The following is a 56,594-nucleotide window of genomic DNA, read 5'->3' on the forward strand; positions in this document are numbered from 1 at the left end:
CATCTATGGCTATACTTGAATGGCCGAAGAACCCGAATAATACAGGACCTTTAGTAATGATAATGTCGCCCGGTTTAAGTTTAAAATCTTTAGTGTCTATGCTTTCATAAGATTCTTTATCTTTATTGAAGACGTTTATTGAAAATAAAATTAAAAGTACTATAACCAAAGTTATAAATAGAATGGTAAGTTTATATTTAGTTTTCATTTATAGTGAAAACTCCTTCATTAAATATACTAAATTAATTATTATATTAAATGACTCTATATGTAAAATAAACTTCATTTTCAAAAATAAAAAAGCTAAGTCAAAAATAATGACTTAGCTAAAATCAATATTAGCGTGAGCTAACTGAACTCAAAGGTGAATTGTAATTAATATCGCTCTACTAAAAAAGGTTACAACCCGAAAATGAGTGTGTATATAAGCATAGCAAATCCAAAAATCAAGAATATTACAGTAAATCCTAAATAAGATTCTTTTCTTTCTTCTTTCTTAGTCTTAAGCATAATTGTTAAAATAATAGCTCCAGCGACAATAAATATAATTGCTAGCCATAACAATATTTGAAAATGCAAACTCACAATGATTCCCTCCTTATCTCAGTGTTACTTAATTACAAGAAGTCGTAAAAAATAGGATAAATATAGTAAAGTGCTAATACAATATTTATGAAAAATATAATTTCGCTTAGCAAATCAGTGTAAATAATAGCTATTATTAGACTAGTGAATAAAGCGACGCCACAAATACATAATCCTGGTATCAACCATAATTGATTATCAACATTTGCGTTATAAGTTATAAGCACATTAAAGGCTATAAATAATATGGTCAATAAAATATTAATCACATTTATACTAAATATTTTCATAGGTGGCCACCTCATTAGACACGTATAGCATAAAGTCTTTTACATACTATAATATCATTAATTACTCACAGGTAAATCAATTACTTTTAATTATATACAATTTACATTTTAATTTACTCATACTCATAAGATATTGTAAAACAAATGAATTAGAAAGTTTACTAAATTTGTAAATGATGAAGTATTTTGTGAGAGTTTTGGACTCATTTAGGTCATGAAAAGTTAATTGTATTTAAGAGTAAATGATTACTAAATAAGAAACCAATAAAGATTATGAAATATTTTAAATGTAATTATATGTGATGAATTTTAAAAGAGCATAATAAAAAAAGTGCAAAAGTAAAATTTTGCACATAGACAATCTCGAGTAATTTGGTATGATAAAGAGTAATACTATATAACTTAGCTATTAATAAGTGGAAAAGGGGTTGAGGTGGAATGACTTTTTATGATTTTATTTTAGGTTTTATAAATGATGATACACCTTTAGGTAGTTTAGCAAATTATATTTTAGATGATATTCATTTTCCCCGTGAAGAAAAAAACAATAAAGCCATTCGTGCATACGTGCTTGATCACTATAGAGACCATCAGTTAATTGAAAGTACGAATAGAGCAATTAGTTTATATAAATTAATTTGAGTAATACCAATTATGAGTATTAAGCGCTTCCCATACATCTTTAGTCTTGAAATTAACTTCGTTATTTCTTATAGAAAAAGGTTCAATAAGATCTTTGTCTAACCATGCATTAATCAATTCTTTTGGAACGCCATCTAATAACATATCAGTTTTACTAATAATAAAACATTCCCAGTCTAACGAAACTGAATTAGGATTTACATAATTGCATTGATTATGACTATCCATAATAGACACTCCTTTAGTAAATGTAAATCTGATGTTAAGTTATACCCATACTCACAAATTTAAAACAATTTAATATGCAGATAAGCAAATTTGTATATTATTAGAAGTCGTTTACATCTCATTTTCATAGTGATTAAATGAATATTGAAATAGAAATTGCATAGAATGCTAAATAGTAAAAGTAAGTCATTGTAGTGAAGAGGTGTTTATTATGACTAAAACATTATATTTAATGAGACATGGTCAAACAGTTTTTAATTTAAAAGGAAGAATTCAAGGTGCGAGTGATTCGCCATTAACAACATTAGGGGTTAGGCAGGCTCAGTCTGCTAAAGGTTATTTTGAAAAGCATCATATTACATTTGATACAATAGTATCGTCATCACAAGAACGTGCCTGTGAAACTCTTGAAAATGCAGTGCCTAACCAAAATTATAAAAGATTAAAAGGTATTAAAGAATGGGGTTTTGGTTTATTTGAAGGAGAGAGTATTGAGTTATTAAAGGCAATTAAAAAGCCTGAGAATTTATATGGTGATTATGTAGTACCCTTTGGTGGTGAATCAAAATCTGAGGTTGAATCCAGAGTTTATGAAACACTTGAGGATGTCGTCGCTAATCAAACTAATCAAACAGCTTTGGCAGTAAGCCATGGTAGTACGATCGGTTTATTTATTAGAAAGGTGTTAGGTAATCAAGAGGGTAGTACTTATGATATCGGTAATTGTCATATCTTAAAATTTGAATATGATGATAATCAATTTAAATTCATTGAAATCATTGATCCTACAAACTAAAAATAATAAGCTCAAGCCCTTAAATAGCTATATTATGGGCTTGAGCTTATTTGTACTAAAAAAGAAGTTGACACAATTTTTTAATGATTAAAATTGCAACAGCTATAATGATAATGCAAGATAACTTGTTTATCACAACTAATAATTTACCTGATTTATCGATTCTTCCCACTGATTTACCTAATAAAGCTAAGAAGATAAACCAAATCCATGAAACAAATATACATGTTAAAGTAAAAGCGAATTTGTTATTTCTTTCGTAAGCGGACGCACTTGTACCTATAACGCCAATAGTATCCATAATTGCATGTGGATTTAACAAAGAGACAGATAAAGCAAAACTTATTTGTTTTGTTGTAGATAGTCCACCTTCTTGTTTAATAGGATCAGGCGTTTCATTCCAAAGTGTCCATGCCATATAAAGCAGAAAAATAAGTCCAATAATGTAGATCACTATTTGTAAAAGAGGTAGTGACATTAATACTAAAGAAACACCGATAACTGCTAAGCTAATTAGTATAGAATCACATATTCCTGCTGTAATAACTGCTGGGAAGGCTTTAATTAGCTTAGATTGATTTGCTCCTTGATTAAAAACGAAAACATTTTGTGCGCCTAAGGGTAAGATTAACCCTATAGCTAAGAGAAAACCGTGTATTACTGCTTCGCTCATAAAAGGGATCACCAGCCTTTAAAGATTGAAAATTCTGATAATTTAAGCTGATTATAACTTTTAAAAATAATAATGTCTAACACTTATGTATATTTATAAAAACTAAATCATAGCGGAAACATACGCCCGCAGATAGGGTATCTTCCATACCCCATTTACGCATGTTTTAAATAAACTTTCTTAAGAATTCGATGGAATGTCAGAAGTATAGTAAATGAGCCAATTCTCATCTAAATATTCATCCCCAATTTTACTAGCATTTTTTTCAAAGGCTAAATTTTCAAACCCGAGAGAACTGAAAAATATTTTAGCGCTTATGTTATTTGAAGCGATTGTGGTCATCAACATTTCAATACCTTGCGTTTTAGCGAATTCAATTATGTGATTAATGAGCTCTCTATTAATAATTTCATCATTATCTTTAACAAAATTATTCTCTAAAACGGCTTTATGACGCTTTCCAACAAATTTTATTTGCTTTAACGTACATGTTGCAACAAGATGATTGTTATCAAATGCGCCGAAAACGTTTAAATACTTTGTTTCTTCCGAGAGAATAGAGTTTAGACATTCTTCAGTAACATGTTCTAAATAATATTGATCCCAAGCATAATTATGATAGCCGTTTGACATTAATTCTTTATAAGATTCTAAATCATCAGTATTTAATACACGGATATTTTTCATGTTGACCTCCAGGTTCAAAGAAAATAAAAACATATTTAATATCTTTAGACTAAGATACTTATCAAATACATAATAAAAGAATTATTAAAAATACGCAATAATCGTTTTATATTAACAAAAAGCATTTGTGATAATTTAATTATGTGGAAATTCAAATTATAAAAATATTATTTTGAAATTTCATCTATATCCATATCTTAAAAGGGTTTAACTACATACTATTTTATCAGATATTGTAATCATACAATTATGTTTACTAAATCTTAATAAAAAATTTTAATAAACTTAAGTTTGAAAATTTCTGTTAGAAATGTACTGTTTAGAAAGAAAAAAGCTACCAACACTTCTTGTACAAAGGTTGGTAGCTATAAGCAACACTTAGATATTTAATTGAAATGACTAAAATGTTTAGTCAATAACTTCTACATTTAGATTTACATCAATGTTACCGCGAGTTGCTTTTGAATATGGACAAAACTCATGTGCATCTTGTAAATATTTTTCAGCATCTTCTTGAGATAAAACATTTTTAACTTTTGCATCAATATCTACACTCAATTTAGGACTCTCAGCATTTGGATCGTCCTCTAAACGTACTGTTAGAGTAACTTCTGGTTCAGCATCACGTACTTTGTTTTGTTTTAAAATAAGATCAAAAGCACCATTAAAGCATGAAGCGTAACCTGCTGCAAATAATTGTTCAGGATTTGTAGCATTTCCATCAGCTTGTTGTGGTGGTAATACATCAACATTTATTGCGTTATCGTCAGTGTGCACATGTCCTTTACGTCCACCAACGTTTGTAGCTTTAGTTTCATATTGAACTGCCATTATTATTACCTCCTAAATCTTTATATATTTTTACCATACCCAGTGCTAGATTTTTTAAATCATGATTAAATTCTTTAAATAAAAATCAATCTCCCAATCATCATTTGTAAGTTGTGAATAAATTAATATAAAATAATCTTAATATTATTCTTATGAATAGAGGGATATCATGACGCAAGTAGATGTTGCAGTAACCATTTCGCCAGAAGAAACAATAACGCAATTGTGCTTAGATGAATTAATAAAATATAAAGACTATATAGATATCGTAGAACTACGAATAGATCAGTGGGAGAACTTCGTTATTAAAAATGTTGATACTGTGATTCAACAATTAAGAGGATTGAATTTAGATTTTAAGATTTTAGTGACTTATCGTACCTCTAATCAAGGTGGTAAAGGAAATGTTGAAGAAACAACTTATATAGATATTCTTAAGCTATTGATTGAATATGCCCAATTTGAATTACTTGATATTGAATGGAGTGGAGCTATTAATACAGACCAATATGCTCAATTAATCACTGATGCTCAAGAAAAGAATTTAAACGTAGTGTTATCGCATCATAATTTTGAAGAAACACCATCATTAGAAGAGATTAAATTTATATATTACAAAATGCAAAAATTAGCACCACAATATTTAAAACTTGCAGTAATGCCAAACAATAAAGAAGATGTACTACATTTATTAGAGGCAATGAGTGTGACTTCTGATAATACACCTTATAAAGTTATCGGAATATCTATGTCTCATCTAGGATTAGTAAGTCGTGTTGCACAAGGGGTGTTTGGGGGATCAATTTCATACGGTTGCTTAGGTGAGCCACAAGCTCCTGGTCAAATTCATGTTAAAGCTCTGAAACAACAGCTTGAATTTTATCAATGATAAACGAATAAGTTGAATTTAACGGTTTTGTGACTTATAATTGATAATTGTTATCAACGAACGTAGAAGGAGCGAATTAAAGTGGAATTACAAGAAGCTATATCTAATAGAAGAAGTATTAAGAAATTTAAACATGATATGGTGATTGACGATAAGGCATTATATGATGCTATCGAAAAAGCTACCGACGCTCCAAATCATGGAATGCGTGAACCTTGGAGAGTCGTTCATGTTTCAAAAGACAAATTAGGTGATTTTAGTCATGACATTACTCGATTTGCATTTCCAGATCATCCCGAAAAAAGAGAAGATCATTATAATGCTGTAACAAATTTAGGTGGTTTATTATTACTCATTTTGAAAAATGATCCTAGACAAAGACAAAACAGAGAAAATTACTTTGCATTTGGAGCATTTGCTCAAAATTTAATGTTGTTACTTTACGAAGCGGGAATTGGCACATGTTGGAAAACACCTCACTATATTTTTGAACCTAAAGTACGTAGAGCTTTAGATATTCAAGATGATGAAATTTTAGCTGGTTTCATGTATCTAACGGATTTAGAAGTTGAGCCAACTAAAGCTAAACGTAAAAATAAAAATTTAATCACTAAGTTTGAGTAATTATTTTAATTTTCAAAGTACCTAAAAAAGAGCTTTCTCTACTTTAAATTTGTAGAGAAAGCTCTAATTTTATTTTTATTGATTTAAGTTTTCATCTAGGAAAGATTCGACTTGTTCTGGTGATTTCGCATTAGCCGAATGTAAATGCGCTAATTTTTCGCCATTTTGGAAAATTAAGATGCTTGGTATACCCATAACATCATTTTCAGTAGTAACATCTTCTAACTCATCACGATCTACTACATACCAATGATAGTTATTATATTTTTCTGTAATAGGGTCAATCCACATATCCATTGCTTTACAATCTGGACACCAATCTGCTTCGAATTTGATAATAACTGGTTCTTTACTATTGATTGTAGAATTAAAGTCTTCTGTTTTATGAATACCTTGCATAGTTATATGCTCCTTTTCACTATTAGTAAATTTATTATAACCAATGATATCTTTTTTATAAAAATATTAGCTTAAAAAGTAGAGCGTTTTCCTAAAGAAAATGATATATTTGTCTTAATAAAGAGAAGGAGGTAACAAACGAATGATTAAATTTTATCAATATTCAAATTGTACGACTTGTAAGAAAGCCGCTAAATTTTTAAATGAATATGGTGTGAGCTATGAACCTATTGATATCGTACAACACACACCTACTAAGAAAGAATTTGAAGATATCATTGAAAAAACAGGTGTTGAAGTAAATAAATTATTTAACACTCATGGCGCTAAATATCGTGAACTTAATTTGAAAGATAAACTTAAAGACATGTCAGATGATGAAAAATTAGATTTATTAGCATCTGATGGAATGTTGGTAAAACGTCCATTAGCTATCTCTGGAGAAAAAATCACTTTAGGATTTAAAGAAGATCAGTATAAAGATACTTGGTTATAGTATTTAAATATTTATTTTAAAAGTGAACATTAAAAACTGAAATGATGCGAATATGATATTTTACATAAATAAACACGAATTTTATCATATTAAATCTTTTAGATATTAGTTGATTGAACAATATCAGTGTGGCATCATTAAAATGTAATTAATAATTAGGAGGGGATTCTCGTGGCAGTACCGAGCGAATTTAAATATTCTAAAGAACATGAATGGGTTAAAGTAGAAGATAATGTAGCTACTATTGGTATCACAGAATATGCTCAAAATGAATTAGGTGATATCGTATTTGTTGAATTACCTGAAACAGATGAAGATTTAAATGAAGGCGATACTTTTGGTAGTGTTGAATCAGTTAAAACTGTATCAGAATTATATGCGCCTATCTCAGGTAAAATCGTCGAAGTTAACGACGAATTAGAAGATAGTCCTGAATTTGTTAACGAATCACCATATGAAAAAGCATGGATGGTAAAAGTAGAGATTAGTGATCAAAGTCAATTAGATCAATTATTATCAGCAGAGCAATATTCTGAGATGATTGGTGAATAGTATGTTTAAACTCCTCGATTAATATAATCAAGGAGTTTTTTTAGATTACCTTAGAAACACTTAGCATTAAAAATGCTAAGTGGAAAAGAGGAACGTCTGAACTGACGCTCATGCATAAGAAACACTAACCACTAAAGTGATAAGTGAAGAAAAGGAACGCCTGAGCTAAAGCTCATGCATAAGAAACACTAAGCATTAAAAATGCTAAGTGTTTCTAAAAATGTTTAGTTTTTGAGGATTCTGTGAATGATGTAAGTGACAGTTAACTATCGACTCTTAGAAGGTGGATTGACATGACTATTGTGAATAAAGTTATCATTGTTGAAGGTAAGTCGGATAAGAAACGAGTGCAACAAGTTATTGCAGAACCAGTAAGTATTATTTGTACCCATGGGACCATGAGTATAGATAAAATCGATGATATGATAGAATCACTTTATGGCAAACAAGTTTATGTTCTTGCAGATTCTGATGATGAAGGAGAAAAAATTAGAAAATGGTTTAAGCGATATTTAAGCGAAAGTGAACATATATATGTTGATAAAACATATTGTGAAGTAGCTAAATGTCCTAAAAACTATTTAGCTAATGTTTTAAATAGATACGGATTCGCAGTGCGAAAAGAGAAGAATCTAATGCCTAATTTAAACACTGAAAGGTTAGTTTTAGTTAATGAGTAGTACAATCGATCTCGAAGATATAACAGAAAACTATAATGAAGATAAACATCTTATTTTTGGATATACACCTATGTGTGGGACATGTAAAGTCTCAGAAAGAATGTTAGATATTGCTAATGATATATTACAGCTGCCTATTAAGAAGGTAGATTTAAATTTTCATCCGGATTTTAGTAAAGAAAAAGAAATAATGTCAGTTCCTGTTCTATTGGTAATGAATAAGGACAAAGAAGAAAATAGAATCTATGCATTTCAATCAGTTCCTTATTTGTTAGAAAATTTAAAATAATTATTGACGAAACTCTAGTACGATGGTAGGATTAATACAAATTAAATGATGCGACAACTCTTATCGAGAGAGGTGGAGGGATGTGCCCTATGAAGCCCGGCAACCGTCTGATATAGAAATGGTGCCAATTCACATAAAGTTCAACTTTAGAAGATGAGAGAAAGAAGATTTTTAGAATGCTTTCTCAACTCTCTATAAGTTGAGAAAGCATTTTTTAATTTATATATGCAATTTAAGGAGGCTATTAACGTGATTGAGTTAAATCAAATAGTTAAACGATATCATACTAAGAACAAAGATGTTCTTGCAGTTGATCACGTTGATTTAAATATTGAATCAGGCTCAATTTTTGGCGTTATTGGTTTCTCTGGTGCTGGTAAAAGTACACTAATTAGAATGTTCAACAACTTGGAATCTCCAACTTCAGGAGATGTAATAATTGACGGGGACAATATTAGTAAATTATCTAAATCAGAGCTACGAAAAAAACGACAAAAAGTAAGTATGATTTTCCAACATTTCAACTTATTATGGTCAAGAACCGTTTTAAAAAATATCACATTTCCACTTGAAATCGCAGGAGTCCCAAGTGGTAAAGCGAAGCAAAAAGCACTCGAATTAGTAGAATTGGTAGGTTTGAAAGGACGAGAAAGTGCTTATCCATCAGAGTTATCTGGGGGACAAAAACAAAGAGTAGGTATTGCTAGAGCATTAGCAAATGATCCTGATGTTTTACTTTGTGATGAAGCTACAAGTGCTTTAGACCCTCAAACAACTGACGAAATTTTGGACCTATTACTTAAAGTAAGAGAACAGCAAAATCTTACTATCGTTTTAATTACTCATGAAATGCACGTAATTAGACGTATATGTGATGAAGTTGCTGTAATGGAAAGCGGTAAAGTAATAGAGCAAGGTAAAGTAAGTGAAGTGTTTGAGAGTCCTCAACACGCGGTTACAAAACGCTTTGTTAAAGACGATTTAAATGATGATTTTGAAGATTCTTTAGATGAATTAGAACCATTAGCGAGTGATTCTTACATAGTGAGATTGAACTTTACTGGTGATAATGCAACTGAACCTATTGTTTCGTATATCACGAAAACACATAATATTGACGTTAATATTCTGGAAGCTGACATCAAGAATACTAGAAATGGTTCTATAGGATTCTTAGTGATTCATATTCCACACATTAATAATGATAGCTTTGAACATTTTAAAAATGATCTTCATGAGCAACATGTGAATGTGGAGGTGTTGAGACATGGGTAAGTCTTATGGCGAAATTTTTCATGAAATGTTTACAATGCCTAATGTTCAATGGCCAGATGTATGGCAAGCTATTTTAGAAACGCTGTATATGACAATTGTTTCTACTATTTTCGCCTTTATATTTGGTTTGATTTTAGGTGTGTTACTTTTCCTATCTGCGAAGAGTCATTCACCAGCAGCTCGAATTTTCTATACAATTGTCTCATTTATAGTGAACTTATTTAGAGCCATTCCGTTCATTATTTTAATTTTATTACTCATACCATTTACGAGTGTCATCTTAGGTACTATTAGTGGACCGACAGGAGCATTACCTGCACTTATAATTGGTGCAGCTCCATTCTATGCTCGTTTAGTAGAAATTGCATTTAAAGAAATTGATAAAGGTGTAATTGAAGCGGCTTGGTCAATGGGAGCTAACACATGGACTGTTGTACGCAAAGTACTACTTCCTGAAGCGATGCCAGCTTTAGTCTCAGGTATTACTGTAACCGCTATTGCTTTAGTTGGTTCAACTGCCATAGCAGGTGTAATCGGGGCAGGTGGTTTAGGTAACTTAGCATACTTAACAGGATTTACTAGGAATCAAAATGATGTCATATTAGTTTCTACTGTATTCATTTTAATTATTGTATTTATAATTCAATTCCTTGGGGATTGGCTTACAAATAAAATTGATAAACGCTAAAGAAAAGGGGAAAACGTTCAATGAAAAAAATTTTAGGTATTATTTTAGTTTTGGCATTAACAGTTGCTTTAGCTGCTTGTGGTGGCGGTGGTGACAAAGAGAAAACAATCACAGTAGGTGCTTCACCAGCCCCTCACGCTGAAATTTTAGAAAAAGCTAAACCATTACTTGAGAAAAAAGGTTATGACTTAAAGATTAAAACAATTAACGATTACACTACACCTAATAAATTATTAGATAAAGGTGAAATCGACGCAAACTTCTTCCAACATACACCATACTTGAAAACTGAAAGTAAAGAAAAAGGATACAAAATTGAATCTGCTGGAGATGTAGAATTAGAACCTATGGCAGTTTACTCTAAAAAATATAAAAGTTTGAAAGATTTACCTAAAGGTGCAACGGTCTACGTTTCAAATAATCCTGCTGAACAAGGACGTTTCTTAAAATTCTTTGTGGATGAAGGCTTAATTAAACTTAAAAAAGGCGTTAAGATTGAAGACGCTAAATTTAGTGATATCGAAGAGAATAAAAAAGATATCAAATTTAATAACAAACAATCAGCCGAATACTTACCAAAAATTTACCAAAATCAAAAAGCTGATGCAGTCATCATCAATTCTAACTACGCAATTGACCAAAAATTAAGTCCTAAAAAAGACTCAATTGCCTTAGAGAAAGCCAAAGATAATCCTTATGCTAACTTAATTGCAGTTAAAAAAGGACATAAAGATGATAAGAAAATTAAAGCTTTAATGGAAGTTCTTCAATCTAAAGAAATCAGAGATTATATCGATAAAAAATATGATGGTGCAGTCGTACCAGCTAAGTAAAACAAAAGATCACTTTCTTAACGCATATGTTAAGAGAGTGATCTTTTTATTTAAATTTTATACTACTCTATAAAGAATACCTACACCGAGACCACCGTATCCCATTTGATAATCAAATTTTAAGACTTCTATATTTGGATTTTGTTCTAAAAAACGATTAACTTTCTTATTAAGTCCACCTTCAGTCATAGATGTAATATTGACGAATTTCATAACTACACTCCTTAAAAAGTTTTTGGTAATTTTAGTATATGAAAATCACTGTATAAAGCAATCTTTTAAAATAAAAAATTAAGCGATTATCATTATATTGATGTTTATTCTAGATTTTAGAGGGTATAAATTATAAAGATAAAGTCATAAGGAGGAAATTACAATGGCTGAAGATAATAAATTTGAACAAGCTAAAGGTAATATTAAAGAAACAGTAGGTAACGCTACAGATAATAAAAATTTAGAACAAGAAGGCAAAGAAGACAAAACTTCAGGTAAAGCTAAAGAAGTTGTTGATAACGCTAAAGAAAAAGCTAACGATGTAATTGATAAATTTAAAGGCGACAAATAAATTTGTCTCTTTACTTTTAGAAAGCCCTCAGGTACAGAATCGTACGTGAGGGTTTTATTGTGTTAAAAATATTAAAATTTATTGATTATCTGATTTTGCTGTAATTAGTCCTAAGGTAAAACTAACAATAAAGCCTATAATTATTGTTAAAAATGAGATTATCCAAACTAGGCCATTTTCAGGGAAGCCTGGGAAAACGGCATAAATTGAACCAATTACAAATCCTATAATCAATGCGAACGTCATCGTTGTGTGATGGTGCAGGAAGTACTGAATCATACGGCTAGACAGCATAAATCCTGTCAAAATACCTAATCCAACGATGATTAAAATAGGTAATGCTGTGAAATTTAAGTTCACTAGCTCAGAGATTGAAAACATTACCGTCCCATAGGCACCAAATACTAATAACATAAAAGATCCAGAGATTCCGGGTAATAACATTGCACTTGAGGCGAACATACCAGCTATAAAATATTTAATAATAAGACCAAAAGATAGAGTTAATGTTTCGCCAGAATGTTTATCACCATTATTAAGAAGTGTAATGATGACCAAAATAATAATTCCAATTAAAATCATTAGATAGTGCTTGGTTTTAAAGGTTTGTTTAAAGTTAGAAGTTTTTAGTAAGTATGGAATGATTCCAATAATCAATCCTGTGAAAAAGAACATAGTTGGAATTTCGTGATAGCTTAATAAATAGTTGAATAAGTTGCTTAATAAAGCGATGGCTAAACCCATTCCTAATAAAATAGGAAGTAAAAATTTAAAACTCGGCCAAAAACGTTTCGAGAACAGTCCGCTTACAGAACTAATAAAATCATCATAGATACCTAGCAGTAAAGCTATTGTTCCACCACTTACACCAGGAATTAAATCACTTGTACCCATGCCAAAACCTTTAAGAATATTCGTCCATTTGAAGTTGTTCATGAATGGCTCCTTTCATTTAAGATTTAAAGGTTAAACTGCATAATATCACAAAATTCAAATTTTAGGGAAACAAACCCTTTATTTTGTCTAAAAATTGGCTATTGAGAAATTGAGCTTATCTTTATCATTTAATGAAATTTTACGAGTTAAATAAAAATAATTTTATTTAAAGAATTAATCTAAATAAAAGGTTTAAAAAGTTTATATTAGTGCTTAAGTGCGTTATAATAAAGAGAATTGAAATTCACTAAGTCTTTTTGACTACAGATTAAAATTATTATAAACTAGTTAAGAAAACTTTATATTTTACGGAGGGAATATAAATGTCATCAACATTAGAAATCAAAGACCTACATGTGTCTATTGAGGATAAAGAAATTTTAAAAGGTGTAAACTTAACTGTTAATACAGGAGAAATACACGCAATTATGGGCCCTAACGGCACTGGTAAATCAACATTATCATCTGCAATCATGGGACACCCTAGTTATGAAGTGACACAAGGGGAAGTATTATTAGACGGCGTTAATATTTTAGAATTAGAAGTTGATGAAAGAGCTAAAGCAGGTTTATTCCTAGCAATGCAATATCCTTCAGAAATCACTGGTGTTACAAATGCTGATTTCATGCGTTCTGCTATTAATGCTAAACGTGAAGAAGGACAAGAAATTAATTTAATGCAATTTATCAAGAAATTGGATAAAGAGATGGATTTCTTAGATATTGATCAAGATATGGCTCAACGTTACTTAAACGAAGGTTTCTCTGGTGGGGAGAAAAAACGTAACGAAATTCTACAATTAATGATGTTAGAACCGAAATTCGCTATTCTAGATGAAATTGATTCTGGTTTAGATATCGATGCTTTAAAAGTTGTATCTAAAGGAATTAATCAAATGCGTGGTGAAGACTTTGGTGCATTAATGATTACGCACTATCAACGTTTATTAAACTACATCACACCTGATAAAGTGCATGTTATGTATGGTGGTAAAGTAGTGAAATCTGGTGGCCCAGAGCTAGCTAAACGCCTTGAAGAAGAAGGTTATGAATGGGTTAAAGAAGAATTTGGTGCAGCTGAATAGTCGTCAATAGGACTTTTTACAATGAGATGTTCACTTTTAAAGATGAAAATGAACATACTAAGCAAATTATATTTCATCAAGTAGGAGGCAAAGAAAGTTATGACAACTGAAACTTTGAACATTTCTGAAGAACAACTTGTTGATTATTCAAAAGCGCACAATGAACCTTCTTGGATGACAGAATTACGTAAAAAAGCGTTGAAATTAACAGAAACTTTAGAAATGCCAAAACCTGATAAAACAAAATTACGAAAATGGAATTTTGATACATTTAAACAACATGAAACAAAAGGCAGTGCATATGAAAACCTTAGCGAATTACCAGAATCAGTAAAACAAATTATTGATGTTGAAAACTCTGAAAATTTAGTGATTCAACACAATAACGATTTAGCTTATAGTCAAGTGTCAGACCAAGCTAAAAAAGATGGTGTCATTATTGAAGGTTTATCAGAAGCATTGGTGAATCACAGTGAATTAGTTCAAAAATACTTCATGACTAAAGCTGTAGATATTGATGAACATCGTTTAACAGCGCTACACACTGCATTAATGAATGGTGGTATATTTGTATATGTACCTAAGAATGTTGTAGTTGAACATCCAATTCAATACGTTGTACTTCATGACGACGATAATGCAAGTTTCTATAACCACGTTATTCTTGTTACTGAAGAAAGTGCAGAAGTAACTTATGTAGAGAATTATTTATCTAATGCAAATGGTGAAGATAATCAAATTAATATTGTTTCAGAAGTGATTGCAGGAGCTAATTCTAATGTCACTTATGGCTCTGTAGATTACTTAGATAAAGGTTTTACCGGTCACATTATTCGTCGTGGTACAACTGAAGCAGATGCCTCTATTAATTGGGCATTAGGCTTAATGAATGAAGGTAGTCAAATTATTGATAATACTACTAACTTAATTGGTGATCGTTCAACAAGTGAATTGAAATCAGTTGTAGTTGGAACAGGTGACCAAAAAATTAATTTAACATCTAAAATTGTTCAGTATGGTAAAGAAACTGACGGTTATATCTTAAAACATGGCGTAATGACAGAAAATGCATCTTCAGTGTTTAATGGTATTGGTTATATTAAACACGGCGGTACTAAATCTATCGCTAATCAAGAATCTCGTGTACTAATGCTATCTGAAAATGCACGTGGTGACGCTAACCCTATCTTATTAATTGATGAAGACGATGTTGAAGCAGGTCACGCTGCGTCAGTAGGTCGAGTTGACCCTGAGCAACTTTATTACTTAATGAGTCGCGGTATTTCAAGAACTGAAGCTGAACGTTTAGTTATACATGGTTTCTTAGACCCAGTAGTTCGTGAATTACCAATTGAAGACGTTAAACGTCAATTAAGAGAAGTTATTGAACGTAAAGTTTCTAAATAAATCTTTAATTTAAATTTTCAAAAATTATTAACCCAATAAAACGAGATTTTTAATTATAGAAAGGTCGTGAATATAGTGGCCGAAAAAACTTTTAATGTGAACAATGTCATTAAAGATTTCCCGATTCTTGAACAACAAGTTAACGGAAAGCGCTTAGCGTATCTTGATTCAACTGCTACAAGTCAAACGCCTGTTCAAGTGTTAAATGTATTAGATGATTATTATAGACGTTATAACTCTAACGTCCACCGTGGTGTTCACACTTTAGGATCACTAGCAACAGATGGCTATGAAAGTGCTCGTGAAACTGTTCGTCGATTTATTAATGCTAAATATTTTGAAGAAATTATTTTCACTAGAGGGACAACTGCATCAATCAATATTGTTGCACGTAGTTATGGTGACGCTAACGTCGAAGAAGGCGATGAAATAGTTGTGACTGAGATGGAACATCACGCGAATATTGTTCCATGGCAGCAATTAGCTAAGCGTAAAAATGCATCACTAAAATTTATCCCAATGACTGATGAAGGCGAACTTAGAGTAGATGACATTAAAGAAACAATAAATGAAAAAACTAAGATTGTAGCTATTGCACATGTATCAAACGTCTTAGGTACAATTAATGATGTTAAAACGATTGCAGACATCGCACACGAACATGGTGCTATTATTAGTGTTGATGGCGCTCAAGCTGCACCACATATGGCCTTGGATATGCAAGATATTGATGCTGATTTTTATAGTTTTAGTGGACATAAGATGTTAGGACCTACAGGTATTGGTGTTTTATATGGTAAACGTCAATTACTTAAAGATATGGAACCTGTAGAATTCGGTGGAGATATGATTGATTTTGTTAGTAAATACGATGCTACTTGGGCCGATTTACCAACGAAATTTGAAGCTGGAACACCTCTTATTGCACAAGCAATTGGTTTAGGTGAAGCGATTCGTTACATTGAAGACCTTGGCTTTGATGCTATACACAAGCATGAGAAAGAGCTGACTGAGTATGCATACGATCAAATGTCTGCAATTGAAGGTTTAGAAATATATGGACCACCTAAAGATCGTCGAGCAGGTGTGATTACTTTCAATCTTTCAGATATTCACCCTCATGATGTTGCGACAGCAGTTGATACTGAAGGTGTGGCTGTTCGAGCTGGACATCACTGTGCACAACCACTAATGAAATGGCTTAATGTATCCTCAACTGCACGAGCAAGTTTCTATGTTTACAACACTAAAGAGGATATTGATCAGTTAGTTCAAGCATTGAAACAAACGAAGGAGTTTTTCTCTTATGAATTTTAATAATTTAGATCAACTATATCGATCTGTAATTATGGATCATTATAAGAACCCTAGAAATAAAGGTGTTTTAGATAACGGCTCAATGACAGTGGATATGAATAACCCTACTTGTGGTGACCGTATTCGTCTAACATTCGATATTCATGACGGTATAATTAATGATGCAAAGTTCGAAGGAGAAGGTTGCTCAATTTCTATGTCAAGTGCATCAATGATGACAGAAGCGGTAAAAGGTCATTCTCTTGCTGAAGCTATGCAAATGAGCCAAGAATTCACTAAGATGATGCTCGGTGAAGACTATGAAATTACGGAAGAGATGGGTGACATTGAAGCATTACAAGGTGTATCTCAATTCCCAGCACGTATCAAATGTGCAACTCTTGCTTGGAAAGCTTTAGAGAAAGGTACAGTTGAAAAAGAAGGTAAAGCAGAAGGTACAACTGAAGAAGAATAATTAATTATTAATATCTTCTTCAGTGTGTTTTAAAATGAATCGGGTAAACTTAAATTATAGCAACTATGTAGTCTTTAGATGACTACAGTATGTTGTTATAATATATATTACAACTTTAAAGAATAGTCATTTTTAAGTATTACACTTTTAACTATATAAATTAAAAATCTCATGCGCACGTTGTTTATTAATTATCAATTCAAGGAGTGATTAAAATGGCTAAAAAAGCACCTGATGTTGGAGATTATAAATATGGTTTCCACGATGAGGATGTGTCCATTTTCAGATCAGAGCGAGGTTTAACAGAAAATATCGTTACTGAAATTTCTAAGATGAAAGAAGAACCGCAATGGATGTTAGATTTCCGTCTTAAAGCATTGAAATTATTCTATAAAATGCCTATGCCACAATGGGGCGGAGACTTATCAGAATTAGACTTTGATGATATTACTTATTATGTTAAACCATCAGAGCATACAGAACGTTCTTGGGATGAAGTCCCTGAAGAAATTAAACGTACGTTTGATAAATTAGGTATTCCTGAAGCTGAACAAAAATATTTAGCTGGTGTATCTGCACAATATGAATCAGAAGTTGTTTATCATAACATGGAGAAAGAATTAGAAGAAAAAGGAATTATCTTCAAAGATACTGATAGTGCATTACGCGAAAATGAAGATTTATTCAGAGAATACTTTGCATCTGTTGTACCTGCTGCAGATAATAAATTCGCGGCATTAAATTCAGCAGTATGGTCAGGTGGATCATTTATCTATGTACCGAAAAACGTTAAATTAGACACACCTTTACAAGCATACTTCCGTATTAACTCTGAAAATATGGGTCAATTTGAGCGTACTTTAATAATTGCGGATGAAGGTGCATCAGTAAACTATGTTGAAGGTTGTACTGCACCAGTTTATTCAACAAGCTCATTACATTCGGCTGTTGTTGAGATTATAGTGCATAAAGATGCGCATGTTCGTTACACAACTATTCAAAACTGGGCAAACAATGTCTATAACTTAGTTACTAAACGTACTTTTGTTCATGAAAATGGTAACATGGAATGGGTAGACGGTAACTTAGGTTCTAAGTTAACAATGAAATACCCTAACTGTGTATTACTAGGTGAAGGTGCTAAAGGTAGTACATTATCAATTGCTTTCGCTGGTAAAGGTCAAGTTCAAGATGCCGGTGCTAAAATGATTCATAAAGCTCCTAATACATCTTCAACTATCGTTTCTAAATCCATCTCTAAAAATGGTGGTAAAGTTATTTATCGTGGTATCGTTCACTTCGGACGCAAAGCTAAAGGTGCACGTTCAAATATTGAATGTGATACGTTAATCTTAGATAATGAATCTACGTCTGATACAATTCCATATAATGAAGTATTTAATGACAATATTTCATTAGAACACGAAGCTAAAGTGTCTAAAGTGTCAGAAGAACAATTATTCTATCTTATGAGTCGTGGTATTTCTGAAGAAGAAGCCACTGAAATGATTGTTATGGGCTTCATTGAACCATTCACTAAAGAATTACCAATGGAATATGCAGTAGAAATGAACCGATTAATCAAATTCGAAATGGAAGGTTCAATCGGCTAATTATACACTAAAGTTACGAATTTAATAATTTAGAATATTAAACCTGTCATCAACCTTATATCAGAGTTGTTGGCAGGTTATTTATTTGATTCATTTATTGTCATAGTGGTTTATCGTTTCGAATGTTTATTTCTTGGGAAATAGTGTATAAAAGTTCACAATGATTACTTTATAAGGAGAATACATCATGATTGTCTCGATTATCATTTTATTTTTAGTTTCGTTTTTCTTCTCTGGAAGTGAAACGGCATTAACTGCTGCTAATCGTACTAAGTTTCAAACTGCTGCGAAGAATGGTGACAGAAAAGCTAAAGGACTTTCAAAATTATTAGATAAACCCAATGAATTTATTACGACTATTCTTATAGTTAATAACGTAGCAAATATTATTTTACCTATTCTAGTAGCTATTTTAGCTATTCGAAAGGGAGTCAATATTGTCGTTGCTTCTGTAATTATAATCATATTAATTATTTTAATTTCAGAGGTTATTCCGAAATCAATTGCTGCGACATTTCCAGATCAAATTTCACGTTTGGTTTATCCAATTATCAATATTTTAGTAATTATTTTAAAGCCTATCACATTCGTATTGAATAAAATGACAGACGGTATTAATCATTTGTTTTCTCGAGGAAAACCTGTGGAAAAGCGTTTTTCAAAAGAAGAAATACGTACATTATTAAATATTGCAGGACGAGAAGGTGCATTTAATGAAGTTGAAAATGCACGTTTACAAAATGTGATGGACTTTGAAAAATTAAAGATAACTGATGTAGATACAACACCACGCGTGAAGGTAGTGGCATTTTCAAAAGAAGTCACTTATGATGAAGCATATGAAACAGTTATGAATGAACCTTATACAAGGTATCCGGTGTATGATGAAGATATTGATGATATTATCGGTGTATTTCATTCAAAATATTTATTAGCATGGAGTAAGCATAAAGACGATAAAATTACGAATTATGCATCGAGTCCACTATTTGTAAACGAGCACAATCGAGCGGAATGGGTGCTTCGTAAAATGACTGTGACGCGTAAGCATTTAGCGATTGTGTTGGATGAATATGGTGGTACCGATGCGATCGTGTCACATGAAGACTTAATTGAAGAATTACTGGGCATGGAAATTGAGGATGAAATGGATCAAGAAGAAGAAGAAAAATTAAAAAATCAAAGACTTCCTCAAAGTATGAAAGGCCGATAACTTTATTAAGAAGGGTGAAACATGATGTGGAATGAAAATGGAATGACGAAAGTATTGGGCATACAATATCCTATCATTCAAGCAGGAATGGCTGGTAGTACGACGCCTCACCTAGTCTCTACTATAAGTGAACGTGGTGGTTTAGGCACAATTGGTGCAGGTTATTTTAATGCTGAAAAGTTGGAAAATGAAATTTTAGAGGTGCAACGATTGACTGATAAACCTTTTGGCGTGAATCTCTTTGTTCCTAGTAAAAATCGTTATCTACCAGACCAAATTAATCATATGAATGCTTGGTTGAAACCATATAGACGTGCATTTAATTTAGAGGAACCTGTTGTCAACGTCACAGAGGATATACAGTTTAAACAAGCGATTGATTTAATTATTAAGTATCGTGTGCCTGTATGTTGTTTCACATTCGGTATTCCTGATGAAGAAACAATTCAAAAACTTAAAGAAGCAAATGTCACTTTAGTCGGTACAGCTACAAGTGTTGATGAAGCAATTGAAAATGAGCGTTCAGGAATGGATATCATTGTCGCACAAGGCAGTGAAGCAGGTGGACACAGGGGTTCATTTCTCAATCATGGCGATGATGAACCTATGATAGGAACAATGTCGCTTGTACCTCAAGTGGTAGATAATGTGACGGTACCGGTTGTTGCTGCAGGCGGAATTATGGACGGTAGAGGTTTGCTTGCGAGCATGATGCTTGGCGCACAAGGTGTGCAAATGGGTACAGCATTCCTAATTTCTGATGAAAGTGCTGCGAGTGATTTATTAAAAAATGCTATTCTAGGAAGCAATGAAACAGACACTGTAGTTACTAAAGTATTTAGTGGTAAGTATGCACGAGGGATTCATAATGAGTTTATTGATGAAATGAATCAGTTTGATGGCGAAATTCCTGATTATCCAATTCAAAATCAACTGACTAATAGTATCAGAAAAGCTGCAGCTCAAGATGGTAATAGAGAACTTACACATATGTGGAGTGGACAATCTCCACGTCTTGCTGAGAAAATGCATGCTGCAATGATAATGGATAGAGTCATATCGCAAGTGAATAAGAAATTACAACTTATATAGATATAGTTCAATTAAGAGAGGGAGGGCATCCGTTGATAATAACGGAGTATCCTTCTCTTTTTTATATGAAAATCATCGATTTTTATAATAATAAAGAATATGTAAATTTTAGCTTGTTCGAGTGAACCACTCTATTATAGTGTGGTATCATGTTGATGGTGATAAAAATGATAGAAATAGGTCTTACTGGTTGGGGAGACCATGATACATTATATGAGGATTTAGACCGCAAAAGTGACAAGTTAAAGACTTACGCTAGTCATTTTCCTATAGTGGAATTAGATGCCTCATATTATGCAATTCAACCAGAACGAAACATAATGAAATGGATAAATGAAACGCCTAAACGTTTTCAATTTATTGTAAAAATACATCAAGCATTAACCCTTCATGCAGATTATAAAGAATATGCGGAAACACGTAGTGAATTATTTGAACAATTTAAAGAGATGCTTGAGCCTCTTAAAGAGCATAATAAACTTGCGATGGTCCTAGTTCAATTTCCACCATGGTTTGATTGCAACGCTCAAAATATTAACTACATTTTATATGTAAGAAAGCAATTAGAGGAAGTTCCTATGTGCGTGGAGTTCCGACACCAATCTTGGTTCGATGATCGTTTTAAAGAGCAAACTTTATCATTTTTAACAGATCATCAAATTATACATTCTGTTGTTGATGAACCTCAAGTAAAAGAAGGTAGTATTCCTCTCGTTAACAGAATTACAAACCAAGTAGCTTTTGTACGTTATCATGGCCGTAATCGTCATGGATGGACGAAAAAAGATATGACAGATCAAGAATGGCGAGATGTTAGATATTTGTATGATTATAATGAAGAAGAACTTGAAGATTTAGCACAAAAGGTTAAAATCTTAAATCAAAAAGCTAAAAAAGTTTATGTAATTTTTAATAATAATTCTGGTGGACATGCAGCTCAAAATGCTAAAACATATCAAGGTATACTAGGCATTGATTATGAAGGTTTAGCTCCACAACAATTAAAATTATTTTAAGAGGCGAATATCATGTTATTAACTATTATTTTACTTGTTTTAATAGGTGGACTCTCAGCAATCTTAGGGTCAATTGTAGGTATAGGAGGCGGCATAATTATTGTGCCGACGCTTGTATATTTAGGAGTAAATCATCATATACTTCATGGCATCACACCACAGATTGCTATTGGTACATCTTCAGTTATCCTTATCGTTACAGGATTATCATCTTCATTAGGATATTTAAAAACGAAACAAGTTGATATAAAAAACGGTTCTATTTTTCTTTTTGGCTTATTACCAGGATCACTCATAGGTTCATTTTTAAGTCAATTTTTAACTTTAGATTCATTTAATTTATACTTTGGTATTTTTATGATTTGTGTAGCAATATTGCTTATGGTGCGTCATAAAATTAAACCTTTCAAAATATTTGATAAACCACAATATGAACGTACATATGTTGATGCAGAGGGTAAAACCTATCATTACAGTGTGCCACCATTCTTTGCATTTGTCGCAACTTTATTTATAGGTATACTTACCGGTTTATTTGGTATAGGTGGAGGAGCTCTAATGACTCCATTAATGCTCATTGTATTTAGATTTCCACCACATGTTGCTGTAGGAACAAGTATGATGATGATTTTCTTTTCAAGTGTAATGAGTTCTATTGGACACATTGTACAAGGTCATGTTGCTTGGGGTTATTCAGTGGCATTGATTATTTCTAGTATTATTGGAGCGCAAATTGGAGTTAAAGTGAATCGTTCACTTAAATCAGATACTGTAGTCATGCTACTAAGAACAGTCATGTTATTATTAGGCGCATATTTAATAATTAAATCTCTCTTGTAATACTCTAAGCACTTCTACTTTTAGATAGAGATGTTAAATGCTAAAGTAACTAATAAGTATAATTGATTGATTAATTTGAGAGGGGGACGTGTCATGGAATTAACAATTTATCATACAAACGATATTCACAGTCACTTAAACGAATATGCCCGTATTCAATCTTATATGGCTAGCCATCGACCACAACTTCAACATCCCTCCCTTTATTTAGATATTGGTGATCATGTCGATTTATCAGCCCCTGTCACAGAAGCAACGATTGGTAAAAAGAATATTGAATTACTTAATCAAGCACATTGTGATATTGCGACGATTGGTAATAACGAAGGTATGACGATTTCTCATGAAGCACTACAAAATTTATACACTGACGCGAATTTTAAAGTCATATGTGCAAATGTGTTTGATGAGAAAGGATATTTACCTAATCATATAACGTCTTCATATGTTAAAGAAATTGAAGGTAGTCGTATATTATTTGTGGCTGCAACAGCACCATTCACTCCTTTTTACAGAGCACTGGATTGGGTTGTGACTGATCCATTAGCGGCAATTAAAGATGAAATTGAAACTCATAAGGGTCAATTTGATATTTTAATTGTTATGAGCCATGTGGGTGTTTTCTTTGATGAGAAATTATGCCAAGAAATTCCTGAAATTGATGTCATTTTCGGGAGTCATACACACCATTACTTTGAAAATGGTGAATTTAACAATGGCGTACTTATGGCCGCAGCTGGGAAATATGGTCATTTCTTAGGAGAAGTCAACCTAACCATCGAACATGGTAAAGTCTCTGATAAAAAAGCGAAATTACATCCTCTTGATGCGTTACCACAAGTTGAAACGCACTTTGAAGAAGAAGGTAAAGCTTTATTAAGTGAGCCTGTCATTGACCATCATGTTAAATTACTGAAAAAAACGGATGTCATTACCGAAACTTCTTACTTATTAGTAGAGAGTGTTTATGAATTTACGCATGCAGATTGTGCATTAGTGAATGCTGGGTTAATTGTGAATAGTATAGAGGCTGATAAAGTCACGGAATATGATATTCATCGTATGTTACCGCATCCGATTAACTTAGTGAGGGTTCGTTTAACTGGTGACGAATTAATTAAAGTCATTCAAAAGAGCCAAAAACAGGAATACATGCATGAACATGCTCAAGGCTTAGGTTTTAGAGGTGACATTTTCGGTGGTTATATTCTTTATAATCTAGGATTCATAGAATCTGAAAATAGATACTTCATAAATGGTGAAGAAATTCAAACAGATCATCAATACACGTTAGGTACTGTCGATATGTATACATTTGGTAGATATTTCCCAATTTTAAAAGGCTTGCCAACAGATTATATCATGCCAGAATTTTTAAGAGACATTTTCAAGGAAAAGTTGCTTAGATTTTAAATTTAACGTATATTAGATTTTAATTTATTGTTAATTTCGTTATAATAAACGAAGAGATATTAAACAGGAGGGTATGCGTTGTTATGGCGACTAAAAATGAAGAAATTTTGCGTAAACCAGATTGGTTGAAGATTAAGCTTAACACGAACGAAAACTATACTGGTCTCAAAAAGATGATGCGTGAGAAAAATTTACACACAGTTTGTGAAGAAGCAAAGTGTCCAAACATACACGAATGTTGGGGAGCTAGACGTACAGCTACGTTTATGATTCTAGGGGCTGTTTGCACAAGAGCTTGTCGATTCTGTGCGGTTAAAACTGGTTTGCCGAACGAGTTAGATTTAAATGAACCAGAACGTGTCGCTGAATCAGTAGAGTTAATGAACTTAAAACATGTGGTTATTACTGCAGTTGCTCGTGACGATTTAAGAGATCAAGGCTCAAATGTCTATGCTGAAACAGTGCGTAAAGTTAGAGAAAGAAACCCATTTACAACGATTGAGATTTTACCATCGGATATGGGTGGAGATTATGAAGCACTTGAAACTTTAATGGCTTCAAGACCAGACATTTTAAATCATAATATTGAAACAGTTCGTCGCTTAACGCCTAGAGTACGTGCTCGTGCTACGTACGATCGTACGTTAGAATTTCTACGTCGTTCTAAAGAACTACAACCTGATATTCCAACGAAATCTAGTCTTATGGTCGGCTTAGGGGAAACAATGGAAGAAATTTATGAAACAATGGATGATTTACGTGCAAATGATGTAGACATCCTTACAATAGGACAATACTTACAACCTTCTCGTAAACATCTTAAAGTTGAGAAATATTATACACCATTAGAATTTGGTAAAATGAGAAAAGTTGCTATGGATAAAGGCTTCAAACATTGCCAAGCAGGTCCACTTGTACGTAGTTCATATCACGCAGATGAACAAGTTAACGAAGCAGCTAAAGAAAGACAACGCCAAGGTGAAGAACAATTAAGTAAATAAGATGTAATATATATTCTGAAACTTAGGTTGGTTCGTCATCAACCTAAGTTTTTATATTAATTAGATTAGGTGAAACGATGATTAAAGTAGAAGAACAATACTTTGAATTAATTGAAGAATATAGAGATTGTTTCAATGAGGAAACATTTGCAGCGAGATACTCAGATATTTTAAATAAGTATGATTATGTAGTTGGTGATTTTGGTTATGATCAATTACGTTTAAAAGGTTTTTATAAAGATAGCAATAAGAAAGCTGAGATAAGTAAACGGTTTTCAAGTATTCAAGATTACATACTAGAATACTGTAATTTTGGTTGCCCATATTTTGTAGTACGACATATACCCGAAAATGAACTAGTAGACGAAGTAGAGGATGAAGCGGATCTTATAGATAAACTTCATGATGTTAAAATACAACCTACCATTCAAGATACTGAGAAGACACATGATACTGAAGATAGATAAAGGCCCATTAAGTCGAGCACTATATCTCGATTTAATGGGCCTTTATGATGTATAAGTAGATATATATCATTTTTGCTCATTGTTGTAGTGGTATGATTACGTTCTTGTTAACAGATATATTTAATGAGTCACTTCGTTCAAGTATTCAATAATTTCATCGCCTTCTTCTTCTGTGACACCAAGTATATGTGCAATATAGCCTTCTTCTTCAATATCATCTGTTCCTATAATTCCGAATTTATTTGTTTGCATATTTAATACGAGTGTTTTCCCATAGTGTCTGTCAGTTTGAACGAGCATTAAATCATAACGACTGTGTTCTCCAACAAACCCTACGAACTGAACTTGGCTTTGTTCTTCGTCATCATATAAGTACATATCAATCATGCGTTATGCGCTCCTTTATTTTCCAAAAAGTGTTACGTCTAAGTATAACGACAAATGAAGACGACTGCAAAATTATGATATGATATGCATGATAGATGTATGAAGAGGTGACGAACGAATGTATTTCGTAGATAAAGAAAAATTGACGCAGAAATTGACCTATTTACAAGGTTTGACAGAGGATTATGATAAAAATAAAGAAAATCATTATGCGTATGAACGTATTGCTCAAATGTTAATCGAATCATCAGTAGATATTGGAAATATGATTATAGATGGGTTTATTTTAAGAGATCCAGGTAACTATAAAGACGTGATTGATATTCTAGAATTAGAAAATGTAATTTCTAAGGAAACTCAAACCCATATTAATGACACTGTAGATGTCAGAAAACAATTTGCACACAATTATACAGAATTAAATGTAAAAGAAATCATGCCTTTATTTGATAAATCATTGCCATATTATAAGAAATTTATCAAAGAGGTTGCACAATTTCTTGAAAGTGAGAACGTTCCAATTACTGCATTTGGAAAAGGGGAGAACCAATAGTGAAGAATTATAAAGCCTATTTAATCGATTTAGATGGTACGATGTACAAAGGTACAGATGAAATCGATGGAGCGGCACAATTTATAGATTATTTGAATCGCAATGAAATACCACATTTATATGTTACAAACAACTCAACGAAGACGCCGGACCAAGTTGTTGACAAACTTCGTGAAATGAAAATTGATGCGAAACCTGAGGAAATTGTGACTTCAGCACTTGCTACTGCTGACTTTATTTCAGAAGAACACCCAAATGCATCAGTTTACATGCTTGGTGGTAATGGCTTGAAAACAGCTTTAACTGAAGCAGGATTAACTGTAAAAGCTAATGAACATGTAGATTATGTGGTGATTGGTTTAGATGAAGAAGTTACATATGAGAAACTTGCAGTAGCCACATTAGGAGTTAGGAATGGTGCTAAATTCCTCTCTACTAATCCTGACGTCTCCATTCCTAAGGAAAGAGGGTTCTTACCTGGAAATGGCGCTATTACAAGTGTTGTTAGTGTTTCTACTGGGGTACAACCACAATTTATTGGTAAACCTGAAACGATAATTATGGATAAAGCTCTAGAAATACTAGGTTTAAATAAAGAGGATGTAGCCATGGTAGGAGACTTGTATGATACAGATATTATGTCAGGTATTAATGTAGGCATTGATACGATTCACGTTCAAACAGGCGTAACTACTTACGAAGAAATTCAAACTAAAGAAGTACCACCCACACATTCTTTCGCAGATTTAAATGTTGCTATCACTGAACTTGAAAAGTAACCCATAGTACTGTGTAATAATTTTCTAAGGTAAGCATTAAATAATAGATGTATAAATAAACTGGGGTGAGTGGATGAACAAAATACTAATTACTCGAAAGATTCCTCAAAAATTTATTGAACAATTAGAACAAATCGGCGATGTCGTCATGTGGGATAAAGAATTAACACCAATGCCTAGAGAAACATTTTTAAGTGAAGTTAAAGACGCTACTGCCTGTTTTATTACTTTAAGTGAAAGCGTAGACGAAGAAGTATTGACAGAAGCGTCTGACCTTAAAATTATTGCAAATATGGCTGTAGGTTATGACAACATAGATGTCGTCAGAGCGAATGATCATGACATTACTGTAACTAACACACCTGATGTATTAACTGAAACGACTGCTGAATTAGGTTTTACACTTATGTTAACAGTTGCTAGACGCATTATTGAAGCGGAAAGATATGTGCAAGAGGGTCAATGGCAAAGCTGGGGGCCTTATTTACTTTCCGGAAAAGATGTTCACGGTTCGACAGTAGGTATATATGGTATGGGCGGTATTGGTAGAGCGTTTGCACGTCGTTTAAAAGGTTTTAATACTCGTATTTTATATCACAACCGTACTCAGAATCCAGAAGCTGAAAAAGAGTTAGATGCGACGTACGTTTCGTTTGAAACTTTATTAAAAGAAAGTGACTTTGTCATTTGTACAGCACCGTTAACACCACAAACTGAGAATCAATTTGATTCAAAAGCATTCAATTTGATGAAGAATGATGCCATTTTCATTAATATCGGACGAGGTGCCATTGTTGATGAAACTGCATTGGTTGAAGCGCTACGAAATCATACTATTTTAGGTTGTGGACTTGATGTATTGCGTCAAGAACCTATTGATGTGAATCATCCTCTATTGAAACTTGATAACGCGGTGATTGTACCTCATATTGGAAGCGCATCACGTCTCACAAGAGATCGAATGGTACAACTTTGTGTTAATAATATTTTAGCTGTTTTAAATCATCAACTACCTATCACTCCGGTAAAAGTTAATAACTAAAAAGGTTTTTTAAACTCACGCAATCTAGGGATAATTATCTTTTTGAGGTTGCGTGAGTTTTTAGTGATTTAATCTAACAATTTTGTTAGTCGGTATGTAATTGTTTATTAGATGTTTTAGTCTTAAAATAATGATGTTCTAATAAAAAGAGGAACTTAAGTCTTTCCCAATGCGTGACGAAAAAATGTTTTACAAAGTCTTGATATCAAAGTGAAACATGCAATAATTATAAAAAATAGAATTGAATTATAATTCAATTGTGACTATAATGAATTGTAAAACAAAAATATAGAAGTAGCATTGTATTTTTATGTTAACGATTCGAGAAAGCTTTAAATTTTGACGAATATATTTTTATATGTAAGATGATTGTTTATATACATATCAAACAATCTAAGTTTAAGAGGTGCTATATGAAAACTAAAAGTAAAGAACCTAATAAGTATTATGAAAAAATGAAGCCTTACTTACTTACATTATTATATTTAGCTATATTTATAGCTTTATACTTAATATATGGTAGTGGCGATACACATAATAACTTCATTTATAATGAATTTTAATGAGGGAGAGTAATGATGGCAGAAATTATTAATACGTTAAATCATTTCGCTAAAGAACAGCCAGATAAGATAGCTGTTAGACATATAGAAGATGTCTTGACTTATAAAGAATTAGATGAAGCTTCAAGTAAGTTAGCACATCAATTACAAGATGGTAAAAAACCAATGGTATTATATGGACACATGTCTCCGTATATGATTGTCGGGATGTTAGGAGCAATTAAAGCGGGTTGTGGTTATGTACCTATCGATACATCAGTACCAGAAGAACGTGTAAAAATGATTATCGAAAAAGTTCAACCAGAATTTATTTTTAACACTTCAGATGAAACTTTAGAGCAATCTATCGGAAAAGAAATTTCTATTAAAGATATTCAAGACTCACAAGATCCTGTTATTTTTGATAGTCAAATGAAATATAACGATGTTGTGTATACTATCTTTACATCTGGTTCGACAGGAGAACCTAAAGGGGTTCAAATTGAATATGCAAGTCTCGTTGAATTTGCCGAGTGGATGGTATCACTGAATGGAGCTGGACAAGGTCAAGAATGGCTAAACCAAGCACCATTCTCATTTGATTTATCGGTCATGGCGATATATCCATGCTTAACGTCCGGTGGTACTCTTAATTTAGTGGATAAAGATATGATTAAAAAACCTAAACTGTTAAATGAGATGTTAATGAACACACCAATTAATGTTTGGGTATCTACTCCTTCATTTATCGAAATGTGTTTATTATTACCAAATCTTAATGAGAAGCAATATAATAGTTTAAATCATTTCTTCTTCTGTGGGGAAATTCTACCTCATAGAACAGCTAAAGCTTTAGTAAGTAGATATCCTAGTGCCACAATTTACAACACGTATGGACCTACAGAAGCTACAGTGGCTGTAACAAGTATTCAAATCACTCAAGAGGTATTAGAGCAATATAATCCTCTACCAGTAGGCGTATCACGACCAGGTACAACACTATCAACTACTGATGAAGGTGAGCTTGTTATTGAAGGACAAAGTGTGAGTTTAGGTTATCTTAAGAATGAGGAGAAGACTACAGCGGTTTTCAACTTTGAAGATGGTACTAGAACTTATCACACTGGAGATAAGGCTAAAGAAGAAGATGGATTATGGTTTATTCAAGGACGTATCGATTTCCAAATAAAGTTAAACGGTTATCGAATGGAATTAGAAGAAATTGAAACGCAATTACGTCAATCACAATATGTAAGAGAAGCAATTGTCGTACCAGTTTATAAAAATGGTAAAGTTGTACATCTTATCGGTGCTGTTGTACCTTATGATAGAGTTGAAGACAACTTAGAAATTACAACGAATATCAAACATGAACTTAAATCACGCTTACCAGAGTATATGATTCCGAGAAAGTTCGAATGGATGGAAAAATTACCACTTACTTCAAATGGTAAATTAGATCGTAAGAAGATTGCAGAGGTAGTTAACGGATGATTCCATATGGAACGTTTACCTTCTTCTTAATTGCTTTTATTGTGCTTATACCAGTTATAATACTCGGATTTTTAGGTAAGCGTAGTTATATTTATAACGGTATAAGTACCGCCATTATGATTGTACTTATCTTTTCTTCAGATAAACACAATCTTCTTGGTCAAAAGTATTTAAGTGTGCAATTGTTAAGTTTTATTATTTATGTAATTTGGCAAGTCGCATTAATCATGTTCTATTATAAGTCTCGTCAAAAGAATAATACATTTGCTAAATTTACTACTGTCATGGTGTTATCTATCCTACCATTAGCGATTGTGAAGATTCTTCAAAGTTCATGGTTAGGCGGACATCAGATTCATTTTCATGAAAGTAAATTAATCGAATTTGTCGGATTCTTAGGTATATCCTACGTAACATTTAAAAGTGTTCAACTTATTATGGAAATTAGAGATGGTTCAATTAAAGAGATCAAAGTTTGGAAGTTAATTCAATTTATTTCATTCTTCCCAACAATTTCTTCTGGACCAATTGATCGTTATAAACGTTTTGTTAAAGACGATAAGAAGGTGCCTACAGGTGGAGAGTATAGAGAGCTTGTTCTTAAAGCCATCCACATGATTATGTTAGGGTTCTTGTATAAATATATTATTGCGTACTTTATTCAAGTGTATGCAGTTAACCCATTACAAATGAACTTACACGGTTTAACACATATGTGGCTTTATATGTATGCATACAGCTTATACTTATTCTTTGACTTTGCAGGATATAGCTTGTTTGCGATTGCAGTAAGTTATTTATATGGAATTAAAACACCACCGAACTTTAATCAACCATTTAAAGCTAAAAATATTAAAGATTTCTGGAACAGATGGCATATGACTTTATCGTTCTGGTTTAGAGATTGCATTTACATGAGATCATTATTCTATATGTCTCGTAAGAAGTTATTAAAAAGTCAATTTGCAATGTCTAATATGGCATTCTTCTTAAACTTCTTTATTATGGGCATATGGCATGGTCTTGAAGTATATTACATTGTTTATGGTTTATACCATGCGGCATTGTTTATAGGGTATGGTTATTATGAACGCTGGCGTAAAAAACATCCACCACGTTGGCAAAATGGATTTACTACAGCATTGAGTATTATCATTACTTTCCATTTTGTAACATTTGGATTCTTAATTTTCTCAGGTAAATTTATTTAATAAAGGAGTAATTAATTATGGAATTTAGAGATCAAGTTTTAGACTTATTAGCAGAAGTAGCTGAAAATGATATTGTAAAAGAAAACCCAGATGTAGAAATTTTTGAAGAAGGTATTATTGATTCTTTCCAAACTGTAGGTTTACTTTTAGAAATTCAAAATAAATTAGATATTGAAGTATCTATTATGGATTTTGATAGAGATGAGTGGGCAACTCCTAATAAAATTGTAGAAGCATTAGAAGAGTTACGATGAAATTTAAACCTTTCTTACCTATCTTAATTAGTGGTGTGATATTCGTTATCTTCGTCCTATTGCCAGCAAGCTGGTTTACAGGCTTAGTAACGGATAAAACGCTAGCTGATAATAGAATTTCTTTAACAGATCAAGTATTAAAAGGCACGCTCATTCAAAATAAACTATTTGAGTCAGATAAGTATTATCCAATATATGGTTCAAGTGAACTTGGTAAAGATGATCCTTTTAATCCAGGTATTGCATTGAATAAACACAATTCAAGCAAACAAACGTTTTTACTCGGGACTGGAGGATCAACGGATTTGATTAATGCTGTTGAATTGGCATCACAATACGATAATCTCAAAAGGAAGAAATTAACATTTATTATTTCTCCTCAATGGTTTACCAATCACGGTTTAACAAATCAAAACTTTGATGCTCGTATGTCACAGACTCAAATCAACCAGATGTTCAATCAAAAAAATATGCCTGCTGACTTAAAGAAACGTTATGCTCAACGATTATTACAATTCCCGCATGCTCACAATAAATCATATTTAAGAGAGCAAGCGAAACATCCAGGGGAAGTTTCAGGTAACTATATTTCTGCATTTAAAGAAAACCAACTTATAAAAATTGAAGCAATTAAATCTCTATTCTCATTTAAAAAGCCTCCATTAGCACATGTTAAACCTGCTACTGAAGAAGATGCATCTTGGAATGAGATGAAAGATAAGGCTATAGATATTGGGAAGGCTAATACTAAAACTAACAAATTTGATATTAGAGACCCATACTGGAAGTTAATTAAAGAGAATAAACGTAAAATAAAACGTGATTATGAATTTAATATTGATTCTCCAGAATTCCAAGACTTACAATTATTAGTGCAAACTCTGCATGAAGCAGGTGCAGATGTACAGTACGTAAGTATTCCATCAAATGGTAGATGGTATGATCATATCGGTATAGATAAAGATAGACGTGAGTCTATTTATAAAAAAATCCATTCTACTGTAGTAGATAATGGTGGTAAAATTTATGATATGACAAATAAAGATTATGAGAAATATGTAATTAGTGATGCTGTTCATATTGGATGGAAAGGTTGGGTGTATGTAGACCAACAAATTGCTAAACATATGGATGGTAAAGATCCTAAAAATCATAAAGTTGATTACTCCAAGAATCAGCCACCAAAAAAAGACCACAAAGCCCATGACCATCACGAAAAGAAGCATCATGATGAATAATTTATAATAATCAAGCCAGAGACTACAAATAAGTAGTTTCTGGCTTTTTAAATATAAACGTTGTCAAATTTTTAAAAGTAAATCAAAACTATATGTTAATGAAGAGTATAAAATATAAAAGAAGCAGTAAGATAATTTCTAATAAAAATTATCTTACTGCTGTTAATTTGAGAATAACATCCCAGACTCAATCTATACTCATATATTCGATTAGAATACTTGTTCTACCTCGATAACACCAGGAACTTCTTCATGTAGTGCACGTTCAATTCCGGCCTTTAAAGTGATTGTAGAACTTGGGCATGTACCACAAGCACCGTGTAATTGTAATTTAACAATACCATCTTCGACATCAACAAGTGTACAGTCACCGCCGTCGCGTAGTAAAAATGGACGTAAGCGTTCAATGACTTCAGCTACTTGATCGAACATCGTTGCGTTCTCAGTAGGCATGTGACATGTCTCCTTTCAAGTCATTTATTTCATAATCATTATTAATTCATTATAATAGATTCAGTAGTAAAAATCTATAAAACAAGATGGGGGATTTTTAATGACTAAAATAAGTGTTGTGATTTATGGAGCTGATGTAATTTGTGCAAGTTGTGTTAACGCACCAACATCGAAAGATACATATGAATGGCTTCAACCTTTGCTAAAACGGAAGTTTCCAGAGCATCATTTTGAATTTACATATATTGATATTAATCGAGATACAGAGAATTTAACAGATCATGACGAACAGTTTATTGAAAGAATTCAAGAAGATGAATTGTTTTATCCATTAGTGACGATGAACGACGAGTATGTTGCTGACGGTTACATTCAAATGAAACCAGTTGTACGCTTTATAGAAACGCATTTTGAAGCGTAGTTTAATACAGAAATAAAGGCAAGTTCTTAAATGAGTAGAACTTGCCTTTAATAAATGATTTAACCATTATGATATTTATAAAGCCAAAGCACACCAGATTTTAAAATTGAAGCTAAACGACCAGTGACTGTACGATCCATTATATATGCGAAACCTTGTTTATCTCCAAGAGAACCTAAGAAGCCTTGGATTTTAATTTCAGGCATCTTATCTGGTAGTGATTCATTATTCCATTGCTTTTTGAGTACATCGGCAATTTGATCACCTTGTAGCTCGGCTAATTGTGCACTAGGTGCATGAGGAAGATCAGCACAATCTCCTACTACATACACATTTTTATAAGTTGGAACTTGATGATATTGATTAAGAATGACACGACCTGTATTGCTTAAATCGATTGGTAAGTTACGTACAACTTCAACAGGTTGTATTCCTGCTGTCCAAACTACTAAATCAATATCTTCAGGTTGACCGTTATTATATATCTTACCGGGTTCAACACGATCAATAACTGAATTTGGTACTACAGTAACGTCGTGTTTAGAAAACCACTTTGATATGTATTTACTTAGCTTTTCAGGGAAATTTCTTAAAATACGAGGGCCTCTATCGTATAGAAGAATCTCTAAATCTGAACGACTTTCACGTAATTCACTTGCTAATTCGATACCACTGAGTCCAGCTCCTACAATTCCTACACGCGCACCGGTAGGTAATTCACTGATACTATGAAAGGTTTCACGTGATTTAGATAATGTTTGAATGCTATGTGTATATTCTTCAGCGCCAGGAACATTATGGTATTTATCTTCACAACCAAGCCCTATAATGAGTTCGTCGTAGTCGATTTTTGAATTGCCTACAGAAATGATTTGTTCCTCTAGATCAATATCATTGATTTCACCATATACTGTATTAATTTGTTTATTATCTGGAAATTGCATACGTACGTCTTTGTCTGATTTTGTACCTGCTGCTAGTGCATAGAATTCAGGTTTTAATCCGTGGAAAGGCATTCGATCGACTAACGTCACTTGATACCCCTCGGGAATTGAATTTGGTAAGATACGTGACATAATTCGCATATTACCATAACCCCCGCCTAGTAAAACTAAGTTTTTCATTTTTTATACCCCTTTATTCAATTTGTTTAATTTTTGAAAAATTATTGAGACCCTTTGAGACTATCTTTTAAAATGTGCCCGTTTACACTATAGATAGTTAACGATTTACTTTCTAAACCCCTGAATTGAAAGTAAATATGTATATGTCATCATTATATCTGTTTTTCAAAATGACTACAAACAAATGTAGAATACAATTTAATTTTTAGAAATAAGGGTATACCATACATGATGGAAATCATCAAGCTGACCGATAGGCATATGATTAGTAACTTTGTTATAATGTTAAGACTAATAAAATAGTAAGAAGGTGTCTTATGTTTCCGTTAGTAGAATTTTGTGTGTCGAACATGGCAAAGGGCGGAGATATCGTCTATGAAAAATTGGAAAATGATCCGGACGTAGATGTATTAGAATACGGATGCTTGCAAAATTGTGGCATGTGCTCTAGTGGGTTGTATGTACTTGTCGATGGTGATATTGTTGAAGGTGATTCGCCAGACGATTTATTAAACAATATTTATAAACACATTGAAGAAAACGATATTACAAATATGTTTTAATATATAACATAAATTAGCAATAAAATGATGTAGAAATTATAAAATTTCTTTGAGAAATTGGGAGGTAAATTGTATGCCAACAGTAATCTTAACTGAAGCAGCTGCATATGAAGTAAAAGATATGTTAGAAAGTAATGATATGGCAGATGGCTATTTAAAAATTAAAGTGAATGGTGGCGGTTGTACAGGGCTCACATATGGAATGTCTGCCGAAGAAGCCCCTGGTGAGAACGATGAAGTATTAGAATATTTTGGACTTAAAGTACTTGTTGATAAATATGATGCACCAGTTTTAAATGGTACAACAATTGATTTCAAACAATCACTTATGGGCGGTGGCTTCCAAATAGATAACCCAAATGCAATAGCATCCTGTGGTTGTGGAAGCTCATTCAAAACGGCTAAAGTATCAGGTAACCCTGAACAATGCTAAATAAGTCAAACCAAAGAACAGTATTAAATGATGTTAAAAGATTTTAGGCAATCCTGGAAACAGGGTGCCTATTTTTATTATATTATTTGGATGTTTTACAACGTTTCTATGGCATTTGTGAGAACGACGTTAGTTAAATTAAAATCTTCACAATCTAACTCTGTTGTAGCTTGAAAATGTAGCGTAAAAGCTATAAAATTAGAATTGGATTAAAAATTGTCTTTTGTGTGAACAACTAAAGATTTAACCTTGATAAAAGACGTAATAATTTAAGATGTCGACGAAGTCTATAACAATAGGGCAATTTACCTTGTCATAAGTTTATAGCCTTTATCTTCATTTTGGTTAAAATATTATGAAAGCTTAGGTGAATTAGAGATGGCTCAAGATCGTAAGAAAGTGCTAGTTTTAGGTGCCGGTTATGCTGGTTTACAAACAGTTACTAAATTACAAAAAGAAATTTCTGCAGACGAAGCAGAAATTACTTTAATTAATAAGAATGAATATCACTATGAATCAACTTGGTTACATGAAGCTTCTGCTGGTACAATCAATTATGAAGATTTATTATATCCAGTTGAAAGTGCTGTAAAACAAGATAAAGTTAACTTCGTAGTTGCTGAAGTGACAAAAATTGACCGCAATGCTAAACGCGTCGAAACTGACAAGGGAGTATATGACTACGATATCTTAGTAGTAGCTTTAGGTTTCGTAAGTGAAACATTTGGCATTGAAGGTATGAAAGACTATGCTTTCCAAATCGAGAACGTATTAACTTCTCGTAAATTATCTCGTCACATTGAAGATAAATTTGCTAATTACGCAGCTTCTAAAGAAAAAGATGATAAAGATTTATCAATCTTAGTAGGTGGGGCTGGCTTCACTGGAATTGAATTCTTAGGTGAATTAACAGATAGAATTCCAGAATTATGCAGTAAATATGGTATCGATCAAAGTAAAGTTAAATTAACTTGTGTTGAAGCGGCACCAAAAATGTTACCAATGTTCTCTGATGAACTTGTAAACTACGCGGTTAATTACTTAGAAGACCGTGGTGTAGAATTCAAAATTGCCACTCCAATTGTTGCTTGTAACGAAAAAGGTTTCGTTGTAGAAGTAGATGGAGAAAAACAACAATTAGAAGCTGGTACTTCAGTATGGACTGCTGGTGTACGCGGTAGTAAGTTAATGGAAGAATCATTTGAAGGTGTTAAACGTGGTCGTATCATTAATAAGCAAGATTTAACTATCGAAGGTCACGATGATATTTTTGTTATTGGTGATTGTTCAGCATTCATTCCAGCTGGTGAAGAACGTCCATTACCAACAACTGCACAAATTGCAATGCAACAAGGTGAACATGTTGCCAAAAATATCAAACATATCTTAAATGGTGAATCTAAAGAAGACTTCCAATACGTAAATCGTGGTACAGTATGCTCATTAGGTGCTCATGATGGTGTAGGTATCGTTTACGGTAGAGATATTACTGGTAAAAAAGCTGCATTAATGAAAAAAGTTATTGATACACGTGCCGTATTCAAACTCGGTGGTATCGGCTTAGCATTCAAAAAAGGTAAATTCTAAACTAAGCTAATTATATATAAATGTATTTCACCCTTCTGTTTATTAAGCAGGAGGGTTTTTTAATAGGAAACCTATAATACGTTATACATAAATGGAGGTATTTTATGAACATTTACATCAATGAAAAATCTAACACATATATTGAAACGCTCATCGTAGGATTACCAGAACACATTAATCAATTAAGAGACATTAAATATAAGAATCAATCAATTATTGAACAACTTGAGACGTTGAAGCAACATCATATTATTGGAAGCTCGGTTGGAAAGATATCGTCTACTTTGCTTTACATAAATGATCAGCCAAAGCGATTGTTAACAGTGGGATTGGGTAATCTTAAAGAGCTTTCTTATCAGCGATTATTAAAAGTTTGGGGATATACGTTTCAGTATTTAAAACAAGAACATATTAATGAAGCTGAAGTTCTTATAGATACATTTATGTCTAAACATAATGACGTAGTAGAGGTGGCTAAAACTCTCGGATTGCAGAGTGAACAATCCATTTATCAATTTGATAATTATAAATCAGATAAAAAAGCGCCTTATCAACCATCTATTTATTTACAAACTGAACATGATGAGATTGCTTCTGCTATTAATGAAGGTCAACAACTAGGGATGTCTATTAATTTAGCACGTGAGCTAAGTCTAATGCCTCCTAACATATTAACACCACAATATTTTGCTGAAGAAATTGAAGGTCATTTTAAAGATAAAAAGGTATCAGTAGATATTAAAGATGCGGAAACAATTGTATCAGAGGGCTTTGGGCTTTTACATGCAGTCGGAAAAGGTTCGGTGAATGGTCCTCGTTTAATAACAATAACTTACAATGGCGGAAAGTCGAATGATGCACCCATTGCTTTAGTAGGTAAAGGTATTACATATGACTCAGGTGGATATAGCATTAAATCTAAAATCGGTATGCAGACAATGAAATTCGATATGTGTGGGGCCGCAAACGTTGTTGGAATGATAGATATTATCGAGAGATTAAAATTGCCAGTTAATGTAGTGGGAGTTATTGCTTCAGCTGAGAATATGATTAATGAAAAGTCTATGAAACCAGATGATGTTTTTACGGCACTCAGCGGCAAAACTGTTGAAATGTTAAATAGTGATGCTGAAGGACGTATGGTGCTAGGTGATGCCGTTACATATGCTACGCAATTTCAACCACAACTTATTATGGATTTCGCCACTTTAACTGGTGCAGCAATTGTGGCACTTGGAGAGGATAAAGCAGCTGCTTTTCAATCTCACGCTAAAAATGAAATCAACAGTCTGTTAGATATAGCTAAATCAGTAGATGAAAAAGTGTTTGAATTACCTATCACAGATACTGAAAAGCAGTTAATTAGAAATTCGGACATAGCAGACTTAGTCAATCATACGAATGGACAAGGTAAAGCATTATTTGCAGCAGCATTTATTACGCATTTTAGTGGTCTGACACCTCATATCCATTTTGATATTGCAGGACCAGCTACGATTAATAAATCAACTTTTAAAGGTCCAAAAGGGCCAACAGGTTATATGATTCCTACTGTAGTAGAATGGTTGAAACAACAATACCAGTAACACCCTTAGAGTTGTAAAGATGATGTTCATTATGTGTGAAAGCATAATAGTATGTAATTAGTAGTTCTGAGGTTTTCCACAATTGACTTTAATTGAAGAATGTTTTTAACAAATATTTCATCACTTACCATCTCTTGACATAAATGACTTGGGTTAAAAGAAGCTGGAATCTAGCACACTTTTAATCCAGTCATTGATTACGAGTAGGATAATTAAGACTACAACAATAAAATATTTTGCATCATATTTTATATTGACATTAAATTTGTGTCTTGGTACTATTTAAAACATAAATACTTTAGTTCGATAGAGTGGTAAAGGATGGGGAGCGACATGATCAATGCAGTTGTTATAGCAGTTATATTAATGATCGTCTTATGTTTATGTAGACTCAATGTAGTCATTAGTTTATTTATAAGTGCACTCATAGGTGGTTTAATTTCTGGTATGAGTGTAGAGAAAGTCATCAGTGTTTTTGGGAAGAATATTACCGATGGAGCAGAGGTTGCTTTAAGCTACGCTTTACTAGGTGGTTTTGCAGCACTCATTTCTTATAGCGGGATTACTGATTATCTCGTTGGAAAAATTATTGAAGGCATCCATTCAGAAAATAGCAGACTTTCACGTATAAAAGTAAAAGTTATTATTATTCTTGCTTTATTAGCAATGAGTATTATGAGCCAAAATCTTATTCCAGTACATATAGCTTTTATTCCAATAGTTATTCCTCCATTAATTAGTTTATTCAATGATTTAAAAATTGATAGACGACTCATTGGTTTAGTAATCGGCTTTGGTTTATGTTGGCCTTACGTTTTACTTCCATATGGCTTTGGTCAAATCTTCCATCAAATCATTCAAAGTGGTTTCCAAAAAGCGCATCACCCAATTGAATTCAGTATGATTTGGAAGGCGATGTTAATTCCTTCAATGGGTTATATTGTAGGACTTATATTAGGTTTTATCGTGTATCGTAAACCAAGAAACTACGTACAACGTAATGTTGATGAACGTGAAACAGTCACTGAATTAAAGCCTTATGTTTTAATCGTGACAATCATTGCGATTTTAGCGACATTTATTGTCCAAACTTTTACAGATTCAATGATTTTTGGTGCGCTTGCAGGTGTGCTCGTTTTCTTTATTTCTAGAGTTTATAAGTGGTATGAACTAGATGAACAGTTTGTTGATGGTATTAAAATCATGGCGTATATTGGGGTAGTAATACTGACAGCTAACGGCTTTGCAGGGGTTATGAATGCAACGGGTGATATTGATACATTGGTTAAAGATTTAACAAGTATCACTGGTGATCATAAATTAATTAGTATTATTGTCATGTATATTATTGGTCTTATTGTTACTTTGGGTATCGGTTCATCATTTGCAACGATACCAATTATCGCATCATTATTTATACCATTCGGCGCATCTATTGGTCTTGATACTATGGCGCTTATCGCCTTAATTGGTACGGCAAGTGCTCTTGGTGATTCAGGTTCACCAGCGAGTGATTCTACTTTAGGCCCTACGGCAGGACTCAATATCGATGGACAGCACGATCATATACGAGATACGTGTATTCCGAACTTCTTGTTTTATAATATACCTCTAATTATTTTTGGTACGATTGCAGCTATGGTACTATAAAACTTGAAATGAGGTGTGTAAAGCGTGACCAATCTTTTGGAGACATTTGAAATGCGTGTTGAAGAAGAGGATGAAGGTGTTGTAATAATTTCAATGCCTGTTACAGACAAGGTTAAACAACCATTCGGATATTTACATGGGGGTGCAAGTCTCGCCTTAGGTGAAACAGCATGTTCTTTGGGTGCTGCTAATTTAATAGATACAACTCAATATATTCCTCTTGGCTTAGAAATGAATGCTAATCACATACATTCAACAAAAGAGGGACGTGTCACAGCAATTGCTAAGATCATACATCAAGGTCGTACAACACAAGTATGGAATGTTGAAATCAAAAATGACTCGAATCAATTAATTAGTATTATGCGTGGCACTATTGCTATCAAATCAATCAAATAAAAAAGATGCTCCTTTTAATGGTTTAAAGACGATTTAGTCTACATTAGAGGGAGCACTTTTTTAGTTTATGATATCTTTTTATTTAAACGATGTAATGCTTTACTAATTCTCTCAGCACCTTCTTTTCCACCCATGATATTTCTCGCAAAGGGTCCCAATTCTAAATCAGCAAGTCCCCCCACAACAAACAATTGAGGTAGCCATTCAAGTTCCTCACTTAATGAAGGATAGCCACACGAATTTAATGGGGCTTGTTCATCATAGATAAGATGTTGAATCAAAGGTTGATTACAGATTTTATTAACAAAGCCAGTGGCAAGTAAAATATGATGATATTTATAATGACAACCATTGGAAGTGATAGTCTTATTATTTATTTCATCTATAGGTGAATGGTGAATCATTAACCGACCCGCTTGTTCTTGTTTCTTCAATCGTAAAAATAACTCCATGGGCATTGAGCCCTTATGACGTTCTTCATTAATGACGTTTAAACGCGCTTCTGGTGAAGATATTGCTAGCAAGTGATTCATGCGTTTTGGGCCCAACCACCCAGGATCTGCATCAAAATCGTGTATTTCAATGTTTTTATTAAGCCATAAATGTAATTTATTATTATTATCTTGATGATTAATTAATTTTAATGTTAAATGCGCTGCTGAAATCCCTGAACCAACTATATGATTAGCCTTTTCTTCAATTGTTTGATCATAATTCTTATCAAATATATGAGTTACTTTAGGTTTATTAATAAATTGCGAAGGTATAAATGGTTGATGATTACATCCATTTGCTATAACTACGCAATCGGTAAGGATTGACTCTCCGTTATGTAATTCAATTTGCCATTTGCCTTGTTGATTACTCATAATTTTAGAAGCAATGCTTTGAATATGACTTTTGTTTAAATCGTATTGATGTACTAAATCATGAATATGATGCATAAACATATCTCTTTGAGGACGTTTATATGGGCCGTAATATGCCGAAGTATATTGATTTAATTTAGCATATTGTTTTAAATGAAAAGGTTGGGGATGTATATGATGCACAAATGGCGATCTTAAGAAAGGCATACTTATACGTTTGGTATACTCGTTGAATTGTTCACATAGGGAAGGATAAGGATCAATAATAGTTAGTTGATTGCTACTTATTCCTTCATTTCTTAGTTTAATTGCTACAGTTGTACCTTGAATTCCGCCACCAATAATAGTCCAATGCATGTAAAGCACTCCCTTAACTTTCTTATTTTTAAATCGGAATAATTACGATTTAAATCATATCACATTTTATGCATATAGACAAAAGACTATTGATGTATTATGTCGTATAAAAAAACTCTAAGGAAATATGTTTTATTATTTCCTTAGAGTTTTAGAACTATAATTTTGTATCCTTCATATCTTCTTTAATTTCATCAACTTTTGTATCTTTACTGTAAGGTGTTTGAATATTGTAGGCTGCTTTCATAATCATGTGACTAGAAAGTGGACCAGTTATGAAAACGAAGATAATGCCGATGATTAATTGCATATTGACGTAGCCTTCAGTGCCGATGAAATACAGGAAGGCACCAAAGAGTAGAAACATCGCCCCAAGTGTTGCTGCTTTACCGGCAGCATGGGCACGTGAGTAAACATCTTTTAGTCTGATTAAGCCTATCGCTGCAAAGGCACTAATCAAAGCACCTAACATGACAAAGATTACGGCAATACTAATGATGATCGTTGTTATCATGTTTAATCACCTTACCTTCATCCATAAATTTAGAAAAAACTGCAGTACCTAAGAAAGCTAGTATACCTACCATTAAAATAACTACTAGCATGTATTTAATATTTAATAAAATACTAAATAGGGCAATCACAGCCATCAACTGTAGTCCAATAGCATCAAGTGCAACAACACGATCGGCTAAAGAAGGGCCCAGAATGACACGTACTAACATGGCTAACATTGAAGCTACAACAATAATTAATGCAATAATAATGAAAATATTATGTGTCATTCGTTTTCACCCACCTTTCTTACTACCTTTTCTAATGAAGTTTTTATACTTTCAACTTCTTCCTCTTTAGTACTAAAGTCAATCGCATGAATGTATATTTTCCTACGATCATCACTAATGCCTAATACCACAGTTCCTGGGGTTAACGTAATAAGATTTGAAAGTAAGACAATTTGCCAGTCTGTCTTAAGATCTGTTTCATACACGAAAAAACCTGGTTTATTCGTGATATTTGGTTTGAGGATGATTTTCAGAACATCGAAATTCGCTTTTATCAGTTCACTTAAAAATGTAAGAATTAATACGATGATGCGATAAATTCTTACTAAATAAAAGCGACCTGGCATTACTCGATGTAGGAGGTAAACAAGTATAAGACCAAATAGAAATCCTAGAACAAAGTTATTTAACGTGTAACTATCCGTTACAAATAACCAAATGATAGCGACCAATAAATTGACGATAAATTGTGCGGCCATATTACTTACCTCCTAAAACGCTGTGAATATAGATATTTGGATCAGTGAAAGTTTCAGAACCTTCTTTAACTATAGGGAACAGTAAGTCAGCGGACAAGCCGAATAATACTGTAATAATAGTTGAAATAACGGCGATAGTTGTTAAGTAATTGACGTTCACTTTGCGTGTCATATCATAACCTTTTGCTTCACCGAAGAAACCTTTGAGAAAGATACGTATGACTGAATATAGAACGATTAAGCTTGATAATAAGACAATGATACCGCTTAGGTAGAATCCCTTTTCAAAAGTGGCCTGTACAATATAAAACTTCCCATAGAAACCACTCAATGGTGGTATGCCTGCTAGACTAAGTGCAGCAATAAAGAATGTCCATCCTAATACAGGATAGCTCTTGATTAGACCACCGAAATGTCGCAAGTCTGTTGACTTAGTTATCTTATACATAACTCCTATAAGTAAGAATAGTGAAGCTTTCACTAGCATATCGTGAATAGTGTAGTAAATAGCACCCATCATGCCACTTTCATTCATCATAGATACACCGACTAAAATGACACCAACTGCAATCATAATGTTATATAGAATGATTTTTTTAGTATCATAATAAGCTATGGCACCTACACATCCGAAGATAATTGTAAGTAACGCTAAGAATAGAATGACGTAGTGTGAAAAGCTAACCGTACTATTAAAGAATAAGCTGAGCGTTCTAGCTATAGCGTAGACGCCCACTTTAGTAAGCAGGGCTCCAAAGAATGTGATAATGGCTACAGGTGGTGCGTAATATGCGCCTGGCAACCATACGTACATAGGGAAGACACCAGCTTTAGTTGCAAAGACAAAGATAAATAAGATGAATACGATATTGACTAAGCCACTATCATGAACTGATAAATTAGATAATCTTTCACTAATATGCGCCAAGTTAAGTGTTCCAACTACTGAATAAAGTATCGCTACACCCATAACAAAGAATGAAGAAGAAACAACATTAACTAGAACGTATTTAATCGTTTCTTGAAGTTGAATTTTTGTCGTTCCAACGACTAGTAAACAATAAGAAGACATTAGGAAGACTTCAAAGAACACGAACATATTAAAGATATCACCAGTAGTGAAAGCGCCGATAATACCGATTAACATAAACATAATTGAAAAGTAGTAATAATATCGTTCTCTTTCAATGCCTATAGAACGATAGGAATATAAAATTACTATAATCGTTATAATAATACTTGTGATAATAAGTAAAGCACTAAAAACATCTAATACAAAGACAATGCTGTATGGCGCTTTCCATGAACCTAATTCTACTTTTAAAGGTCCTGAATGTAATACATTTTTTAAATTAAAAAGAGCTACAATCAATGTCAATATTGATCCAGCAAGTGCCACGTAACGTTTAATTAGCGGACGCTTTCCGATAAAGATAAGCAAGATTGCAGTCAAAATAGGTATCACAAGTGTTAAAACGAGCAGGTTACTCTCTTTCATCTTCAGGTGCTCCTTTCATACGCTCAACATTATCTGTTCCAAGTTCCTTATAAGTTCTAAATGCAAGTACTAGGAAGAATGCTGTTGTAGCAAATGCGATAACTATTGCAGTAAGGATTAGTGCTTGAGGTATAGGATCAACATAGCTGGATGTTCCTTTTTCATAGATAGGAACAGTACCATGTTTCAATCCACCCATAGTAATTAAAAATAAATTTGCTGCGTGTGTTAGTAAAGTAGTCCCCATAATAATTCGTATCAAACTTTTAGACAAAACGAGATAGACACTTATTGCTGTGAGAATACCACTAACAAATATCATGATAATTTCCACTATTCGTTCTCTCCAATCGAAATAATAATAGTCATTACAGTTCCTACTACTGCACAAAGTACCCCAAAATCAAAGAACATTGCCGTTGTCATATGCATGGGTTCTAGTAGGGGAAGCGGTATATCAAAAGTGACATGTGTGAAAAAGTTTTTAGACATAAACCAGCTTGCAATGGGTGTACCTACGCAGAACAGTAAGCCTATGCCAATTAAAACTTTGAAGTCCAGAGGAAAAATTTTACGCATTGCTTTTACATCGAATGCGATTGTAATGACTAATAGCGCACTCGCAAACAATAAACCTCCGACGAAGCCACCCCCGGGCGTATAGTGACCTGCTAGAAATAATGAGAAACCGAAGACGATGACCATGAAGAAAATGACGACAGCGGCGTATTGAAACATTAAGTTATTCTTTTGTCTATTCATGGTCATTCACCTCGCTTGATTGATTTCTCTGTTTAAGTCGAAGTTTAATCATCGTATAAACACCTAAACCAGCTATACCTAGTACGGATGACTCAAATAAAGTATCCATGCCACGGAAGTCGACAAGTATAACGTTTACCATATTTTTACCATGAGCTAAATCATATACATGGTCTTGGTAGAATTTTGTAATTGAAGAAAAATGTCTGTTTCCATATCCGATTAAACCTAAAATAATGACTACTAAACCAACACCAGCAGAAATGATAGCATTGTTAATTTTGAACGCTGGCGACTCATTATAACGATTTAAATTTGGCAAATGATAGAAACATAATAAGAATAAAGCCGTAGAAATAGATTCAACAACAAACTGAGTTAAAGCTAGGTCAGGTGCTTTAAAGAATATAAATAATACTGAAATTGCATAACCTACAGCACTTAGCATAATTATGCTAAAGAGTCGCGATTTAGCAAATATAATTAAAAGTGAGGCAACGAGTAAGAATAGTACAATGCCACCTTCAAAAATTCTGAACTGACTTACATTTTTAAAATTAATACTAAATGGAACACTGATTAAAGTCACTAATGTAAGTAGTATTAAGATACCGAATATAATGACTAAGTTATTTCTAGAGAAACCAGTAACATAGCTATTGGTCATATTTTCAGAATAACTTGGAATCTTGCGTCCCATAGTATCGTACCAATGATTAAATTTAAGTTGATTAGGTTGAGCTTCTAATAATCGCACCCAATAGCTAAATGTAATGATAAGTAATATACCTATAATATATATAGCTATTGTTGAAATAAATGCTGGTGTAATTCCATGGAAAAGATGGAACTCGGCAGTTATTCCTGTAGATTGACTCACTGATTGAGTTGCAGGCTCGATAATAGATTGCGTTAAAATGCTTGGGAAAAGTCCAAATACAATAACTAAAAGAGTTAAAATAATTGGAGATAAAAGCATTAAAATTGATGATTCATGTGCAGATTGTGGTAAACTTTCACGCTTATATTTACCAAAGAATATATGCATAATAAATTTAATTGAATACACGAAAGTGAAAATACTACCTACAATCGCTATGATTGGGAATATAAAGCCTAAAGTACTGAGGCTCATTAAATTCGCATGTGTCACATCAATCATTGCTTCTAAAAATTTTTCTTTTGATAAGAAGCCGTTAAATGGTGGAACTCCAGCCATACTTAATGCAGTAATAACTGTGATAGTAAATGATATAGGCATGATTGTAAGTAATCCACCTAATTTTCTTACATCTCGAGTACCTGTAGAGTGATCAACACCACCAGTAATCATGAATAATGCACCTTTAAATGTTGCATGGTTGATTAAATGGAAAATGGCAGCAATGAAACCTGCAACATAAACTTGGCTATCAGCACCATTGTAGTGATAACTCACTGCACCTATACCTAACATGGACATAATCATTCCAAGTTGAGATACAGTTGAAAATGCCAAAATGCCTTTTAAATCTTGTTGTTTTGTGGCATTTAATGAAGCCCAAAAAAGTGTGACTAATCCTACTAAAGTGATTGTCCATACCCAACCTTCAGATATAGCAAAGATGGGCGTCATTCTTGCTATTAAATACAGTCCAGCTTTAACCATTGTAGCTGAATGAAGGTAAGCACTTACTGGTGTAGGTGCTTCCATTGCATCAGGTAGCCAAATGTAAAATGGTACTTGAGCTGATTTAGTAAACGCGCCAATCATGACTAATACCATTGCCAAGATAAAGAAAGGACTATTTTGTATGTCACTTGCTTTTTCAATCATCGTTTGAATGCTGAATGTATGGGCGGCTAACGATAATAGGATAATTCCTCCTAACAAGCTTAATCCGCCTAGAACGGTAATAATTAGTGATTTTTGCGCACCATAAATTGATGCTTTTTTCTCTCTCCAAAATGAGATAAGTAAAAAACTTGAAAATGAAGTTAACTCCCAAAATAAATATAAAATAATTAAATTATCTGAAAGTACAACTCCTAGCATTGCACCCATAAATAGTAATAAATAACAATAAAAATTCCCAAGTTGCTCAGATTTACTTAAGTAGCCAATGGAATATAAAACAACCAAGCTACCTATGCCTGTTATAAGGAGGCTAAAGAGTAATCCAAGGCCATCCACAAATAGATTAAAATTCATTCCAAAATGTGGCATCCAATTTAAGGTTTTCATTACTGTATTACCTGACTTCGTAATAGAAATCATAGATAAGAAATAGATAAATAAGAGTATTGGAACAGGTAATACAAACCATCCTAAGTGTATACGTTTAACGAACCGATACAGGATAGGAATAATGAGTGCGAATATTAACGGTAATAGTACCGCAATATGTAACAAACTCATTATGTTGTCCTCCTTTAAAAAATATTTATGACTTACATTATACATGAATGCTCTTAGTCTGAAAAACCTCTTAATCGCTTGAAGGCATTGATTTTGAGGGACTGTTAAATAAGAAGAAACACGTTAAATTTCACAGAAAAAATTTAAGTTTTGTAAACGTTCACGACATTTTTAAAAGAATTTTAGACAAATTCTCTTTTATATTGAATTGAATAATCCTCTTTAAGTTCATTTAAATTTTTAAGTGAGAGACGTGCATGTTCAGAATCATCATCCTTTAATTGATGTTCTAAATCTGTAATAGCTTGTTGAAGTGAATCCTCGTAATTCATTTCTTCTACATTGAATTCTCGTAGCTGTGAACGTTTTGCATATCGTTTTTCAAAGTGGCTTAAAGCCTTACGCTCATGAAAGTAGACACCTTTAGTTTCGTTAGGATTATGTAAATCACCTTGTTTAGGGTGTTTAATGACTTGTTCAACTTGTACTAAAACCTGATCGTCATTCTCTTCTCTAATAGTTACACCATAACTACCAGTCTTGTGAGAAAATCGATATAACATGCTATATTCCTTCCTTTCAAATGTGTTAAGATATGCTTATATCATAACATGAATGGAGAATTTAAATGGCGAACTATCCTCAGTTAAATACAGAGATTCAAGATAACGAAATTAAAGTCGTTATGCATACAAATAAGGGAGATATGACTTTTAAACTTTTCCCAAACATTGCCCCTAAAACAGTTGAAAATTTTGTGACACATTCTAAGAACGGATATTATGATGGCGTGACATTCCATAGAGTAATCAATGATTTTATGGTTCAAGGTGGCGACCCAACTGCTACTGGTATGGGCGGTGAAAGTATCTATGGTGGAGCATTTGAAGATGAATTCTCTTTAGAAGCTTTCAATTTATACGGTGCACTTTCAATGGCAAACGCTGGACCAAATACTAATGGTTCTCAATTCTTTGTAGTCCAAATGAAAGAAGTTCCTGAAAATATGCTAAATCAATTACTTGATGGTGGCTGGCCTCAACCTATAGTTGAAGCTTATGGTGAAAAGGGTGGTACACCTTGGTTAGACCAAAAACACACAGTATTTGGTCAATTGATTGATGGGGAATCTACTTTAGAAGATATCGCTAATACTAAAGTAGGCGCTCAAGATAAACCAGTTTATGACGTGGTTATCGAATCTATCGACGTTGAAGAATAAGATTAAACGTTAAAATGTTTTAAATGAATTAAAGCTTTAAGTCATTATATGTCTGGTTGATGTATATGACTTAAAGCTTTTTTTGTAGCTTTAAAATAGATTAAAAAGGTACGCGTTACACAACAATTTTTAGAATAATTGAAATTTATTATCGTTTTAGTTAGTCCATAAAAATGATTTATGCTATGATATGTGTGTTAAGAAAAATCGAAATAAGGGGTTATCACGTTGAATAATCACTATAAAGTAGGTCAACATATCAAGGTACGTGTGACTGGTATTCAACCGTATGGCGCATTTGTTGAGACCCCTGACCATACTGAAGGACTAATCCATATCTCTGAAATCATGGATGACTATGTCCATAACTTGAAGAAATTTCTATCTGAGGGACAAATTGTAAAAGCTAAAATTTTATCCATCGATGATGAAGGAAAATTAAACTTGTCTTTAAAAGATAATGATTACTTTAAAAATTATGAACGTAAAAAAGAAAAACAGTCAGTCTTAGATGAAATAAGAGAGACGGAAAAGTATGGGTTTCAAACACTTGAAGAACGCTTACCGGTCTGGATCAAACAGTCTAAACGTGCCATTCGTAACGACTGAATGACTGTACATTCGTGCCAATATGTGATGAACTCACTAAGAGTAATTCATCGCATCATAACGATAATCTTTACGATATATAGTCGTAGGATTATCGTTTTCTTTTTGTCTTAAAAGCAATTTTTAATTTATAAATTTAAATACGTTCTATCTTTGAAAAAATAAAAAGTGATACTAAGGAACACAGATTTAAGAAATCTGCGTAATCTCAACTAATTACCTTTCTAAAGGTAAAGTTTCGATAAAAATGCACGTGCAAGCAAAAAATTAGAGATATTTAAAACTTGCATGATATAGTCGTGACAACATAAAAACAAGGAGAGTATTAACACATGAATAATAAATATAAATCTTTATTCGAACCACTCGTGTTACCTAATGGTGTAGAATTGAGAAATCGTTTTGTTTTAGCTCCATTAACTCATATTTCATCGAATGATGATGGAACGATTTCTGATGTAGAAATTCCATATATTGAAAAACGTTCTAAAGATGTAGGACTTGCTATTAATGCTGCAAGTAATGTTAATGATGTTGGGAAAGCTTTCCCAGGACAGCCCTCAGTAGCTCATGATTCTGACATTGAAGGCCTAAAAGAACTTGCAAAAGCAATGAAGAAAAATGGTGCGAAAGCAATAGTACAAATTCACCATGGTGGTGCTCAAGCTTTACCTAATCTAACACCACAAGGTGATGTTGTCGCACCTAGTCCTATTACACTCAAGAGTTTTGGTCAGCAAGAACCTCACGAAGCGCGTGAGATGACTTCTGACGAAATAGAACAAACGATTAAAGATTTTGGAGAAGCAACAAGAAGAGTGATTGAGGCAGGTTTTGATGGTGTAGAAATCCATGGCGCGAATCATTACCTTATCCACCAATTTGTGTCACCTTATTATAATAGAAGAAACGATGTTTGGGCAGATAATCTTAAATTCCCAATGTCAGTTATAGAAGAAGTTGTTAAAGCTAAAAAAAAATATGCTAATGATGACTTCATAGTGGGTTATAGATTGTCACCTGAAGAAGCAGAATCTCCAGGTATATCAATGGAAATTACTGAACAACTTATTAATCAAATTGCGAATCAACCGTTAGATTATATTCATATTTCTCTCATGGACGTTAATTCTGAAACACGAGATGGTAAATACAAAGGTGAAAATCGTCTTAAACTGATTCATCATTGGATTAATGGTCGTATGCCTCTTATTGGTATTGGCTCAATATTTACACCTGAAGATGCGTTGAATGCCATTGACAATGTCGGTGTAGAACTTGTTGCGTTAGGTCGTGAAATTCTTCTTGATTATGACTTTGTCGGCAAAATTAAAAATGGACAAGAAGATGAAATTATTAGTGAATATGATCCGAATAGAGAAGATCGTCATGAGTTACCACCAAATTTATGGAAACAATTTGATGAAGGATTCTATCCATTGCCTCGTAAAGATAAATAAACATTTCAATACTAAACCAAGTTCCAACTTAATAGAGGGACTTGGTTTATTTTTTATTCTAAAAGGTTGTAAGTTATAAATTAAAAGTTGTGGAAATATTGTAAATTTTGCTTGTAAATTGTAGCAATATTGTGTCATTATATTTGTAAGGGCTTTCAAAGATGTTGGTGTTCACTTTTGATGTGTTTAATTATTGATTTAAAATAGCCGACGCAAAAATTTTTAGAGGGTATTTCATTTTCAATAAAATAAAGCTTGAGAGCCGTTAGAAATCAGTTATGATATTGTTAATAAGTTTCATAATTTTGATAACAAAGGGGAGATATTATGACTAAATCTGAACAAATTATTGAATTGACTAACCACTATGGTGCACATAACTATGTACCACTTCCAATCGTTATTTCGGAAGCGGAAGGTGTATGGGTTAAAGATCCAGAAGGAAATCAATATATGGACATGCTTTCAGCTTATTCTGCGGTAAATCAGGGACACCGTCATCCTAAAATTATTCAAGCTTTGAAAGAACAAGCAGATAAAGTGACTTTAGTTTCTCGCGCATTTCATAGTGATAACTTAGGGGAATGGTATGAGAAAATTTGCAAATTGGCTGGTAAAGATAAAGCATTACCTATGAATACTGGTGCTGAAGCAGTCGAAACTGCATTAAAAGCAGCTCGACGTTGGGCTTATGATGTTAAAGGGATTGAACCTAACCAAGCCGAAATCATAGCGTTTAATGGTAACTTCCATGGTCGTACAATGGCTCCAGTATCACTTTCATCAGAAGCTGAATATCAACGCGGTTATGGTCCTTTACTAGATGGTTTCCATAAAGTTGATTTTGGTGATGTTGATAAGTTGAAAGAGGCAATTAATGAGAACACTGCAGCGATTTTAGTTGAACCTATTCAAGGGGAAGCTGGTATTAATGTACCACCAGAAGGTTATCTTAGAGAGATTAGAGAATTATGTGATGAACACAATATTTTATTTATTGCAGATGAAATCCAAGCAGGTCTAGGTCGTTCTGGTAAACTATTTGCTACAGATTGGGATAATGTTAAACCAGATGTCTACATTTTAGGAAAGGCTTTAGGCGGAGGCGTGTTACCAATTTCTGTAGTTTTGGCAGATAATGAGGTGCTTGATGTATTTACACCAGGATCACACGGTTCAACATTTGGAGGTAATCCGCTTGCTTGTGCAGTTTCTATTGCAGCATTAGATGTAATTATAGATGAAGACTTGCCGGGCCGTTCATTAGAACTAGGTGAATACTTCAAGGGTGAGCTTCAAAAAATTGAACATCCTTCAATTAAGGAAGTTCGCGGAAGAGGTTTATTCATTGGTATAGAGCTTAATGAAAGTGCTAGACCATATTGTGAAGCCTTAAAAGAAAAAGGTTTATTATGTAAAGAAACGCATGATACAGTAATTAGATTTGCACCACCATTAGTTATCACTAAAGAGGAATTAGACCTAGCATTAGATAAAATTAGAAGTGTATTTGAGTAAGTTCAAAAACTTGTAACATTCGCTTTGTAAACCCTTTAAAAAGCGTATACTTGTGTTACAATAAAATTTGAAAGCGAAATCATTAGTTAAAAAGAGGCGAATAGGATCATGACTGAGAATAATAATTTAGTGACTTCCACTCAAGGGATTATTAAAGAAGCATTACACAAATTGGGATTTGACGATGGAATGTACGATCTTATTAAAGAACCATTAAGATTTTTACAAGTTCGCATTCCAGTTCGCATGGATGATGGTACAGTTAAAACTTTTACTGGATATCGTGCACAGCATAATGACGCCGTTGGACCTACTAAAGGTGGGGTACGTTTCCACCCAGAAGTTGATGAAGAAGAAGTTAAAGCGTTATCAATGTGGATGACGTTAAAATGCGGTATCGTTAACTTACCGTATGGTGGTGGTAAAGGTGGTATCGTTTGTGACCCACGTCAAATGAGTATTCATGAGGTTGAACGATTATCTCGTGGGTATGTAAGAGCTATTTCTCAATTCGTTGGACCAAATAAGGATATTCCAGCACCAGACGTATTTACTAACTCACAGATCATGGCATGGATGATGGATGAGTATAGTGCACTAGATAAATTTAACTCACCAGGTTTCATCACTGGTAAACCTATCGTTTTAGGTGGTTCAGAAGGTCGAGACCGTTCAACAGCTTTAGGTGTTGTTATTGCAATTGAACAAGCAGCCAAACGTAGAGGTATGAATGTTAAAGACGCTAGAGTAGTTATTCAAGGTTTTGGTAATGCTGGTAGTTTCTTAGCTAAATTTTTATATGACTTAGGTGCCAAAGTAGTTGGTATTAGTGATGCTTATGGTGCATTACATGACCCTAATGGTTTAGATATAGATTATCTATTAGATCGTCGTGATAGTTTCGGTACAGTGACTAACTTATTTGAAGAAACAATCTCTAACCAAGAATTATTTGAATTAGATTGTGATATTTTAGTACCTGCTGCAATCTCTAATCAAATTACAGAAGATAATGCGCATGATATTAAAGCTGACATTGTTGTTGAGGCGGCTAATGGTCCAACAACTCCAGAAGCTACACGTATTTTAACTGAAAGAGGTATTTTACTTGTTCCAGACGTATTAGCAAGTGCTGGTGGAGTGACAGTATCTTATTTCGAGTGGGTTCAAAATAACCAAGGTTACTACTGGACAGAAGAAGAAGTTAATGAAAAATTACGTGAAAAATTAGTCACTGCATTTGATACAATTTATGAATTAGCTCAAAACAGAAAAATTGATATGAGACTTGCCGCGTATATTGTAGGTATTAAACGTACAGCAGAAGCTGCTCGTTATCGTGGTTGGGCTTAATATTTACAACTATATAAAGAAAGTGATAGGCAAACCTGCAACTTGTAATGAGTTGTAGGTTTTTTAAAGTTAAGAACCAGTTGAGAACTTCCGAAAAATATAAATAAATATATATATTTCAGTTTAAACAAGAAGTACTGATAAAACTGATGATAAATCTTAGTGAGGGTTTTAACGACATATTAAAAGACCTTGTGACATAGTTTAAATATCTCACAAAGTCTTTTTTAATAAGAGATTATTATTGTTGTTTTGAAACTGCTTTATATAAATCAGCATAGTTAGTGAAGACGCCATCTACACCATACTGATTTAAACGTCTCATATCATTAACTTTATTTACTGTATACGGGTGTACTAGGAAACCTAAATCTTTTAAGTGTCTAGTATTTTTTATATTCAAGTCCGTGTATTCTGGACCGACACCCACTGCATATGATTTAATCGCTTTTAAATCTTGTTCTGAAGCGTTTGTTAATTCGAATTTATTCATTAGTTTAATTAAAGGTACATTCGGATTCATTTGATGTAATTTTTGTAAGCTATCTCCGGAAAATGATTGCAACATCACATGTCCATTTTTTAATGAACTATTTGTTAACATACCATGTTGATTTAGAGTATTAAGTAATTGTTTTTCCATTCCTGGATAAACATTCGGTGATTTTGTTTCAATATAATAGTTGGCATTTTTGCCATATCTATCTAAAATTTCATCTAACGTAGGTACTTTTGCATTTTTATAATTCTTGTTGGCATATTTAGGATTTGCTTTGTTAAACCAACTTCCAGCATCAAGCTGTTTTAATTGTTTTAAAGTATAATGATCTACGCGTCCATGGCCATTTGTAGTACGATTTACCGTTTCATCATGCATGGCAACTAAATGACCATCTTTTGTACGTTGTAAATCAATTTCTATGTAAGAAGCGCCTAATTCATTATGACTTTTATCATAAGATTGAAATGTATGTTCAGGAGCATAACCACTTGCACCTCTATGAGCTATAGTTGTATATTTTTCTCCTGTAGGATTAGTAGACCAGTGAGGATGTGAATCGTTTGTTTTTCCACTTACTGAATCAGATTCAGGTTGACGTTTAAAATGGTTATCTTGAGTTGTATTAGTTGTTTGTTGTGTTTGACTTTGATTGGCTTTAACTCCTCTAGTATTAAGGAAGTTAGAGGTAGTAATACAAATGATACCTATAAATAGCACGACCAAACTCGTCAAAACTATTCTTTTAGATTTGAACATAAAAACATCCTTTCAAATTGATGTGATAAATATAAATTACACCATTTTAAAAGGATGAAAAAGAGAATGTGAGAAATTTTATATAAAATTTACTAACTTCAAATATTATTAAAAAACTTAATTAATATTTAACAAATTTCGAAGGTGTCATAACATCATTCAATCATATTTCAAAGATATTAAGCTAATAATGATTTTGCTACATTCAATTGATGTTTAACGGAATCTTGTCCTGTTGAGCCGTAACTTTTACGACGTTTTAAACAATTTTCAGGTTTTAAATAGTCATAAATATCTTCATTAATGCTAGAATGCTGTGCTTGATACACTGATAACGGTACATCAAGAAGATAAATACCTTTGTGAATACAATTTAGCACGATTTTACCAACAATTTCATGTGCAGTTCTAAAAGGAACCCCTTTACTTACTAA

General features: G+C 32.9%; 68 protein-coding genes and 1 riboswitch (2 of these 69 only partly in view). Of the genes, 44 read left to right on the plus strand and 24 right to left on the minus strand.

What is annotated here, in order from left to right; translation table 11 throughout:
* The 3 genes from lnsA to tsaA all read right to left on the minus strand — a co-directional run.
* Positions 1 to 208: the 5' portion of a lipoprotein N-acylation protein LnsA gene (gene lnsA / locus AC3WQX_RS01410; protein ID WP_023350635.1), read on the minus strand. It extends 377 nt beyond the left edge of the window; only the first 208 of its 585 coding nucleotides appear in the window; its start codon is at positions 206 to 208; its stop codon lies off the left edge, out of view.
* A gap of 191 nt (positions 209 to 399) precedes the next feature.
* Entirely contained in the window at positions 400 to 585 is a 186-nt protein-coding gene (gene tsaT, locus AC3WQX_RS01415) for a type II toxin-antitoxin system toxin TsaT (RefSeq protein ID WP_002433387.1), read from the minus strand.
* A gap of 32 nt (positions 586 to 617) precedes the next feature.
* Entirely contained in the window at positions 618 to 875 is a 258-nt protein-coding gene (tsaA, locus tag AC3WQX_RS01420) for a type II toxin-antitoxin system antitoxin TsaA (protein WP_023350634.1), read from the minus strand.
* Positions 876 to 1,313: 438 nt separating this feature from the next.
* On the opposite strand from tsaA, the gene AC3WQX_RS01425 reads away from it, so the two are divergent.
* The gene (locus tag AC3WQX_RS01425) at positions 1,314 to 1,517 is read left to right on the plus strand and encodes a sterile alpha motif-like domain-containing protein (protein WP_002432976.1); all 204 of its coding nucleotides are present in this window, start codon (positions 1,314 to 1,316) and stop codon (positions 1,515 to 1,517) included.
* Here AC3WQX_RS01425 and AC3WQX_RS01430 read toward each other — a convergent pair.
* Entirely contained in the window at positions 1,509 to 1,745 is a 237-nt protein-coding gene (locus tag AC3WQX_RS01430; protein ID WP_002433110.1) for a hypothetical protein, read from the minus strand. The two genes, AC3WQX_RS01425 and AC3WQX_RS01430, sit on opposite strands and share 9 nt — an antisense overlap.
* A gap of 211 nt (positions 1,746 to 1,956) precedes the next feature.
* On the opposite strand from AC3WQX_RS01430, the gene AC3WQX_RS01435 reads away from it, so the two are divergent.
* Positions 1,957 to 2,541, plus strand: a complete 585-nt coding sequence (locus AC3WQX_RS01435) for a histidine phosphatase family protein (RefSeq protein WP_023350633.1) — start codon at positions 1,957 to 1,959, stop codon at positions 2,539 to 2,541.
* A gap of 55 nt (positions 2,542 to 2,596) precedes the next feature.
* Here the strand turns inward: AC3WQX_RS01435 and AC3WQX_RS01440 are convergent, their stop codons facing one another.
* The 3 genes from AC3WQX_RS01440 to AC3WQX_RS01450 form a co-directional block, all read right to left on the minus strand.
* On the minus strand, positions 2,597 to 3,214 hold the full coding sequence (locus AC3WQX_RS01440; RefSeq protein WP_023350632.1) for a LysE/ArgO family amino acid transporter: 618 nt from the start codon (positions 3,212 to 3,214) through the stop codon (positions 2,597 to 2,599).
* Positions 3,215 to 3,394: 180 nt separating this feature from the next.
* Positions 3,395 to 3,901, minus strand: a complete 507-nt coding sequence (locus AC3WQX_RS01445) for a GNAT family N-acetyltransferase (protein ID WP_002433370.1) — start codon at positions 3,899 to 3,901, stop codon at positions 3,395 to 3,397.
* A 408-nt stretch (positions 3,902 to 4,309) separates the two neighbouring features.
* Positions 4,310 to 4,732, minus strand: a complete 423-nt coding sequence (locus AC3WQX_RS01450; protein WP_023350631.1) for an organic hydroperoxide resistance protein — start codon at positions 4,730 to 4,732, stop codon at positions 4,310 to 4,312.
* A gap of 169 nt (positions 4,733 to 4,901) precedes the next feature.
* On the opposite strand from AC3WQX_RS01450, the gene aroD reads away from it, so the two are divergent.
* Both aroD and AC3WQX_RS01460 read left to right on the plus strand, forming a co-directional pair.
* A complete protein-coding gene (gene aroD / locus AC3WQX_RS01455; RefSeq protein ID WP_023350630.1) occupies positions 4,902 to 5,621 on the plus strand; it encodes a type I 3-dehydroquinate dehydratase in 720 nt (239 codons plus the stop codon).
* 81 nt (positions 5,622 to 5,702) lie between these two features.
* Positions 5,703 to 6,245, plus strand: coding sequence for a nitroreductase family protein (locus tag AC3WQX_RS01460; protein WP_002433309.1), 543 nt, complete (start codon positions 5,703 to 5,705; stop codon positions 6,243 to 6,245).
* Between the two features lie 75 nt (positions 6,246 to 6,320).
* On the opposite strand, the gene AC3WQX_RS01465 is transcribed toward AC3WQX_RS01460, so the two are convergent.
* Entirely contained in the window at positions 6,321 to 6,644 is a 324-nt protein-coding gene (locus AC3WQX_RS01465) for a thioredoxin family protein (protein WP_002433224.1), read from the minus strand.
* A 142-nt stretch (positions 6,645 to 6,786) separates the two neighbouring features.
* Between AC3WQX_RS01465 and AC3WQX_RS01470 the strand changes: the two genes are divergently transcribed.
* From AC3WQX_RS01470 to AC3WQX_RS01500, 7 genes are all read left to right on the plus strand, one after another.
* The gene (locus AC3WQX_RS01470; protein WP_002433128.1) at positions 6,787 to 7,140 is read left to right on the plus strand and encodes an arsenate reductase family protein; all 354 of its coding nucleotides are present in this window, start codon (positions 6,787 to 6,789) and stop codon (positions 7,138 to 7,140) included.
* A gap of 171 nt (positions 7,141 to 7,311) precedes the next feature.
* Entirely contained in the window at positions 7,312 to 7,692 is a 381-nt protein-coding gene (gene gcvH, locus AC3WQX_RS01475; protein ID WP_002433083.1) for a glycine cleavage system protein GcvH, read from the plus strand.
* Positions 7,693 to 7,985: 293 nt separating this feature from the next.
* Positions 7,986 to 8,372 (plus strand): toprim domain-containing protein, encoded by a 387-nt coding sequence (locus tag AC3WQX_RS01480; protein ID WP_002452796.1) that lies wholly within the window; start codon positions 7,986 to 7,988, stop codon positions 8,370 to 8,372.
* Positions 8,365 to 8,661, plus strand: coding sequence for a thioredoxin family protein (locus AC3WQX_RS01485; protein ID WP_002433313.1), 297 nt, complete (start codon positions 8,365 to 8,367; stop codon positions 8,659 to 8,661). The genes AC3WQX_RS01480 and AC3WQX_RS01485 overlap by 8 nt, the downstream gene beginning before the upstream one ends.
* A gap of 57 nt (positions 8,662 to 8,718) precedes the next feature.
* A riboswitch (SAM riboswitch) is annotated at positions 8,719 to 8,821 on the plus strand.
* Positions 8,822 to 8,910: 89 nt separating this feature from the next.
* Entirely contained in the window at positions 8,911 to 9,936 is a 1,026-nt protein-coding gene (locus AC3WQX_RS01490) for a methionine ABC transporter ATP-binding protein (protein WP_023350629.1), read from the plus strand.
* Positions 9,929 to 10,624, plus strand: a complete 696-nt coding sequence (locus AC3WQX_RS01495) for a methionine ABC transporter permease (RefSeq protein ID WP_002433122.1) — start codon at positions 9,929 to 9,931, stop codon at positions 10,622 to 10,624. The genes AC3WQX_RS01490 and AC3WQX_RS01495 overlap by 8 nt, the downstream gene beginning before the upstream one ends.
* 20 nt (positions 10,625 to 10,644) lie before the next feature.
* On the plus strand, positions 10,645 to 11,457 hold the full coding sequence (locus tag AC3WQX_RS01500) for a MetQ/NlpA family ABC transporter substrate-binding protein (protein ID WP_002452800.1): 813 nt from the start codon (positions 10,645 to 10,647) through the stop codon (positions 11,455 to 11,457).
* A 57-nt stretch (positions 11,458 to 11,514) separates the two neighbouring features.
* On the opposite strand, the gene AC3WQX_RS01505 is transcribed toward AC3WQX_RS01500, so the two are convergent.
* A complete protein-coding gene (locus AC3WQX_RS01505) occupies positions 11,515 to 11,670 on the minus strand; it encodes a hypothetical protein (protein ID WP_002433227.1) in 156 nt (51 codons plus the stop codon).
* 163 nt (positions 11,671 to 11,833) lie between these two features.
* On the opposite strand from AC3WQX_RS01505, the gene AC3WQX_RS01510 reads away from it, so the two are divergent.
* Complete coding sequence (locus tag AC3WQX_RS01510) at positions 11,834 to 12,022, plus strand: CsbD family protein (RefSeq protein WP_002433364.1); 189 nt, start codon at positions 11,834 to 11,836, stop codon at positions 12,020 to 12,022.
* A 78-nt stretch (positions 12,023 to 12,100) separates the two neighbouring features.
* On the opposite strand, the gene popT is transcribed toward AC3WQX_RS01510, so the two are convergent.
* On the minus strand, positions 12,101 to 12,958 hold the full coding sequence (popT, locus tag AC3WQX_RS01515; protein ID WP_023350628.1) for a polyprenyl-phosphate transporter PopT: 858 nt from the start codon (positions 12,956 to 12,958) through the stop codon (positions 12,101 to 12,103).
* Positions 12,959 to 13,281: 323 nt separating this feature from the next.
* Here popT and sufC point away from each other — a divergent pair, with 323 nt between their 5' ends.
* The 12 genes from sufC to AC3WQX_RS01575 all read left to right on the plus strand — a co-directional run bounded on the left by sufC (position 13,282) and on the right by AC3WQX_RS01575 (position 25,876).
* Positions 13,282 to 14,043, plus strand: coding sequence for a Fe-S cluster assembly ATPase SufC (gene sufC, locus AC3WQX_RS01520; RefSeq protein ID WP_002433436.1), 762 nt, complete (start codon positions 13,282 to 13,284; stop codon positions 14,041 to 14,043).
* Positions 14,044 to 14,142: 99 nt separating this feature from the next.
* The gene (gene sufD / locus AC3WQX_RS01525) at positions 14,143 to 15,450 is read left to right on the plus strand and encodes a Fe-S cluster assembly protein SufD (protein ID WP_023350627.1); all 1,308 of its coding nucleotides are present in this window, start codon (positions 14,143 to 14,145) and stop codon (positions 15,448 to 15,450) included.
* A 66-nt stretch (positions 15,451 to 15,516) separates the two neighbouring features.
* On the plus strand, positions 15,517 to 16,767 hold the full coding sequence (locus AC3WQX_RS01530; RefSeq protein ID WP_171817103.1) for a cysteine desulfurase: 1,251 nt from the start codon (positions 15,517 to 15,519) through the stop codon (positions 16,765 to 16,767).
* Positions 16,757 to 17,221 carry a Fe-S cluster assembly sulfur transfer protein SufU gene (gene sufU / locus AC3WQX_RS01535; protein WP_023350625.1) on the plus strand — a complete coding sequence of 155 codons (465 nt, stop codon included), beginning with the start codon at positions 16,757 to 16,759 and terminating at the stop codon, positions 17,219 to 17,221. Before AC3WQX_RS01530 ends, sufU begins: the two co-directional genes overlap by 11 nt.
* A 215-nt stretch (positions 17,222 to 17,436) precedes the next feature.
* On the plus strand, positions 17,437 to 18,834 hold the full coding sequence (sufB, locus tag AC3WQX_RS01540) for a Fe-S cluster assembly protein SufB (protein ID WP_002433495.1): 1,398 nt from the start codon (positions 17,437 to 17,439) through the stop codon (positions 18,832 to 18,834).
* Positions 18,835 to 19,021: 187 nt separating this feature from the next.
* Positions 19,022 to 20,047, plus strand: coding sequence for a hemolysin family protein (locus AC3WQX_RS01545; RefSeq protein WP_002433202.1), 1,026 nt, complete (start codon positions 19,022 to 19,024; stop codon positions 20,045 to 20,047).
* Between the two features lie 24 nt (positions 20,048 to 20,071).
* A complete protein-coding gene (locus AC3WQX_RS01550; protein WP_037560671.1) occupies positions 20,072 to 21,139 on the plus strand; it encodes an NAD(P)H-dependent flavin oxidoreductase in 1,068 nt (355 codons plus the stop codon).
* A 167-nt stretch (positions 21,140 to 21,306) separates the two neighbouring features.
* A complete protein-coding gene (locus AC3WQX_RS01555; protein ID WP_002433507.1) occupies positions 21,307 to 22,155 on the plus strand; it encodes a DUF72 domain-containing protein in 849 nt (282 codons plus the stop codon).
* 12 nt (positions 22,156 to 22,167) lie between these two features.
* Entirely contained in the window at positions 22,168 to 22,995 is an 828-nt protein-coding gene (locus AC3WQX_RS01560; protein ID WP_002433256.1) for a sulfite exporter TauE/SafE family protein, read from the plus strand.
* A 93-nt stretch (positions 22,996 to 23,088) separates the two neighbouring features.
* Positions 23,089 to 24,408 carry a bifunctional metallophosphatase/5'-nucleotidase gene (locus AC3WQX_RS01565; RefSeq protein WP_492739726.1) on the plus strand — a complete coding sequence of 440 codons (1,320 nt, stop codon included), beginning with the start codon at positions 23,089 to 23,091 and terminating at the stop codon, positions 24,406 to 24,408.
* 83 nt (positions 24,409 to 24,491) lie between these two features.
* A complete protein-coding gene (lipA, locus tag AC3WQX_RS01570; RefSeq protein WP_002433269.1) occupies positions 24,492 to 25,409 on the plus strand; it encodes a lipoyl synthase in 918 nt (305 codons plus the stop codon).
* 77 nt (positions 25,410 to 25,486) lie between these two features.
* The gene (locus AC3WQX_RS01575; protein WP_023350622.1) at positions 25,487 to 25,876 is read left to right on the plus strand and encodes a YutD family protein; all 390 of its coding nucleotides are present in this window, start codon (positions 25,487 to 25,489) and stop codon (positions 25,874 to 25,876) included.
* A gap of 120 nt (positions 25,877 to 25,996) precedes the next feature.
* Here the strand turns inward: AC3WQX_RS01575 and AC3WQX_RS01580 are convergent, their stop codons facing one another.
* Positions 25,997 to 26,263, minus strand: coding sequence for a DUF3055 domain-containing protein (locus AC3WQX_RS01580; protein ID WP_492739727.1), 267 nt, complete (start codon positions 26,261 to 26,263; stop codon positions 25,997 to 25,999).
* A gap of 118 nt (positions 26,264 to 26,381) precedes the next feature.
* Here AC3WQX_RS01580 and AC3WQX_RS01585 point away from each other — a divergent pair, with 118 nt between their 5' ends.
* The 8 genes from AC3WQX_RS01585 (at position 26,382) to dltD (ending at position 33,376) form a co-directional block, all read left to right on the plus strand.
* Positions 26,382 to 26,816, plus strand: coding sequence for a DUF86 domain-containing protein (locus tag AC3WQX_RS01585; RefSeq protein WP_023350621.1), 435 nt, complete (start codon positions 26,382 to 26,384; stop codon positions 26,814 to 26,816).
* The gene (locus tag AC3WQX_RS01590; protein WP_002433242.1) at positions 26,816 to 27,595 is read left to right on the plus strand and encodes a TIGR01457 family HAD-type hydrolase; all 780 of its coding nucleotides are present in this window, start codon (positions 26,816 to 26,818) and stop codon (positions 27,593 to 27,595) included. Before AC3WQX_RS01585 ends, AC3WQX_RS01590 begins: the two co-directional genes overlap by 1 nt.
* Before the next feature lie 73 nt (positions 27,596 to 27,668).
* Positions 27,669 to 28,637, plus strand: coding sequence for a 2-hydroxyacid dehydrogenase (locus AC3WQX_RS01595; protein ID WP_023350620.1), 969 nt, complete (start codon positions 27,669 to 27,671; stop codon positions 28,635 to 28,637).
* 413 nt (positions 28,638 to 29,050) lie between these two features.
* A complete protein-coding gene (locus tag AC3WQX_RS01600; protein WP_002433492.1) occupies positions 29,051 to 29,200 on the plus strand; it encodes a teichoic acid D-Ala incorporation-associated protein DltX in 150 nt (49 codons plus the stop codon).
* Positions 29,201 to 29,215: 15 nt separating this feature from the next.
* Positions 29,216 to 30,673: a D-alanine--poly(phosphoribitol) ligase subunit DltA gene (dltA, locus tag AC3WQX_RS01605; RefSeq protein WP_037560609.1), complete on the plus strand. Its 1,458-nt coding sequence runs from the start codon at positions 29,216 to 29,218 to the stop codon at positions 30,671 to 30,673.
* The gene (gene dltB, locus AC3WQX_RS01610) at positions 30,670 to 31,884 is read left to right on the plus strand and encodes a D-alanyl-lipoteichoic acid biosynthesis protein DltB (protein ID WP_023350618.1); all 1,215 of its coding nucleotides are present in this window, start codon (positions 30,670 to 30,672) and stop codon (positions 31,882 to 31,884) included. The genes dltA and dltB overlap by 4 nt, the downstream gene beginning before the upstream one ends.
* Positions 31,885 to 31,901: 17 nt before the next feature.
* Positions 31,902 to 32,138, plus strand: coding sequence for a D-alanine--poly(phosphoribitol) ligase subunit 2 (dltC, locus tag AC3WQX_RS01615; protein ID WP_002433359.1), 237 nt, complete (start codon positions 31,902 to 31,904; stop codon positions 32,136 to 32,138).
* Positions 32,135 to 33,376 (plus strand): D-alanyl-lipoteichoic acid biosynthesis protein DltD, encoded by a 1,242-nt coding sequence (gene dltD, locus AC3WQX_RS01620; protein WP_023350617.1) that lies wholly within the window; start codon positions 32,135 to 32,137, stop codon positions 33,374 to 33,376. Before dltC ends, dltD begins: the two co-directional genes overlap by 4 nt.
* Positions 33,377 to 33,586: 210 nt before the next feature.
* Here the strand turns inward: dltD and AC3WQX_RS01625 are convergent, their stop codons facing one another.
* Entirely contained in the window at positions 33,587 to 33,829 is a 243-nt protein-coding gene (locus AC3WQX_RS01625) for a NifU family protein (protein ID WP_002433501.1), read from the minus strand.
* 100 nt (positions 33,830 to 33,929) lie between these two features.
* On the opposite strand from AC3WQX_RS01625, the gene AC3WQX_RS01630 reads away from it, so the two are divergent.
* Complete coding sequence (locus AC3WQX_RS01630; RefSeq protein ID WP_023350616.1) at positions 33,930 to 34,250, plus strand: YuzD family protein; 321 nt, start codon at positions 33,930 to 33,932, stop codon at positions 34,248 to 34,250.
* Between the two features lie 59 nt (positions 34,251 to 34,309).
* Here the strand turns inward: AC3WQX_RS01630 and AC3WQX_RS01635 are convergent, their stop codons facing one another.
* Positions 34,310 to 35,374, minus strand: coding sequence for an NAD(P)/FAD-dependent oxidoreductase (locus AC3WQX_RS01635; RefSeq protein WP_002433076.1), 1,065 nt, complete (start codon positions 35,372 to 35,374; stop codon positions 34,310 to 34,312).
* 317 nt (positions 35,375 to 35,691) lie between these two features.
* Here AC3WQX_RS01635 and AC3WQX_RS01640 point away from each other — a divergent pair, with 317 nt between their 5' ends.
* The 6 genes from AC3WQX_RS01640 (at position 35,692) to AC3WQX_RS01665 (ending at position 41,592) form a co-directional block, all read left to right on the plus strand.
* Positions 35,692 to 35,937 carry a YuzB family protein gene (locus AC3WQX_RS01640; protein ID WP_002469913.1) on the plus strand — a complete coding sequence of 82 codons (246 nt, stop codon included), beginning with the start codon at positions 35,692 to 35,694 and terminating at the stop codon, positions 35,935 to 35,937.
* Positions 35,938 to 36,010: 73 nt separating this feature from the next.
* Positions 36,011 to 36,370, plus strand: a complete 360-nt coding sequence (locus AC3WQX_RS01645) for a HesB/IscA family protein (RefSeq protein ID WP_002433168.1) — start codon at positions 36,011 to 36,013, stop codon at positions 36,368 to 36,370.
* A 378-nt stretch (positions 36,371 to 36,748) separates the two neighbouring features.
* Positions 36,749 to 37,957 carry an NAD(P)/FAD-dependent oxidoreductase gene (locus AC3WQX_RS01650; RefSeq protein WP_002469921.1) on the plus strand — a complete coding sequence of 403 codons (1,209 nt, stop codon included), beginning with the start codon at positions 36,749 to 36,751 and terminating at the stop codon, positions 37,955 to 37,957.
* Between the two features lie 104 nt (positions 37,958 to 38,061).
* Positions 38,062 to 39,543, plus strand: coding sequence for a M17 family metallopeptidase (locus AC3WQX_RS01655; protein WP_023350615.1), 1,482 nt, complete (start codon positions 38,062 to 38,064; stop codon positions 39,541 to 39,543).
* 333 nt (positions 39,544 to 39,876) lie between these two features.
* Entirely contained in the window at positions 39,877 to 41,193 is a 1,317-nt protein-coding gene (locus tag AC3WQX_RS01660) for a Na+/H+ antiporter family protein (protein ID WP_037548539.1), read from the plus strand.
* 24 nt (positions 41,194 to 41,217) lie between these two features.
* The gene (locus AC3WQX_RS01665) at positions 41,218 to 41,592 is read left to right on the plus strand and encodes a PaaI family thioesterase (protein WP_023350613.1); all 375 of its coding nucleotides are present in this window, start codon (positions 41,218 to 41,220) and stop codon (positions 41,590 to 41,592) included.
* Between the two features lie 65 nt (positions 41,593 to 41,657).
* Here the strand turns inward: AC3WQX_RS01665 and AC3WQX_RS01670 are convergent, their stop codons facing one another.
* The 9 genes from AC3WQX_RS01670 to kapB all read right to left on the minus strand — a co-directional run bounded on the left by AC3WQX_RS01670 (position 41,658) and on the right by kapB (position 49,303).
* Positions 41,658 to 42,818, minus strand: coding sequence for an FAD/NAD(P)-binding protein (locus AC3WQX_RS01670; RefSeq protein ID WP_023350612.1), 1,161 nt, complete (start codon positions 42,816 to 42,818; stop codon positions 41,658 to 41,660).
* A gap of 157 nt (positions 42,819 to 42,975) precedes the next feature.
* On the minus strand, positions 42,976 to 43,332 hold the full coding sequence (mnhG1, locus tag AC3WQX_RS01675) for a Na+/H+ antiporter Mnh1 subunit G (protein ID WP_023350611.1): 357 nt from the start codon (positions 43,330 to 43,332) through the stop codon (positions 42,976 to 42,978).
* On the minus strand, positions 43,310 to 43,603 hold the full coding sequence (gene mnhF1, locus AC3WQX_RS01680) for a Na+/H+ antiporter Mnh1 subunit F (RefSeq protein ID WP_002433123.1): 294 nt from the start codon (positions 43,601 to 43,603) through the stop codon (positions 43,310 to 43,312). Before mnhF1 ends, mnhG1 begins: the two co-directional genes overlap by 23 nt.
* The gene (mnhE1, locus tag AC3WQX_RS01685; RefSeq protein ID WP_002433263.1) at positions 43,600 to 44,082 is read right to left on the minus strand and encodes a Na+/H+ antiporter Mnh1 subunit E; all 483 of its coding nucleotides are present in this window, start codon (positions 44,080 to 44,082) and stop codon (positions 43,600 to 43,602) included. Before mnhE1 ends, mnhF1 begins: the two co-directional genes overlap by 4 nt.
* Before the next feature lies 1 nt (position 44,083).
* Positions 44,084 to 45,580 carry a Na+/H+ antiporter Mnh1 subunit D gene (gene mnhD1 / locus AC3WQX_RS01690; RefSeq protein WP_023350610.1) on the minus strand — a complete coding sequence of 499 codons (1,497 nt, stop codon included), beginning with the start codon at positions 45,578 to 45,580 and terminating at the stop codon, positions 44,084 to 44,086.
* Positions 45,567 to 45,914, minus strand: coding sequence for a Na+/H+ antiporter Mnh1 subunit C (gene mnhC1, locus AC3WQX_RS01695; protein WP_023350609.1), 348 nt, complete (start codon positions 45,912 to 45,914; stop codon positions 45,567 to 45,569). The genes mnhD1 and mnhC1 overlap by 14 nt, the downstream gene beginning before the upstream one ends.
* A complete protein-coding gene (gene mnhB1, locus AC3WQX_RS01700; RefSeq protein WP_023350608.1) occupies positions 45,914 to 46,342 on the minus strand; it encodes a Na+/H+ antiporter Mnh1 subunit B in 429 nt (142 codons plus the stop codon). Before mnhB1 ends, mnhC1 begins: the two co-directional genes overlap by 1 nt.
* Entirely contained in the window at positions 46,335 to 48,740 is a 2,406-nt protein-coding gene (locus tag AC3WQX_RS01705) for a Na+/H+ antiporter subunit A (protein ID WP_023350607.1), read from the minus strand. Before AC3WQX_RS01705 ends, mnhB1 begins: the two co-directional genes overlap by 8 nt.
* A gap of 182 nt (positions 48,741 to 48,922) precedes the next feature.
* Positions 48,923 to 49,303, minus strand: coding sequence for a sporulation phosphorelay system protein KapB (kapB, locus tag AC3WQX_RS01710; RefSeq protein WP_023350606.1), 381 nt, complete (start codon positions 49,301 to 49,303; stop codon positions 48,923 to 48,925).
* Between the two features lie 65 nt (positions 49,304 to 49,368).
* Between kapB and AC3WQX_RS01715 the strand changes: the two genes are divergently transcribed.
* From AC3WQX_RS01715 to AC3WQX_RS01735, 5 genes are all read left to right on the plus strand, one after another.
* Positions 49,369 to 49,962, plus strand: a complete 594-nt coding sequence (locus AC3WQX_RS01715) for a peptidylprolyl isomerase (protein ID WP_002433133.1) — start codon at positions 49,369 to 49,371, stop codon at positions 49,960 to 49,962.
* A gap of 228 nt (positions 49,963 to 50,190) precedes the next feature.
* A complete protein-coding gene (ygs, locus tag AC3WQX_RS01720; RefSeq protein ID WP_002433374.1) occupies positions 50,191 to 50,571 on the plus strand; it encodes a S1 domain-containing post-transcriptional regulator Ygs in 381 nt (126 codons plus the stop codon).
* 332 nt (positions 50,572 to 50,903) lie between these two features.
* The gene (locus AC3WQX_RS01725) at positions 50,904 to 52,031 is read left to right on the plus strand and encodes an NADH-dependent flavin oxidoreductase (RefSeq protein WP_002469920.1); all 1,128 of its coding nucleotides are present in this window, start codon (positions 50,904 to 50,906) and stop codon (positions 52,029 to 52,031) included.
* 327 nt (positions 52,032 to 52,358) lie between these two features.
* Positions 52,359 to 53,549: an ornithine--oxo-acid transaminase gene (locus tag AC3WQX_RS01730; RefSeq protein ID WP_023350605.1), complete on the plus strand. Its 1,191-nt coding sequence runs from the start codon at positions 52,359 to 52,361 to the stop codon at positions 53,547 to 53,549.
* Positions 53,550 to 53,657: 108 nt separating this feature from the next.
* Positions 53,658 to 54,902 (plus strand): Glu/Leu/Phe/Val family dehydrogenase, encoded by a 1,245-nt coding sequence (locus tag AC3WQX_RS01735; protein ID WP_023350604.1) that lies wholly within the window; start codon positions 53,658 to 53,660, stop codon positions 54,900 to 54,902.
* Positions 54,903 to 55,143: 241 nt separating this feature from the next.
* On the opposite strand, the gene AC3WQX_RS01740 is transcribed toward AC3WQX_RS01735, so the two are convergent.
* Together AC3WQX_RS01740 and argH are read right to left on the minus strand one after the other, a co-directional pair.
* Positions 55,144 to 56,121 (minus strand): glycerophosphodiester phosphodiesterase, encoded by a 978-nt coding sequence (locus AC3WQX_RS01740; RefSeq protein WP_370684875.1) that lies wholly within the window; start codon positions 56,119 to 56,121, stop codon positions 55,144 to 55,146.
* 218 nt (positions 56,122 to 56,339) lie between these two features.
* Positions 56,340 to 56,594 carry the end of an argininosuccinate lyase gene (gene argH / locus AC3WQX_RS01745; RefSeq protein WP_023350602.1) on the minus strand. It continues 1,122 nt past the right edge of the window, so 255 of the gene's 1,377 nt are visible here — the last part of the coding sequence; its start codon lies off the right edge, out of view; its stop codon occupies positions 56,340 to 56,342.

This window comes from Staphylococcus sp. FW104-15G4D (assembly GCF_058790135.1).

What these genes read in the sequence shown, in the direction of transcription:
- tsaA (WP_023350634.1), bottom strand. Translation starts at nt 875, where the DNA reads ATGAAAATATTTAGTATAAATGTGATTAATATTTTATTGACCATATTA.
- AC3WQX_RS01425 (WP_002432976.1), top strand. Translation starts at nt 1,314, where the DNA reads ATGACTTTTTATGATTTTATTTTAGGTTTTATAAATGATGATACACCT.
- AC3WQX_RS01430 (WP_002433110.1), bottom strand. Translation starts at nt 1,745, where the DNA reads ATGGATAGTCATAATCAATGCAATTATGTAAATCCTAATTCAGTTTCG.
- AC3WQX_RS01435 (WP_023350633.1), top strand. Translation starts at nt 1,957, where the DNA reads ATGACTAAAACATTATATTTAATGAGACATGGTCAAACAGTTTTTAAT.
- AC3WQX_RS01440 (WP_023350632.1), bottom strand. Translation starts at nt 3,214, where the DNA reads ATGAGCGAAGCAGTAATACACGGTTTTCTCTTAGCTATAGGGTTAATC.
- AC3WQX_RS01445 (WP_002433370.1), bottom strand. Translation starts at nt 3,901, where the DNA reads ATGAAAAATATCCGTGTATTAAATACTGATGATTTAGAATCTTATAAA.
- AC3WQX_RS01450 (WP_023350631.1), bottom strand. Translation starts at nt 4,732, where the DNA reads ATGGCAGTTCAATATGAAACTAAAGCTACAAACGTTGGTGGACGTAAA.
- aroD (WP_023350630.1), top strand. Translation starts at nt 4,902, where the DNA reads ATGACGCAAGTAGATGTTGCAGTAACCATTTCGCCAGAAGAAACAATA.
- AC3WQX_RS01465 (WP_002433224.1), bottom strand. Translation starts at nt 6,644, where the DNA reads ATGCAAGGTATTCATAAAACAGAAGACTTTAATTCTACAATCAATAGT.
- AC3WQX_RS01470 (WP_002433128.1), top strand. Translation starts at nt 6,787, where the DNA reads ATGATTAAATTTTATCAATATTCAAATTGTACGACTTGTAAGAAAGCC.
- AC3WQX_RS01480 (WP_002452796.1), top strand. Translation starts at nt 7,986, where the DNA reads ATGACTATTGTGAATAAAGTTATCATTGTTGAAGGTAAGTCGGATAAG.
- AC3WQX_RS01485 (WP_002433313.1), top strand. Translation starts at nt 8,365, where the DNA reads ATGAGTAGTACAATCGATCTCGAAGATATAACAGAAAACTATAATGAA.
- AC3WQX_RS01495 (WP_002433122.1), top strand. Translation starts at nt 9,929, where the DNA reads ATGGGTAAGTCTTATGGCGAAATTTTTCATGAAATGTTTACAATGCCT.
- AC3WQX_RS01500 (WP_002452800.1), top strand. Translation starts at nt 10,645, where the DNA reads ATGAAAAAAATTTTAGGTATTATTTTAGTTTTGGCATTAACAGTTGCT.
- AC3WQX_RS01505 (WP_002433227.1), bottom strand. Translation starts at nt 11,670, where the DNA reads ATGAAATTCGTCAATATTACATCTATGACTGAAGGTGGACTTAATAAG.
- AC3WQX_RS01510 (WP_002433364.1), top strand. Translation starts at nt 11,834, where the DNA reads ATGGCTGAAGATAATAAATTTGAACAAGCTAAAGGTAATATTAAAGAA.
- popT (WP_023350628.1), bottom strand. Translation starts at nt 12,958, where the DNA reads ATGAACAACTTCAAATGGACGAATATTCTTAAAGGTTTTGGCATGGGT.
- sufC (WP_002433436.1), top strand. Translation starts at nt 13,282, where the DNA reads ATGTCATCAACATTAGAAATCAAAGACCTACATGTGTCTATTGAGGAT.
- sufD (WP_023350627.1), top strand. Translation starts at nt 14,143, where the DNA reads ATGACAACTGAAACTTTGAACATTTCTGAAGAACAACTTGTTGATTAT.
- sufU (WP_023350625.1), top strand. Translation starts at nt 16,757, where the DNA reads ATGAATTTTAATAATTTAGATCAACTATATCGATCTGTAATTATGGAT.
- sufB (WP_002433495.1), top strand. Translation starts at nt 17,437, where the DNA reads ATGGCTAAAAAAGCACCTGATGTTGGAGATTATAAATATGGTTTCCAC.
- AC3WQX_RS01545 (WP_002433202.1), top strand. Translation starts at nt 19,022, where the DNA reads ATGATTGTCTCGATTATCATTTTATTTTTAGTTTCGTTTTTCTTCTCT.
- AC3WQX_RS01550 (WP_037560671.1), top strand. Translation starts at nt 20,072, where the DNA reads ATGTGGAATGAAAATGGAATGACGAAAGTATTGGGCATACAATATCCT.
- AC3WQX_RS01555 (WP_002433507.1), top strand. Translation starts at nt 21,307, where the DNA reads ATGATAGAAATAGGTCTTACTGGTTGGGGAGACCATGATACATTATAT.
- AC3WQX_RS01560 (WP_002433256.1), top strand. Translation starts at nt 22,168, where the DNA reads ATGTTATTAACTATTATTTTACTTGTTTTAATAGGTGGACTCTCAGCA.
- AC3WQX_RS01565 (WP_492739726.1), top strand. Translation starts at nt 23,089, where the DNA reads ATGGAATTAACAATTTATCATACAAACGATATTCACAGTCACTTAAAC.
- lipA (WP_002433269.1), top strand. Translation starts at nt 24,492, where the DNA reads ATGGCGACTAAAAATGAAGAAATTTTGCGTAAACCAGATTGGTTGAAG.
- AC3WQX_RS01575 (WP_023350622.1), top strand. Translation starts at nt 25,487, where the DNA reads ATGATTAAAGTAGAAGAACAATACTTTGAATTAATTGAAGAATATAGA.
- AC3WQX_RS01580 (WP_492739727.1), bottom strand. Translation starts at nt 26,263, where the DNA reads ATGATTGATATGTACTTATATGATGACGAAGAACAAAGCCAAGTTCAG.
- AC3WQX_RS01585 (WP_023350621.1), top strand. Translation starts at nt 26,382, where the DNA reads ATGTATTTCGTAGATAAAGAAAAATTGACGCAGAAATTGACCTATTTA.
- AC3WQX_RS01595 (WP_023350620.1), top strand. Translation starts at nt 27,669, where the DNA reads ATGAACAAAATACTAATTACTCGAAAGATTCCTCAAAAATTTATTGAA.
- AC3WQX_RS01600 (WP_002433492.1), top strand. Translation starts at nt 29,051, where the DNA reads ATGAAAACTAAAAGTAAAGAACCTAATAAGTATTATGAAAAAATGAAG.
- dltA (WP_037560609.1), top strand. Translation starts at nt 29,216, where the DNA reads ATGGCAGAAATTATTAATACGTTAAATCATTTCGCTAAAGAACAGCCA.
- dltB (WP_023350618.1), top strand. Translation starts at nt 30,670, where the DNA reads ATGATTCCATATGGAACGTTTACCTTCTTCTTAATTGCTTTTATTGTG.
- dltC (WP_002433359.1), top strand. Translation starts at nt 31,902, where the DNA reads ATGGAATTTAGAGATCAAGTTTTAGACTTATTAGCAGAAGTAGCTGAA.
- dltD (WP_023350617.1), top strand. Translation starts at nt 32,135, where the DNA reads ATGAAATTTAAACCTTTCTTACCTATCTTAATTAGTGGTGTGATATTC.
- AC3WQX_RS01625 (WP_002433501.1), bottom strand. Translation starts at nt 33,829, where the DNA reads ATGCCTACTGAGAACGCAACGATGTTCGATCAAGTAGCTGAAGTCATT.
- AC3WQX_RS01630 (WP_023350616.1), top strand. Translation starts at nt 33,930, where the DNA reads ATGACTAAAATAAGTGTTGTGATTTATGGAGCTGATGTAATTTGTGCA.
- AC3WQX_RS01635 (WP_002433076.1), bottom strand. Translation starts at nt 35,374, where the DNA reads ATGAAAAACTTAGTTTTACTAGGCGGGGGTTATGGTAATATGCGAATT.
- AC3WQX_RS01640 (WP_002469913.1), top strand. Translation starts at nt 35,692, where the DNA reads ATGTTTCCGTTAGTAGAATTTTGTGTGTCGAACATGGCAAAGGGCGGA.
- AC3WQX_RS01645 (WP_002433168.1), top strand. Translation starts at nt 36,011, where the DNA reads ATGCCAACAGTAATCTTAACTGAAGCAGCTGCATATGAAGTAAAAGAT.
- AC3WQX_RS01650 (WP_002469921.1), top strand. Translation starts at nt 36,749, where the DNA reads ATGGCTCAAGATCGTAAGAAAGTGCTAGTTTTAGGTGCCGGTTATGCT.
- AC3WQX_RS01655 (WP_023350615.1), top strand. Translation starts at nt 38,062, where the DNA reads ATGAACATTTACATCAATGAAAAATCTAACACATATATTGAAACGCTC.
- AC3WQX_RS01660 (WP_037548539.1), top strand. Translation starts at nt 39,877, where the DNA reads ATGATCAATGCAGTTGTTATAGCAGTTATATTAATGATCGTCTTATGT.
- AC3WQX_RS01670 (WP_023350612.1), bottom strand. Translation starts at nt 42,818, where the DNA reads ATGCATTGGACTATTATTGGTGGCGGAATTCAAGGTACAACTGTAGCA.
- mnhG1 (WP_023350611.1), bottom strand. Translation starts at nt 43,332, where the DNA reads ATGATAACAACGATCATCATTAGTATTGCCGTAATCTTTGTCATGTTA.
- mnhF1 (WP_002433123.1), bottom strand. Translation starts at nt 43,603, where the DNA reads ATGACACATAATATTTTCATTATTATTGCATTAATTATTGTTGTAGCT.
- mnhE1 (WP_002433263.1), bottom strand. Translation starts at nt 44,082, where the DNA reads ATGGCCGCACAATTTATCGTCAATTTATTGGTCGCTATCATTTGGTTA.
- mnhD1 (WP_023350610.1), bottom strand. Translation starts at nt 45,580, where the DNA reads ATGAAAGAGAGTAACCTGCTCGTTTTAACACTTGTGATACCTATTTTG.
- mnhB1 (WP_023350608.1), bottom strand. Translation starts at nt 46,342, where the DNA reads ATGAATAGACAAAAGAATAACTTAATGTTTCAATACGCCGCTGTCGTC.
- AC3WQX_RS01705 (WP_023350607.1), bottom strand. Translation starts at nt 48,740, where the DNA reads ATGAGTTTGTTACATATTGCGGTACTATTACCGTTAATATTCGCACTC.
- kapB (WP_023350606.1), bottom strand. Translation starts at nt 49,303, where the DNA reads ATGTTATATCGATTTTCTCACAAGACTGGTAGTTATGGTGTAACTATT.
- AC3WQX_RS01715 (WP_002433133.1), top strand. Translation starts at nt 49,369, where the DNA reads ATGGCGAACTATCCTCAGTTAAATACAGAGATTCAAGATAACGAAATT.
- AC3WQX_RS01725 (WP_002469920.1), top strand. Translation starts at nt 50,904, where the DNA reads ATGAATAATAAATATAAATCTTTATTCGAACCACTCGTGTTACCTAAT.
- AC3WQX_RS01730 (WP_023350605.1), top strand. Translation starts at nt 52,359, where the DNA reads ATGACTAAATCTGAACAAATTATTGAATTGACTAACCACTATGGTGCA.
- AC3WQX_RS01735 (WP_023350604.1), top strand. Translation starts at nt 53,658, where the DNA reads ATGACTGAGAATAATAATTTAGTGACTTCCACTCAAGGGATTATTAAA.